We start from the raw sequence: 57,671 nt of genomic DNA, 5'->3' as shown, positions 1-57,671 counted from the left end.
ATCGGATTGCTCAAAACACACACGAAGCTGCTGCTGATCGTCAGAAACGAGGGTGCCCGGGTACTGCGGTACGCGCATTTATCAAGCGGGAATTACAATGAAGATACATCGAGACTGTATACAGATACCGGGCTGCTGACCTCGAATGAGGAATACACGCATGATATCTCCGAGTTTTTCAATGTCATTACCGGGCATTCCATCCCTACGGAATACCAGAACCTGATCACCGCGCCGAGGTACATGCGTGCCAAGCTGATCGAGCTGATCCAGCAGGAAGCAGAGAATGCGAAAGCCGGACTCAAAAGCGGTATTTGCATTAAAATCAATTCACTGGAAGACAGAGATACGATTCTCGAATTGTATAAAGCGTCCGAAGCTGGCGTGCCTATTCGCCTGATCGTACGAGGAATGTGCTGCCTGCGCCCGAAGCGGAAAGGATTGAGTGAAAATATTACAGTGAGGTCGCTTGTCGGCGATTTCCTTGAACACTCGCGGATCTTTTACTTTCACCAGAATGGAAACCCGCTGGTGTACGGAGGTAGCGCCGATGCGATGGTGCGAAGCTTCGACAAGCGCATTGAGTCCCTTTTTAAGCTGGTGGACCCGCGCGTACGCCAGCAGGCGATCCATATTCTTTATTACAGTTTGCAGGATAATGTAAATGCCTACGAATTGCAGGAAGATGGATCTTATATCAAATGCGAGATTGAAGACGGCGTGGAGCCGCTGAATGTGCACAAAGCTTTCTACGATGTCAAACTCGACGAAGTAATGGCGACGCAATTATTTCAAGAAGAGGATAAACAGGCAGAAGCCAGCCTCCTGGCGCCAGTCGAAACTGAAATTCAGAGCGAGCCGAATAGCGAGGAATAGCTACTCTTTAAAGAATACCCTTTTCACGCGATCTCCTATGCCAGTCAGAATCTCATAGGGGATCGTGTTTATTTTTCTGGCCAAATCACTAATAGGTACCTGCTTGCCGAAAACGATTACTTCGTCTCCTTCTTCCGCATTCGCCTCACTTACGTCGACCATCGTCATATCCATACAGACATTTCCGATCGTGGGGCAAAGTGTTCCATTTACCCAAACCTGCCCGATACCGTTTCCAAACCGCCGGTCGTAACCGTCCGCATAACCGATCGCTAGCGTAGCAATCGCTGAATCATGTTTGATCTGGCCTCTTCTGCTGTAGCCGACCGTTTCACCGGTTGTCAGATATTTGATCTGCGAGATAACAGTTTTAAGCGTACCGCCGGGTTGCAATGCACTTTGCTCCTGACCAGTCGCTTCCACGCCATAAAGCCCGATGCCAAGCCTGACCATATCCAGCTTGTATTCCGGGAAACGTACAATACCGGCAGAATTAAGAATGTGCTTCAATACTTTATAGCCGAGGGTACCTTCGAGTCGCGAGGCGCCTTCGATGAACTGGGCGTATTGCTGCTTTGAGAATTCGTTATGTACACCTTCATCAGCCCCAACCAGGTGCGAAAATATGCTTGCTACCTTTATTTCAGTATGTGCTCTCAATTGATCCGCAAGCCAGTTAAGATCGTCGGCCACAAAGCCGAGCCGGTGCATTCCGGTGTCGAGTTTTAAATGAATCGGAGGTATGTAGGAGTCTGCGGGCAATTTTTCAATGTAGGTGATCCAGTCGGTCAGTACGCGGCGGCTGTAAATTTCGGGTTCGAGCCTGTGCTGCAACAGTAAATCGAAGGTAGGCGTAGCCGGACTCATCACCATAATCGGCAGACTGATACCGTTCTGGCGCAAGACAACACCTTCATCTGCATACGCAACGCCGAGATAATCTACCCGGTGATATTGCAGAAGCGACGCTACCTCCGCGCTGCCGCTTCCGTATGCAAAAGCTTTCACCATCGCCATAACTTTGGTTTCCTTTCCTGCCTTTGAGCGATAGTAATTAAGGTTGTGTACTAATGCGTCCAAATTGATTTCCAGCACAGTACCGTGTGCTTTTTGCTGTAAACGCTGCACGATCTTCTCGAAAGAAAACGACCGGGCACCTTTTACCAGGATCAGGCTGTCGGTCAATGATCCGAAAGGGAAATCTTCCAGGAAAGCTTCCGTTGTGTTGTAAAAAGACTGACTAGGGAAGTCAAATAATGCTGCCTGACCGCTGATTTGCGGACCAATTGCGATGAGCTGATGGATGTTCTTTTCTTTCAACAAGCTCGCAACCGACCGGTAGAGCTCAGTCGGGGTTTGCCCGGTTTGCAATAAATCCGAAATAATCACCGCCTTTTTCTGTCGCTGTTCCTGCTGTCCCAGGAAGTTAAGCGCCATTGCCAGCCCCTGAATATCATTGTTATAGGTATCGTCGATCACATAATTGTGATTGATACCTTCCTTTAATTCCAATCGCATTGAAACCGGCCTGAGCTGCCTGATTTTCTGCTGAACTGCCTCTGCAGTAATCCCAAAGTCAAGCATAAACACAATGCAATGTGTCAGGTTTTCAAGGGAAGCCTCGTCACGGAATGCAGTTTCGAAGTTGTGGGTGCCGAGTGTACCATTCAGCTGGATTAACGTTTTGTCCGACTGAACTTCAAATGTAACCTGCACATCGGCCCCGGAGCGCTTACTGCCCCAGCTTACGGTTTTCAGGAATGCATTAACTGGTTTCAAGATCAGCCTGATCTCTTCGTCTATATCTGTATAATCTTTCCTGTAAATCAGCTTTTTCACTTTGGTAAAAAGACGGAGCTTTTCAGTGATTTTTTGTTTCCGGCTTCTAAAACCATTATCGTGTGCTGAACCGATATTCGTGAAAATGCCGATTGTCGGCTGCATAACGGGTTGCAGGTACTCCATTTCGTGGGCCTGCGAAATGCCTGATTCAAAAATTCCAAGCGTATGTTCATTGCTGATGTTCCATACGGAAAGCGGCACACCAATCTGCGAATTGTAGCTTTTGGGACTCGCCACGATTCGGTGCTCGGGAGACAAAAGCTGCACCAGCCACTCTTTCACAATCGTTTTTCCATTACTGCCGGCAATGCCTATCACGGGAATGTCGAACTTCCCCCTTTTCTCTGAAACCAGTTTCTGCAATGCGCGAATGGAAGAAGGTACGATCCAGATCTTCGCATCGGCCCAGCTGGCAATTGTCTCACGCAGCTTTTCAGCTAGGTGCGCGTCTTCCAGGACAAATTCCCGTACACCCGTTTCGTAAAGTTCGGGAACGAAGCGATGCCCGTCGTGGCGCTCGCCTTTGATCGCAAAAAATATACTTTGTTCCGGAAATGATACCTGGCGGCTGTCAGTAAGAATGTAAGCGGCTGTGGTTGAGATAGGTTGAGAAATCGTCGGAGTAAAGCTCATTCCAATGCATTTTAAAACGGCGTAAAGGTATCAAACCTACATCCATTTTTTGCTTTTGAAATAAAATATCAAACCTGTGGTGACCACCGCCATCAATCCCCAAACATAAAAATAGCCGTACCGCATTTTAAGCTCCGGCATATATTCAAAGTTCATTCCGTAGACACCAACAATAAATGTAAGCGGCATGAATACAGCTGAAAAAATAGTCAGCGTTTTCATCACCGAGTTCATCCTGTTACTGATCGTCGATAAGTGCACGTCGGCAAGGCTGGCTACCAGCTCTCGGTAAGAGTCAATAGTGTCTAATACCTGCATTACATGATCGTAGAGATCGCGGTAGTAGGGGATAACATCTCTGGTAATCTGCACATTATCTTCCCTGATCAGCTGGTTGAGCATATCCCGCAGCGGCCAGATCTGTCGTCGGGCCAGGGTCAGCTCGCGTTTCAATGCATAGAGTTGTTTGAGTGAAATATCCTCGGTACCTCTGATCACCTGATCTTCAACGGTGTCCAGCTCGTCACCTAATTTTTCAAGTATAATAAAGTAATTGTCGACAACGACGTCCAGCAATGCGAAAAGCAGATAATCAGGCCCGTTTTTGCGCGTTTTACCAACCGAAGCCCGCAGCCTGGAAAGTACCGGCGAAAAAATGTCGCTGGTTCGTTCTTCCTGAAACGATACCAGGTAATTGTTTCCCAAAACAAAGCTGACGTGCTCGGATGAAATGCAAATAGGCTGCTCAGACTCAATGTGCAGCATTTTCAACGTCAAAAACAACTGGCCCGAATCGTAAAGTTCCAGCTTTGGCTTGTGTTCCGTATTGACTACGTCCTCCAACAGCAGCGAATGCAGGTGATAAGCATTTCCCAGTTTCTGAATGAGTTCAATCTCGTGAATCCCGTCCACGTCAAGCCAGGTTATAACCGGCTCTCCGCGCTCGGCGGGCAGACAATCTTTCAGAGACTTAACTGGCTCATCCTTGATCATTTTTTCATTATACTGAATCCTCCGCACCGTCGTTTTCAGCGCGATATCGGGCCCGACATAAGTCAGAGTACCCGGAGAAGTCAGCAAATTCCGGCGTTTGTAACGCTTGGTTTTTTTGATCAAAGGGGAAAGCTGCTCGCTTTCTGACTCGTTGGTTGGCTCTTCCTTACTCAATTAGTTCAGGATTTAAGGTGAAAAACAAGCAGCGGAACGTGGGTATCTACAACCAGTTTCCTGGTTACACTTGGGTTGATCAGGAATTCTTCGATGAAAGAACGTTCCCGGGCAGACATAATGAGCAGATCGGCGCCCGCTTCGTCGCAATATGCTTCAATTCCGTCAATCACACTGTTTGCTTTCCTGTAAACAATCTGATGGTCGGAGATAGCAAACTCGGATTTTATTTCGTCAATGTACTGGTTGTCAGGCTGAATGTTGGGTTGCGCATCGGACTGGATTTTCAGCAAAGTCAATTCGGCGCCTAAATGGTTGAGCAGTACAAAGACTTCCCGGAGAATGTCGTTTTCGTCGTATTCAAACTGAGTGGCATATACGATCTTGCTGAACTTTGCAGGATTGCTTTGCGGAGGTATCACAAGTACCGGGCATTTGGATTGCAGCGCAATGTGCGTTGCCGAGCTTCCTATCAGCTTATCGAGAAAACCCCCGGTCCCGGTGCGTCCCATGATTACCATAGCAGGCTTATATTCTTCAATCGCCTCTTCCACAGCAGAGTTTACACTGCCCAGCGTCCATATTGCACGTGCATTATATCCTGCGGCCACCAGGTTTTCGGCGTACTGATCCAGTTTGTTCCGATACTCATTTTCTAAGTCGGTGGTCATTGATAGGAAATCGGCACCGCCTACTCCTGGCAAAACGCCTCCGGGTGTAACGTTTACATCGGCAATGTAGGGTTGGTAGGCATGCAGGACAAGCAGCTCGGTTGCTCCCTTTTCAGCAATGATTTTTGCAGCATTCAGCGCGTGCTCGGCGTTTTCAGAAAAATCAATCGGAATCAGTAGGCGGTTCATAAAATGATGGTTTGAGTTGGGAAAATGCAGTGCCCGAACATATTCAATTTAAGAACTGGATCAAAGGATCCTGGTCAGTTTTCATAAAATGATAAGACAGGGATGAATGTACTCCGCCGCTGCAAATTTCGTACTGGATACAGAGGCATGTTAAATTTTTGTGCCAAATTAGATCTTTAAAACCGCAGCCGTAGCCGGATCAAATAGCTTCTTTCCTGAAATTTTTGCATTTATCATAGCCACGGTGTTTTAGAATAAACAGTTTTTTATTTCACTTTTTTAATAATATAAGATATAAATATTAAAGTAGCCGACGAAACACAATCATTAAATTCTGTTTTTCAAGTTTAATGCAGTTGTGTAATAGTTGGGCTTAAATTGATTTTTTATAAGTTTACCATCGCAAACCGATCTCCCACTTCAATCCCGATATGAAGAGCAAAATTACTTTAATCAACATTGCATTAGTTACAGTGGCGGCTATTGCCTCAGTGCTAAGCGCCTACGATATCGTTCCCCTCTCAGATACTGTCCTGATTTCTCTCCGCTGGCTTGCGCTGGCCAGTCTGATTATTTATGCTTTCATTAAAAAGAACCTGACGACCTCGATCCTGATCTCGATGCTGGTTGGTACCGAAATCGGCTATGACTTCCCGAAATTGGGAACAGAGCTGCATTTCCTCCGTCAGATATTTCTGCAAATGATCAAAACGGTCATCGCGCCGCTGCTTTTTGCGACCTTGGTAACTGGTATCGCCGGCCACTCCGATTTGAAGCAAGTGGGCCGTATGGGCTGGAAATCGCTTTTGTACTTCGAGGTAGTTACCACCTTTGCCTTGTTGATCGGGTTGTTTTTTGCAAACTGGTTCAAGCCCGGTGAAGGAATTATTCCTCCCGAAAGTTTGAACGCAACATTACCAAAAGTAGCGGAGCAAACCTGGCAGGATATAGTATTGCATTCATTTCCTGAAAACATTGCCAAATCCATTTACCACGGTGAAGTTTTACAGATCGTAGTTTTCAGCGTGTTGTTCGGGATAGCGCTTGCATTGCTTCCCGCTGCGAAAAAGGAAAAGTTTGTGCATGGCGTAGAGCTGCTGGCCGAGGTTATGTTCAAGTTTACCAAAATCATCATGTACTTCGCGCCGATCGGAGTAGGTGCGGCAATTGCTGAAACAGTGGGGCACATGGGGATTGATGTTTTAAAAAACCTCGCATTGCTGCTTGCTACCCTCTATTGCGCATTAATCGTCTTTATCCTGATCATATTTGTGCCGGTTGCAATGATTGCGAGAATCCCGGTGATCAAATTTGCCAAAAGTATCTTCGAGCCCGTGTCCATTGCATTTGCCACTACCAGCTCAGAATCTGCATTGCCCAAAGCAATGGAAAAAATGGAGAAGTTCGGCGTGCCCCGGCAGATCGTATCTTTCGTAATGCCAACGGGTTACAGCTTCAACCTCGACGGCTCTACGCTCTATCTTGCACTCGCGACTGTGTTCGTGGCGCAGGCTACCGGTACCGAAATGTCTTTGGGGCAGCAGCTCACAATGGTATTGCTGCTGATGCTCACCAGTAAGGGCGTTGCAGGTATTCCGCGTGCCACGCTGGTCATTTTGCTGGGTGCGATCGCTAATTTTGGAATGCCCGAATGGCCGGTACTGCTGATTATGGGGATCGACGAGTTAATGGATATGGGCCGCACATCGGTGAATGTGATCGGAAACTGTCTGGCTACCGCGGTGATCGCGCGCTGGGAAGGAGAGCTGGACGATGAGAAAATGCAGAACTCCGACTTGATTACAGATGAGCCCGTGCTGCCGGGAGTTTAATAAATAGTTTAGTTTAATTGAAAATTCATGCTTACCGTTTACGGAATACCCAACTGCGATACCATTAAGAAAACGCGGACCTGGCTTGACAGGAACAATGTTGCATATACTTTTCACGATTACCGGAAAGACGGTATTTCGGAGGAGAAGATCAGCAAATGGTTTACAGAATTGCCCTGGGATAAGGTTTTAAATAAAAGCTCCACAACGTGGAAGGAATTGCCGGCGGAGCAGAAAGCGAATGTAACTGGCGGGGAAGCCGCTGCTAAAATCCTGGCAACCAATACTTCCGCTATCAAGCGGCCTTTAATTGAAGACAGCGCCGGCAAAGCGATACTTGTCGGTTTTTCAGAAAAGGAATTTGCCGATCGGTTTCTGAACTAGGCTTTCCGGGTTACGATCACAGTTTTATGGTGATCGGAGAGGGTTGTGGCAAACAGATAAAAGTCACCGCCCTCTTTCAGTTTCCACTTTTTACGTAAATCCTCTGTTTTTGCGGGGAAATTGCGCGTCGTCAGGTTTGCTTTATTGCCGCCGATGAACTTTGAAACTTCCTTCATATCTGGTTTGCATTGCGCTATAATGTCGAATGTGCGCCCCGGGAAGTCCGCTACGCGTGTTTCCGATGTATAAAGCTGGCTGTTTACCGCAAGCTTCTTTACCCCAAATACCTGACAGAGTATCTTGAATGCGCCGGCTTTCAGCACTGCGGCGTGTGGTTCGTAGAGATAAGCAAGCGGCTGGCTGTAAGCAACCTCTGCATTCTTTTCTTTTTCCCTGTCAAAATCAAGCGCGTGAACAGGCTGACCTTGCTCGTCTACAATGCGCGTCTTGATTGTAAATGAGGGTTCGAGATGATTTCTGTCCAAAACAAAAAGCAGCTCCTTGCATTCACTTTCATAACCTACCACGTGCACTTCTTTCAGGTGTGTCAAAGCCTTTGCGGCCAGGTCTATATCCAACAAGGGGGAGGTTTTGATCAGGATATTGGGTGCCAGATTCAGCAGCAGGTTCTGGTTTGCGGGCATGTCTGGCGTGCAATCGGCGAGCTGTACTACTTTTTCCTTGTGCTCATTTCTCCTCGCCGGATCAGCGTAGATCCAGTCAGCGTGAATGGGAGTATGTGCCAGTGAGTGCAAGGAATCTGCATGGTGGACGATGATGTTCGTCGCATGCAAATGGGAAAAATTGATGCGGGCTGCGGATGCGACCTGCTCCTGCATTTCGAAATAATGCACTTCGTTGAAGTTTTCGCGCATGTAAAAACAATCTACTCCCATCCCGCCTGTGATGTCGATCAGCCGCTCGCCGGAGACCATGCCCGCCTTGTACCGGGCAGTAGCCTGTGAAGAAGATTGTTCGACTGATAGCGCGGGCGGAAAAAGGAGCGCGGGGTGGCTTGCCCAGTCGGGAAGCTTGCGAGCGGCCTTCTGTCTTGCCAGGATCTGCCCCGCCATTTTCTTGATATCCAATCCATTTCCCTGTCCTGATTTCAGGATCAGATCGTTAATATCCCGGTGCAGATTTTGTTGTATAAAATCAATCTCAGCCTGGCTCAAACTGCCTTCCTGATCATCGGATCGGGTAATTGCCTCATTCATAACACTCTTGTACAAGCAGGTTTCCAGCCGTGAAAGTACACTTTTTTGGCTTTGCCTTTTCACATTGTACAATGGCGAATAAAATGATAACTTGTCGACTCATATCCTATTTCCCTAAGTTAACCTTTAAAAATCATGAGAATTAAGACCTTTGAAGAGTATCAGGTTGCCTACAAACACAGTGTAGACGATCCCGAAGGTTTCTGGGCAGAGGTAGCCCAACAGTTTCAATGGCGTAAACCCTGGAAGAAAGTCCTGAGCTGGGACTTCAAAGAGGCGAATGTGAAGTGGTTTGAAGGGGGGGCAATGAACATTACCGAAAATGCACTCGACAGGCATTTAGAAACAAAAGGTGACCAACCCGCTCTGATCTGGGAACCCAATGATCCCGAAGACAAGGCTGTATCAATCACATACCGGGTACTTTACGATCGCGTTTGCCGCTTTGCCAATGTATTGAAAAAGCATGGGGTAACAAAAGGGGATAGGGTTTGTATTTACCTGCCGATGGTACCGGAACTTACTGTTGCTGTACTTGCCTGTGCGAGAATCGGTGCGGTGCATTCGGTGGTTTTTGGCGGGTTTTCAGCAAAATCCATTGCGGACAGGATCAATGATGCGCAATGCACAATGGTGATCACATCCGACGGCGCATTCCGCGGATCGAAGGTGATCCCTATGAAAGAAACAGTCGACGAGGCGCTTGTACAATGCAGCTCAGTAAAGCATGTAATTGTGATGACCCGTACCCGCACACCCGTTTCCATGCTGAAAGGCAGGGATTTGTGGTGGGAAGAAGAGGTAAAGCATGTGGATTCAATCTGCCCGGCCGAGCCAATGGACGCAGAGGATATGCTGTTTATCCTTTATACCTCAGGCTCAACAGGCAAGCCCAAAGGGGTTGTGCATACTTGCGGGGGGTATATGATTTATGCTACCTATACCTTTGCCAATGTATTCCAGTACGAACCTGGTGAGGTTCACTTCTGTACGGCAGATATCGGCTGGATTACAGGCCACAGCTATATTGTTTATGGTCCGCTTTGTTATGGAGCTACTTCAGTTATTTTTGAAGGGGTGCCTACTTACCCGGATGCAAGCAGACTATGGAAAATTGTTGAAAAACATAAGGTAAATATCCTTTATACCGCCCCGACTGCCATTCGTTCATTGATGAGTTTCGGTCTGGATTATGTAAAAGGTCATGACTTTTCTTCTCTGACAAAACTGGGCTCTGTTGGAGAGCCGATCAATGAAGAGGCGTGGCACTGGTTTAAAACCAACATTGGAGGAGACCATTGTCCGCTGGTAGATACCTGGTGGCAGACCGAAACAGGCGGTATTATGATTTCGCCGCTGGCAGGGATCACGCCTGAAAAGCCCACTTACGCCACATTGCCGCTTCCCGGTATCCAACCGGTTTTGGTGGATGAAACTGGTCAGGAAATAGAAGGCAATGATGTAAGCGGCAACCTTTGCATCAAATTCCCGTGGCCCGGCATTATCCGGACAACCTACGGCGACCACGAGCGCGCAAAGCAAACTTATTTTTCTACTTATCCCGGGATGTACTTCACCGGAGACGGCTGTTTACGTGATGAAGACGGATACTATCGCATTACCGGCCGCGTAGATGATGTGTTGAATGTATCAGGTCACCGCATCGGCACTGCCGAAGTTGAAAATGCGATCAACATGCATTTGGGCGTCGTGGAATCGGCTGTAGTGGGCTACGCGCACGATATCAAAGGACAGGGAATTTACGCATACGTAATCGCCGAGAACGAAGTGGACGATGCAGATATGTTCAGAAAAGACATAGCCGCCACCGTGTCCCGCATCATCGGCCCGATCGCCAAGCCGGACAAGGTACAGTTTGTCACAGGTCTTCCCAAAACACGTTCAGGTAAAATCATGCGCCGTATTCTAAGAAAAATCTCAGAAGGCGACGTGAATAATTTAGGTGATACATCTACGCTGCTGGATCCTGGGGTTGTGGAAGATATTAAGAAGGGTGCGTTGTAGTTGTTGGCTAATTTTATTGCATTCGCAATTTTATGTCTTGTGATAGTCAGAAGCCTCATTTGAGGCTTTTGACGTTTATGGGGTTTGAGGTTTGAATATGTCGAGCTACCACCTGAACAAATCCAATGCTTTCCCATCTTGTGTAATTGCTAAAAGAAAGGGTTTCAACGAAAAAAGACCCACGACGGGCCTTTTGTATCTTCGCAATTTATCAAAACCTTACTTTAACTTAAATGTAGCTGCTTTATCTTCCGCACAACCGCAACCTTTGGCGCAACCTCCGGTATTTCGCTTGTCAAACGATTTCCAGAATCGCCAGGCGATGTAGCCCGCTGCGGCCAGGAACAATATTAGTATGATAGCTTCTTGCGTTTGCATATTTTTCAAACAGTTACCTACTTCCAATTGTTCCTTAATGCCAGTTGGAATGCATGCTGGTAATGGTGTTCACTGTGCCATGCATAATTGGCAATCACTTCATCCATACGGAACGTCCGGTTGGTGGCGGGATGTATGTAAGTGCGGGCAAGATCGCGCTCATCCATTGAATTGAGCAATAAAACCCAGCGCAGATGCACATAGCGCAACAGCTGAATGGATAAATCGATCTGCGCCATTTTTGCATCAGGTAACTCAGCCCAGAGTTGTTCTTCGTAAGGCTTTATCACCGGGTTGTCTTCCGTCATCGCCAGTCTGCACCGCGTATATGCATTGATGTGGCTGTCGGCCACGTGATGTACGAGCTGTCGCACTGTCCAGCCGTCTGGCCGGTAAGGTGTATTAAGCCTGTCATCTTCCCAGCTGCCCAGAAGATTTATGAATTTCGAAGGCAATGCACTGATGATTTGAATATTAGATTTTACCTCAGCCAGGGTGTAATTTTCCTGGGTAGTGAATCTACCAATTGGGTAGCGAAGTTGTTCTAGATTCATAGGTGGTGTTTTACTTCGGCTTTCGGCTTTCGGCGGTCGGCTTTTGCCAGTTAGCGCTTGAATTGATGTTTTGTTTTGCTTCGGCTTTCCGCTGTCAGCTCGTACGATGTTTTTGATTTATGATAGCTGTCCTGAATCATTCAAAGAATACAACCAGCCGACTGCCGATTGCCGACAGCCGTCAGCTCTCCTAAAAATTCTCCCTGATCACCTCCACCAACTGTTGGTGTGCGGGGCCGGCGGTGGCTATGATGTCGCCTCCGAAGAGGTAGTTGTCGTTGCCCTGGAAATCTGTGACTTTGCCGCCTGCTTCTTTGATCAGAAGTACGCCGGCCGCCATATCCCAGGAGTTGAGGTTGTATTCGTAAAAACCATCAAAGCGGCCTGCTGCTACGTACGCGAGGTCTACTGCTGCCGCGCCCATTCTGCGGATGCCGTGCGTTCTTTGCATTAGCAGTTCCAGGATGTGCATGTACCTTTTCTGCTTTTCAAATTTGTAATAAGGAAATCCGGTGGCAATCAGGCTGTCCTGTAATGATGGTACAGTCGATACTTTGATTTGCTTGTCGTTGCACCAGGCACCGCCGCCCTGCCACGAGTAAAACATTTCGTTAAGGCTAGGTTCGTGTATTACACCAACCAGTAATTCTTTTCCGCGTGCCAGCCCGACACTCACGCAGTAGACAGGTATTCCGTGAATGAAATTGGTGGTGCCGTCGAGGGGATCTATGATCCAGTTTAATGCAGTCGGATCGGGTTCAATGCCGGTTGTACCTTCCTCCGTGATATAGCTCGCTTCGGGCAAAATGTGGCTCAGTCCTGCAACCAATAGCTTTTCTGCTTCCTTATCGACGTAGGAAACCAGATTATTCAGGTCTTTATATTCAATTTTATCTCTTGAAAACAGCGCGGCTTCCTGTTGAATAAAGGACGAAGCCTGTCTTACAATTTCAATTGTTTTTCGAGTCAGTAATTCCAGATCCATATTCCTTTTCCCCGGTGGGGATTTTTGAAAGTGAGTTGTTAATGTAGTACACCCGGACAATCAGCATGAGCAGGATCGGGACTACTACAAAATTGTGCTTGGTAGCATTACCTGTTGCGCAAAGTAAGAGAAATCCATAAAAAATCAAGAAAAACTGGAACCACGCGGGTTTCTTCTTTTCTGACAAAAAGAAAATAACCGGCAACCAGAACGGGAATGCCCACAAAACATCATAGTTCCAGGAAGTAACTCCGTGGTTGGTACCAAACCATAAGAGCAGAAGAATCCATCCTGCCAAGCCCACTATCGAAAACAAAATTTTGTCCAGCGCAAAATTGATTTTTTCTTTTTTGATCTGCCAGTAAGTGAATGCAAGCACCAGAATGCCCAACGTCCAGAAAACAACAGTTGGCGTGATGGGGCCGGGCCCAGGCTCGGGTTCGGCAGTGAAAAGAACCTGCGTGGTAGCTACGAGCGGCGCAGTACCTGTGGCCGTTTTTACCTTTGCATCCGCAAATGATTTTGCCATGTTGTCAGGCAGAAAAGTGGCCTGTTCGGCTGTTGCGATTTCATCGGAAGGATTACCTATCGCAAGGTCCATTCCAAAATCCGCCCACGGTTTTTGTTTGTAAGCGTACCTGTCGATCCACTGCCTGAAACTCAGTTTTTCCTTCGTGTAACCATTGTAAATCAAGCTATCTCCGCAAGCCGCCTTCAATGCGCCCGACATGCGGGTGGAACAGTTGTCGTAAAAAAATTTGTACTGGTACTGCCGGTTTTCAGGCAGGTAGTTGGTTTCCAAAAACTGGAAGAGGCGCTGTTTCTGAGTTAGTGTCAGATTAAGGATCTGCTCGGAAATGGAGCGGTTTTCATATTTCCAATGCTCGGCTTGCAAGCCAAAAGGCGAAACGGAGAGTGAATAGGGCAGGGTACCTCTGAGAAATTTGATGTAAAAATTGCCTTCCTCAAAGCGAAACGTGCCGTAGTTGTAAGCACGATCTATACCAGTTACCGGATCGTAAATCCAGAGTACACTATGTCCAAAGCCGGAGTACAGTTGCTGACCTGGACCAATGGTGACCAGACTTGCTTTCGACTGTGGGCTTAATGCAGGAAGCTGCGCAAATACATTTGCGTGAAACAAAAAGATAGCCAGAACAAGCGCAATTTTGCGGACAACGCCGCAGAGTTTAATCCTCATATTTATCAGATTTCTTTTTTTCTTCGGGTTTACCAGCCAGCACGATTACAATTTCGCCTTTGATAGTTTTGGGTGAAAAATAGTCAATTACTTCCTGCAAAGTACCTTTTACATTCTCCTCATAAATCTTCGTCAGTTCCCGCGACACGCAAACCTGCCGCTCCGCCCCAAAAAACTCTATAAACTGCTGCAAAGCTTTCACCAGTCGGTGCGGCGATTCGTAAAAAATCATGGTCCGCTCTTCTTCTGCGAGATTTTGCAGGCGCGTTTGTCTTCCTTTTTTATGTGGTAAAAAGCCTTCAAAAGTAAAGCGGTCGCAGGGAAGTCCGGAGTTCACCAATGCAGGCACGAATGCGGTCGGTCCGGGCAGACATTCGATATCGACACCCTGGCGAATGCATTCGCGGACCAGCAAAAAACCGGGATCGGAGATAGCGGGCGTACCGGCGTCTGAGACGAGCGCCATGGTTTCGCCTTTGAGAATGCGCTCTACCACGCGCGTCACCGTTTGATGCTCATTGTGAATATGGTAGCTGTGCAGCGGTTTGGAAATCCCGAGGTGCTTCAAAAGTGAGCCCGAAGTACGGGTATCTTCCGCAAGCACGGCATCCACGCTTTTCAGCACATTAATAGCCCGAAGCGTAATATCTTCCAGGTTTCCGATTGGGGTAGGAACAATGTAAAGTTTCATCTAAATGCAGCGCGCCCGTCTTTTTCAGAGAGGGTTGCCAGTGGGTTTATTTTCTTTTTTCAAAGATTTCATCAATAGCAGCAGCCAGCTTTCTGTCCTTGTCGGTGATGACATTGCCTTCGCTGTGGGTATTCAGCTCAAAATCTACCTGGTTATAAGTATTGGCCCAGAACGGATGATGGTCCATTTCATTCACCACTTCCGATACTTCGGTCATAAAACTAAAAGCTTCTTTAAAGTCCTTGAACTTGAAGCTCTTTTTTAATTTGTTATCATCTTCCTTCCACATAGCTGCTTTCGTTTTGTTGATGCTAGATCTTGGTAACGCGGTATTCTACAAACTTGTCAGGCCCGTTTCCGCGGACGCAGGTTATGGTTTCAATCAGGTATAACTGCTTTCCTTTGAAGTTACCAGTGCCCTTCATGGAAATGCGGCCACAGCCGTCTTCGCCTGTTCCCCGATCGTAAGTAAAATCCGCTCCATTCATTTCCAGGTGTTTGATATGGTTAAATGGCGTAATTTCTTCAAGATCCAGCTTCTGCTCAGCAATCCGGCTCACTTTCATGGTCACTGCCAGAGAGTCTTTCCTGGACTTGTTGAAAAACTTATACCCCTGGTAAGTCCCAGTGAGGTCATTGTCGCCGGGCTGTTCCTGAGCAGGCTCCGTTTTGTCCTCGCTCTTCTTGCAGGAAATCATCAAAAACACTGAAAAAAGCAGCGCGAGGCAGGTTTTTAACATTTGACGCCGGGGTTAACATTTTATCAAAACGAATATACGAGGATTATCGTTGTTTTAATGATCGGGGAAATGCCCTGTTCGCTTTTGTAAGTATATTTGCAGCTATTCAAAACATTATGAAAATAGAACTAGTCCGCGTCGATGATGCCTTCCATTTTGAAGGTTCGGGTTCATCAGAAGTAAAAGTACATACCGACGGCTCTCCTGAAATCGGAGGCAGGAATCTGGGAGTCAGGCCAATGGAGTTGTTACTGATGGGGCTTGCGAGCTGCAGTGCAATCGATGTTGTGCTGATCCTGAAAAAGCAGCGCCAGGAAATTACCGACTTCCGTATTGTAGCCGACGGAGACCGCGAGCAGGAGGAAAATACTGAACGCAAACCTTTCCGTAAAATTCATTTGACCTTCAAGTTTGCCGGAAACCAGCTTGACGAAAAGAAGATCAACCGCGCGATCGGACTTTCAATGGAAAAATATTGTTCCGCAACTGCGCAGCTGGAAGCACTCGCTACCATTACTTACGACGTTGAAATTGCGACCGTCTGAAAAGTCACTTTGTAGATTCTAATTTATTCTAAAATGCAACAATACCAGGACTTGCTACGCCACATTCTGGCAAACGGAGTTCGGAAAACCGACCGCACGGGAACAGGAACGATCAGCGTTTTTGGATACCAGATGCGTTTCAATCTGAAAGACGGATTCCCGCTCGTCACTACCAAAAAGGTACACACCAAGTCCATTATCTACGAACTTCTGTGGTTTTTGAAAGGAGATACCAATATTAAGTACCTCAAAGATCACGGGGTTTCTATCTGGGATGAATGGGCTGACGAAAATGGCGACCTCGGTCCTGTTTATGGAAAACAATGGCGAAGCTGGGAAGGCGCAAACGGGAAGTCTGTCGACCAGTTGCAGGAGGTTTTGAAACAATTAAAAAACACACCTGACTCGCGGCGCATTATGGTGTCGGCGTGGAATCCTGCCGAATTGTCGCAGATGAAATTGCAACCCTGTCACGCGTTGTTCCAGTTTTACGTGGCCCCGCCCGACGAAGAAGCTGGCGAGACAAGAGGTAAACTTTCCTGTCAGCTCTACCAGCGCAGCGCAGACGTTTTTCTTGGCGTACCATTTAACATTGCCAGCTACGCACTGCTTACCATGATGATCGCGCAGGAATGCGAGCTTGACCTGGGCGACTTTGTGTGGACGGGCGGAGATACCCACATTTATCTCAACCATTTGGAACAGGTAGAATTGCAGCTCAGCCGCGAGCCGCGCCAGCTTCCTACAATGGTGATTAATCCTGACGTGAAAAACGTGCTTGATTTCGAGTTTGACGATTTCGAGTTGCGCGACTACAATCCATGGCCCGGAATTAAGGCGCCGGTGGCCGTTTAGCACTTCCTGAAATGAGCATTCAGTACATTTTAGAGATTATCGGAACGTTCGCGTTTGCCATTTCAGGTGCATTGGCAGTGAAGGATTTAAAGCATCCCGACTGGTTTGCGGCCACGTTCACTGCATTCATTTCCTCGATCGGCGGAGGAACGCTGCGCGACATTTTGCTCGGGAGTTACCCGCTGGTTTGGATCAGTGACATCACGATCATTTATGCTATTCTTGCAGGGGTACTGGTCGCATTCATTTTCTTCGACTTTTTGCTCCGGTTAAGGAAAACACTGTTCCTGTTCGATACCTTCGGAATCGCATTGTTCACGATCGTTGGGACGGAAAAGGCGCTGCATTTAGGTGTAAGACCTGAAATTGCGGTGATAATGGGCGTTTTCACGGCTACAATGGGGGGAGTGATCCGGGATATGATGACGAACGAAATTCCGATCGTGTACCGGAAAGAGGTATATGCAACTGCATGCCTCGCCGGGGCATGCAGTTATCTTATTTTTGACAGCCTTGGTATGGAGCGCAATACCGCATTCATTTCCGCCTCGCTGGTTATTATCCTGATCCGGATCCTCGCAGTGCGCTATGAATGGAGCATACCCCGTTTTTTCAGATAAGATTACTTCTTTTTCTTCTTGCCTTTTACATTCCCTGCAACGGCTTTCGGAGTTACCTTCGGCTGTATCTCGGCAATCGTTTTTTCTATTTGTCCTTTGAAAAAACCTGTAAAAGCCTGGTCCGAAGCATTGCCCAGGGTCAATGCTTTTTGTGCGACCGGCAGTGCCTCATTGTATTTGCCCAGCTTGCTGAGAATAGACGCTTTCAGCCACATATTGTAATAAGATTCTTTCAAACCGATCGCCTTGTCAGCCCAGGAAAGTGCGATTGGGAGATCTTTCCCTTTTGACAACAAATAACCCGCCGCACTTTCCAATGCAGCAGTATCCTCCGGCTTTTCAGCGATAATCTTGTTCAATGAGTTCATTGTCAGCGACTCGGTGCGCACTGAAACCGGCACCGGGATTTTAACCGAAGACCACGACAGGATCAGGTAGCCGGTACTGTCAGAAACGGGTTCAATGTCGATCTTGAAAGCTTCCGTAAATTCACCTGAGGTAGGTACCACGCGTGTCCGCGCCACATCTTCCGATTCCGAGTAAGCTTCTGTTCCCTGGTTATAGTTTTTATTCAAAATCACTGTCCACGCTGTGCCGGAAGGAATCGAGAGCAACGCGTATTTTCCGGAAGGTACCTTTCTGTCGCCGAAAGTGAATTCTGTACTTACTTCAATGGTAGTGGGAGAATTGGCTCCGGTTCGCCAGAGCTGGTTGTATGGCGCGAGCACCGAGCTGTCTGCAAAAACCTTGCGTTTCCGGAGCATCGGGCGGGAATACTTTACCGTAAAATCGGTTACACCGATTGTTTGCATCACCTGAGCACCTTGGCTGGGCGCCGGTGTGCGCTGCGCAATCGCGTAGGTTGAAAGTAGTAGTGTGAGTGAAACAATGAGTAGTTGCTTCTTCATAGAGTAAGGCGGTTTTGGGCTGGATATGTTAAACTTGTGGTGAAAATAGAATTAAAAAATCAGATAGCCTAGATGAAACGCGACAGTTTGCTTGCATTGCTCAGATCGTATCAGCCCCTGAATGAGGAGGAAAATCAGATGTATGTTGATACGATTGCATTTGTTGAAAACAATGAAGATTGCTTTGAAAGAACATTGCTGGAAGGGCATGTTACTGCGTCGGGCTGGGTACTTTCGGCCGACAGGCTTTCTATTTTGCTGATGCACCATTTCAAGCTTAATCAATGGTTTCAGCCCGGCGGACATTGCGACGGAGATCCTGACGTAGAAGCAGTAGCGCGCAAGGAAGTTTGGGAAGAAACAGGGATCAATGATCTGATTCTTGCCAAACCAGGTATTTACGACGTAGACGTGCATTTGATCCCGGCCAACAAAGCACTACCGGCGCATTTACATTATGATATCCGGTTCGCATTTGTCGCACCTGAAAATGCGCAGATCGTCATCAACAGCGAGTCGCGTGACGTTCAATGGATACCAATCCCGGAAGTGGCTGCATTCAATAACTCCGAGTCGATTATGCGAATGGTTCGGAAAACTAGTTCTTTATAAATTTCAGAACTTGTTTTTGATTATCGGCTTCCACGCTCAGTACGTACAAGCCGGTAGGAAGCTGGTCAGCCCGGACAATGTGCGTCGTAGTAAGTCGCTCCCGGTTGTCATATCTCGCAGTTCCATTCAAATTATATATCCGGACTCTCGCGATTTTGCCTACTAAAGTGACAGGGATTGTCAGTGTGAGATCCGCCGCGACCGGATTTGGCGTAAGCAAAATGTTGCTCAACGACGAATTTTCTAAACCCAGCGGACCGAATTCGGTTGCGATAATTTCCTCAGCTTTTGCTGCATCAGGCACTCCGAAACCGATCATATTATTCGGATTTGCCGCATTGTGCCCCGATTTTTTCAATGCATAAATCAGTTGCTGAGCGGTGAGGTTCGGATGCGCCTGCCACAGAATAGTAGCCAGGCCGGCAATCAGTGGGGCTGAGAACGAAGTTCCGTTTGAGGAAGAGGGAGTACCTGACACAGTACCGACGATCGCACCAACACCCACCGCCGCGATATCAGGCTTTTGTAGGCCGGCTGCATTGGGACCAATGGAACTGAGCGACGCATAGCTGCGATCGTACAAAGTAGCGCCGACTGTAAGTACTGAATCCACGTCGGCCGGAGCGGTGATGTACCTCCATGCATTGTTCCCTTCGTTACCAGCGGAAGTTACAACGAGCATTCCGGTGCGTGTTGCAAAACGTGCAGCACGGCTGATAATGGTCGTTTTTCCATCCATATCAGCATAAGTATAGTTGTAATCCGCATTATCAAATGCTCCCTCGAAGGAATAGTAACCCAATGAAGTATTGATCACATCCACTCCGATACTGTCTGCTCTTTCGGCAGCCAGTAGCCAGGTAATTTCCTCATAAGGCGATTCACCCTGATTATGTTCAGTCTGATACAATGCGTACGAAGCTTTGAACGCGCCGCCGACCATTGTGCCTGGCTGGTAAGCAGCCATTGTTGAAAGTACGTGCAGTCCATGCGAGCCGTCGTTGAACACATTTCCATCACGGGCAACAAAATCGTGGCTATCTGCAATGCGGTTTTCAGTGCGCAGCTGTTCGAGGAAGGCCACCTGATTTCCGTTGTTAAATCCATTGTCCATCACGGCCACCAGCATTCCTTCTCCGTGAAAACCTTTGGCGTGGATTCCCGGTACGCCCATTAACGCGAGCTGCGCATTCATATTTCCGTAGTTGACATCTTCCACGGCTTCAAACTTTTCATGCGTAGCCGCCGTGCGCTCGATTCCGGGCGATTTTGATCCGATATTGGCTACCGGCAGGTTCAGTTCGATTCCTTTGTAAAAAGCCAGTTTTTTGATTGCATTGAGCTGTGTTGCAGAAGCTTCTACCAACGCGCCATTGAACCAGCGGGAAGGGTAAATCACTTTGGCGCCTGTTGCTTTTACCGCTGCAACGTAGGTCGGGTTGACCGGAAGATCGGCGGTTGTGACGGGAATGTTTTGCCTGTTCCGGCGCGCGATTGCACGTTCGGAAAGGAAGCTGCCCGGATTTTCAATGGAAAAGGGGGAGCCTGCTTTGTCTTTGAAAAGAACCAGGTACCTCGGTGCACTTTGCGCAAATGCAAAGTCCGAGGTAAGTAAAAAATAAAGTAGTGTGATGGATAGAGTTCTGATCATTGTTTTCCCGTTTTGCTGATTGTAAAAACTTCTTTCGAACCTGATTCAATAATTCCCTTGCCAATGCATTCCGCTTCGTGGCAGTAGCGCAAGTTAAGCCGCTCGCTGTATATCAGACCAACGTCCGCTGCATATATTTCAATATACTTCTTTCGCGACAAAAGTGTGGAATCGTCCTGATAAACAATGGATACCGTATTTGGATAAAACTGCGTGCCCACTTGAAAAGGCTTATTCAGCCTGGTAGCCCTGGCGACGCTTTCATCTGCATTATTGTATGCATTGAAATCCCATTGCGAATGTTCCGATAGTGGAAAATGCATTTTTAATATGATCTTTCCATTCTCCTGCTCAAAAGCTTTGTCCGGGCTAAGCCAGGCTGCGTGGGTGGAATCCGTTTGCCACTGGTTATTGGCAGTAATGCTGGCGTAAGTGATCGGGAATACCTGCTGGCCGTCGGGTTGTTGAAAAATGCTTTCTACTGATCTGCGTATTCTGGCAGCGGCTACGGTTTTCTGATCAGGAAGGTACCTGGTTTTTTCAACCAAGAATTCGGAATAATTGCCGGAATGTAATGGGAAGAAATCCTGTGAAGCAGTGCTTTCCCGGGGAGCGGGATTGTTGCAGGATACGAGAAAAAGCAGGAGATAGAGTGTGGTTGTGGTTTGTTGCATAAGTGTGTGTGGTGTGCTAGGCTACTTTTTCATCCGGGATTTTTCGCCCGCCCAGGTGTGGACATTCCAGCAAGGCTTTAAAGCCAGGATAGGGAACAATGGTTTTGAGATACCCGTAATTGTCTGCCAGCGAGATTGTCCGGTTGTGATCACCCATTGAAATGTCGACATCATTCATTCCAAATTGACACGGATGTTCGTACCCTGCTGCGTGCGTAATCTCAATGATCTCTTTGGCGAGCGTTTTCATATAGTTATTAAAACGCGCGCTTTTCAATGCGGGGTCAATGCCCGATTCCAGCCATTTGTTGTTGGTGGTAATGCCAGTGGGGCAGCGGTTCGTGTGACAAATCTGCGCCTGAATGCAGCCGATTGACATCATTGCTTCTCTGGCTACATTAATAATATCTGCTCCCATTGAAAATGCCATCACGGCCTGTGCAGGCAGGCCTAGCTTACCGGAGGCTATAAACGTTATCTTGTCAGTGAGATTCCTTCGCTGAAAAATTTTGTAAACAGTTGTGAATGCATATACCAGCGGCAGGGCCACGTGATCGGCGAACGAAGGCGGCGCGGCACCGGTACCTCCTTCTCCGCCGTCAATGGCGATAAAGTCGGGGCCTTTTCCTGTTTCTACCATTAAATCAGCCAATTGTTCCCACATTTCCACTTTTCCGACTGCTGATTTGATACCAACCGGCAAACCGGTTTTCTCCGCCATTTGCTCAATAAAGTCGATCATTCCCCTTACATCCTCAAAGGCACTGTGGTAGGGTGGTGACACCACGTCGACGCCCATTGGCACACCCCTAATTTCTGCGATTTCGGCGGAAATCTTACTTGCCGGCAGCACGCCGCCTTTTCCGGGCTTTGCGCCTTGTGATAGTTTCAACTCAATCAACCTGACACAAGGATTCTCCTGCGTCATTTTGATCAGCTTTTCCATTACAAAATTCCCTTCATGATCACGGACACCGAAATAGGAGGTACCCATATTGAAAACCACGTCGGCGCCAAACTTATGATATGGAGAAAGCCCTCCTTCGCCTGTATTGTGGAAGTTTCCAAACTCGTAAGAGCCTTTGTTAAGCGCCTCCACTGCACGGGAGGAGAGTGAGCCAAAGCTCATCGCACTTACATTGATAACGGAGCGCGGGCGGTAAGGTCTTTTTCTCTGATGATACGCGCCGATGATTTTTGGCGATGGAATTGTGTAATGGTGCGGATCATTTCCGTTTTTAACATGGTGGTTGTGGGTGGAATCGAGTCTTTTTGGCAGCAAAGCCGGTTTGATGAGTACGTATCCAGGCTCGTGCATATCCTGATCCGTCCCGAAACCCTGGTAATTGTTCTCTTTTTTGGAAGAAGCATAAATCCAGGACCGCTGGCGCCGGTTGAAAGGCAACTCTTCACGGTTGTTTGCCACAATGTATTGTCGAAGTTCCGGGCCGATGGTTTCGAGCATGTACCGGAAATGTCCGACAAGCGGGAAGTTATGCTGAATGGTATGCTTGCGCTGGATGATATCCCTTATTGCGATCAAAACAGGTACGAGCAGAATATAAACCCAGACAGGTACCTGCGCGAAAAAGGCCAGCAAATGATCCATAAACAGCTTCTAGCTTAAATTTCGGTTTCCTCCCAGTCAGTGACTTTGCTGAGATCTTTCCAGTATCCCGGATACGATTTCACCACTACCCCGGGTTCCTCAATGCGGATCGGGGATACCATTCCAGCCGGAGCAAATGCCATGGCCATTCTGTGGTCGTCGTAAGTGTGAATGGAAGGGATTTCGGTTGAGTCAAAACCTGGGATCGAGGTAACTTCGTATAGATGGTCTTTTTCAACCTCCTTCAACTCAGCGCCTATCTTTTTCAGTTCCTGCTGCAATGCAAATACGCGATCAGTCTCCTTGATTTTAAGACTTTCCACGCCGGTCATGGATAAACGGATGTTTTTAACTGCGCAGCAAACGGCAACTGTCTGAGCAAGGTCGGGACAATCGGTGAAATCCCAGCCAATGGAAGCGGCAGCCGGAATTTTCGTGAGCAGAACACCTCGTTCAGTAAAGACGCTTTCTACACCCAGGTGACGCATAATATCTACAATGGCGCTATCGCCTTGCAATGAATCTTTTTTAAGTCCCAGCAATTCCACCTCTGCATTTTCAGCCAAAGCTACGATGCTGTACCAATAGCTCGCACCCGACCAGTCAGACTCGATTGCATAAGGTTTGGGCTGGTACTTCAATGGCGGAATTGTAATGGTGTTGGTCTGCCAGTCAGCCTTGTATTCGATCCCGAAATACGCCATTTGGTTCAGCGTCATTTCGATATAAGGCCGCGAACCTACTTCGCCTTCGAGTTGAATGGTCAGTCCGCTGGGCAGCTCGGGCGCGATCATCAGCAATGCAGATATATACTGGCTGCTCACGTCGCCGCGCATGGTCAGGTGGTGGTTTCCGGAATAGCTAAATCCGTTCAACTTCAAAGGCGGATATCCTTCCTGGTTCTCGTATGTAATGTCAGCGCCCAGCTTTCGCAATGCATCTACCAAAATCCCGATCGGTCTTTCGCACATCCGTGCCGTGCCGGTCATTGTTTTAAGTTGATTGGTAACAGCATAAAATGCAGTGAGGAAACGCATGGTAGTACCTGCGTCTATTACGTCCGCTACCGGATCTTTGGAAGCCAGCAAACGCATCATCGTTTGTGAGTCGCGGGCTTCGGAAACATTGGAGAGTTCGCATTGAAAGCCTGTCAATGCATTGATGATCAGTGCGCGGTTGCACTCGCTTTTGGAGGCTACCAATTGGATTTCTGCTCTTACCGGCTTCTGCGGGGGGCTAACGAGAATAGATTTCACTTTAAAAAATCAGATTTCAAATAAATGCGGCAATGCTGCGCACGCAGTTCAATAGGTTTCCAGTACTTTCAGCTTGTTACGGTTGTTGATTTTCAGGGAAGAAAATGTGAGCCGGTAACAAACATACCCGGCGAGCATCATGGAGCCGCCTATAACAAGGGAAGAAGTATCAGTGGTAAAGCGTTTGTTATCAATGCCTTTGTTGAAAAAATCGGCACCGATAAATATGAGCCCGGCGAGCGGCAGCAGCGGCGCTGCCTGGGATATAAAAGGGATATTCCGGGAAACTTTCATCAACCGGACATCTTTCAACAGAATCTCCTGGTAGTCGACCCGGTTCACGGCATCGTTGACTATTCCGATGGTAAATGAACTGTCGGAAACGCTCGCAATGGTTTCGTTAAATTTGATCGTTTCATTCCGCATTCTGAACTTGATATTGTCACCTGGGAAGAATCGGTAACGATGGAATCCACCGATTGCGGGAGAAGCGTCGAGGACAAGGTATTTTTGCCCGGGACTGGCGATCACCCTGCTCGAATTTCCCTGTTTCAGAAATAATTCCTCACTTGTAGGCGCGTTTACGGGATCGTAATGGTCCTGTGACCATGCCGTCAGACTCCCGAAAACAGAAAAAAAAACGATAAGCAGCAGCTTTCTCATAGCACAAATAGAATGTTTCAAATATAGGGAATCATTCTCTTAAACGGGCAGAAGTGTTGCAATGTTGCCTATTTAAACTCCTGCTCAGCCCTCTTCCTCAGGTGTTTCCTCCTTGGAAACTTTTACGGAAACGCCTCCGGAAATGATCATTTTCATGATATCAGTAGATGAGGATTCAATAGGTACAACCAACGCGGCAGGCACTATGAAAAGCTCCCCGGACAAGGAATATGAAAAGGGCATGTAAACAGCCACGTGATCCGTTATTTTAAGATGAGAGAGGTCGTTTTGAGTGATAAAGCCGATTTTCTTGATCTCGGTATCCTTGTAAATGGTGACCAGAACGGGTTGGTTAAACTTCTTTTTGTCGCCCACGAAAGCCAGGATCAGATCCTTGATGGAATAGTAGATCAGGCTTACCAATGGAATGCGCCGCATGATCCTTTCGGTAAACTTGAAAAACGACTGCGGAATGATCGTTGAAAAAAGAAACCCGAGCAAAATGATCCCGAGCACAATGATCAGCACACCCAGGCCGGGCAGGTACACCGACTGCTGATTCGAAATCGGAATGTCGATCGGGATAATGTTGTCAAGAAATTCGACACCCGTCCATATCAGGAGCCCGGTAGCATACAGCGGCGCTACAAGCACTAGCCCGCGAATAAAATAGCTGAAAATCCTTTTAAGGATAGAATTCTTTATTTCCATTTAATTTGAGGTCCATTCAGGCAAAAAGGGCGAGCAGCTGTTATCAGAACTAGGTAACGAATTTTTGGACGAAGCCGAACGAATTTTGGATATTTGCACCCCGGCAGCAAAAGTTACGCTGATAACCACGGTAAAAATAAAAAGAAGTTCACTCATTTGACGTATATGTATCAGGCCAGTTATTTGAAACATTTTACCGAGGAAGTATTTCTGGCCATAGGCTGCCCGCCGGCAGAAGCTAAGCTTGCCTCCGAGGTCCTGGTAAGTGCTGATCTGCGCGGGGTCGATTCGCATGGAATAGCCAGGCTCGCAGGGTATGTGCGCCTGTACGACCACGGGAGATTGAATCCTGCACCCGAAGTAAAAGTGGTCTATGAAACGCCGAGCACAGCTGTGGTGGACGGAGACCGCGGGCTTGGACTAGTAGTGGCACCGAAAGCAATGGAAGTTGCGATGGATAAGGCAGAGAAAGTTGGCTCAGGCTGGGTGTCGGTCCGGAATTCGAATCACTTCGGGATTGCGGGGTACCACGCTATGCTTGCGCTGCAGAAGGATATGATCGGCTGGACAATGACCAATGCGGCACCGCTGGTTACGCCCACTTTTTCGTTGGATAAATTGCTCGGGACTAATCCGGTGGCAGTGGCAGTACCTGCACAGGAAGAACCCGCATTCGTGGCTGACTTCGCTTCCACTGCTGTTGCTTATGGCAAGTTTGAGATATTGCAACGTAAGAATTTGCCGGCTCCACTTGGCTGGGCCCAGGATGCAGCGGGTAACCCGACAACGGATTCCAATGCGGTGAAAAGTGGTGGCGGATTGTTGCCTCTGGGTTCTGACCGTGAGCATGGAAGTCACAAAGGTTACGGCCTCGGCGCGATCGTCGATATCTTTTCAGGCGTACTTTCAGGTGCTAACTTTGGGCCGTGGGTACCGCCGTTTGCGACCGCCGGGTTCATGTCTGCACAGGAAGGTGTCGGTTTAGGTACCGGGCATTTTTTAGGTGCAATGCGGGTGGATGCTTTTCGTCCTGCTGAGGATTTTAAGATAGATATGGACAAATGGATCCGTGCATTCAGAGGCGCAAGGGCGGTAGAAGGGCATAAAGTAATTATACCGGGTGACCCTGAGCGTGAAATGGAAGCAGATAGAAGCGTGAATGGAATCTCTTTATTGGAACCCGTCGTTTTGTCATTGGAAGAACTTGCCAAAAGATTCGGCATTCCTTTTGAAATCAATCTATAAACAAAAAACGGCAACGCCGAAGCCGCCAGCTGAAAGCCGATAGCCGATAGCCACTCTATGTCTCGTAATTTCAAAGTAGGTTTGTTCGTCACCGTCGCCATTCTGGTCACGACCTTTTCATTTTATTTTTGGCAAATATTCAAGACACCCAATTTGCAGGTCGACAAGCAGGCAAGCTTTGCATTGCTGATCCCCGAGGGAGCCTCTTACGAGTCGGTACTGGATACCTTGAATAAGCACGAGGTGATTAATGATCACATATCGTTTCGATTCCTGGCCAAGCTTCTGAAATACCCTGAAAAAGTAAAAGCAGGCCGTTACGTGATTAAGCCCAACAGTAGCAACTATACGGTTGTGAAGAAGCTTGCATCCGGTAATCAAGACGCAGTGAAGCTGACTTTCAACAATATCAGACTGAAAGAGGACCTGATCAAAAGGATCGGCAGCCGATTTGAATTTGGAGAAGACAATTTTAGAAAAGCATTGAATGATCCTGCTGTTTGTAACAAATACGGGCTCGATACGCTTACAATCGTTTCCATGTTTTTGCCGAATACCTACGAGATATACTGGACTACCGGCACCGAGAAGTTTCTTGATCGCATGCACAGCGAGTACAAGAAATACTGGACTGACGAGCGCGTTGCCAAAGCAAAAGAAATCGGGCTCACGCCGGAGCAGGTTTCAATTCTGGCTTCCATTGTGGAAGAGGAACAAGCCAGAAAAGTGGATGAACGCCCGCGCGTGGCAGGGCTCTACCTGAATCGTCTGAAAGCGCAAATGCCTTTACAGGCCGACCCTACCATTAAGTTTGCATTGCAGGATTTCGGTATTAAAAGGATTTTGAATGGACAATTGCTCATTAAGTCTCCATACAATACTTATATCAACACCGGACTACCTCCCGGCCCGATCCGCGTCGCTGACCTCAATTCGCTGGACGCAGTGCTGAATTACGACAAGCACGATTATATTTATATGTGTGCCAAAGCCGATCTGTCTGGCTACCACGCATTTGCAACCAATTACGCCGACCACCTCAAAAACGCCCGGCTTTATCAGGCAGAATTGAACAGGCTCCAAATCCTGAAATAACATGTTTGTTTACGAAGTGAAAGGAATCAGGGTCAGGTATGCTGATACTGATCAGATGGGGTATGTTTATTATGGAAATTATGCGCGCTACTACGAGATAGGGAGGGTAGAAGCGCTCCGCAGCCTCGACTATCACTACAAAGCAATGGAAGATGAAGGTGTGATGATGCCGGTTTACGATTGTCATTCGCGCTATCTCAGACCTGCCCGGTACGACGATCTGCTCAGCATTAAAGTAACTATACAAGAAATGCCGGGCGTGCGTGTCCGGTTTTTGTATGAAATAAGGAACCAGCTCGACGTTCTGCTGAATACCGGAGAGACTACGCTGGTTTTTCAAAGAATGGATAATGGAAAATTGTGCACGATTCCGGAAAAACTGAAAGTTAAGCTGCAATCGTACTTCGAATAAACGATACCATGGGAAATATGCTTGAAAAACTGCTGCAAAACCGCCAGATCAAGCGATTTGTTAAATGGTCACAACAAACATCGCCGGTAAGAGGGAGAGTTTCTCTGTACGATATTGCACTCAACCTGGTCAGAAGCAACCGCAAGTATGACATTGACCAGCGGGCTTCGGCCGTTGCTTTCAGCCTGACGCTGGCGCTTTTTCCTGCTATTATCTTCCTTTTTACCCTGATTCCTTATATTCCGATTGAGAACCTGGATCAGCAGATCATGGAATTGCTGCGGGAGAATATTCCCAGTGGGATCTATGAGGATGCGGACCAGACAATTATGGATATCATCAGCCGCCCGAGGGGAGGAGTGCTCTCCTTTGGTTTCATTTTCGCGATGATTGCATCGACCAATGGAATGATGTCACTCATGCGCTCGTTTGATATGGTCTATGAGGACGACGAAATCCGAACTTTTCTGCAAATCCGGGGTATAGCCATTGTTTTGACGTTGCTGTTGCTGCTGGTGTTGTTTGTCGCCGTCATCTTGTTAATTGTAGGCGACGCAGTGATGAACATGCTTGGGGAATGGAACATTGTGAGAGATAATTTCTTACTGATTTTACTGAATGTGACGAGGTACCTGGTCAGTTTCGGTGCTTTGATGCTCACGATTTCCATTATCTACCGGTTTGCTCCGTCACACGGCAGGCAGGTAGCGTTCCTGAACGCGGGAGCTATCGTGGCCTCAGTACTTATTTTAGTAGCTACCTACGGATTTTCGTTTTACCTCTCACGGTTTAGTTCCTATAACAAATTGTACGGTTCCATTGGTACCATGATCGCGCTGATGATCTGGCTTTACCTGCTTGCATTTGTAATTATTCTGGGCTTTGAAATCAATGCGGGCATATTGGCTGCACGTACTTCAAAAAACTCCCTTAAGGGCTGATCTGCCGGAAAATAACTACTTCCGCCGCCTCTGCTTATTGTTCCTACTTTTGTGCCGGAAGGCGCACACACCGCATCAACAAAGCGCCGTCGTGAGCTAAGCCGCATTTGTGAGGACAAGATGAAACAATCAGAGCAGCCATTGGTTACGGTAATCCTGACCGTATTTAATCAGGGACAATACTTGGAGGAAACGCTCAGTTCGGTCTTTAACCAGACCTATCCCAGCATTCAGCTCATCGTGGTGGATAATGCAAGTACAGACAAATCCTTGCAGATTGTGGAGCAGTTCCGCCAGAACTCTTTTGATTTTCAGTTAATCACCAATGCTTATAATGCCGGTTTGTGCCGCGCATTTAATCAGGGCCTTGCAGTTGCTCAGGGGAAATATGTAATTGATCTCTCCGGCGACGATATTCTGTTACCCGGGCGGGTCGAGATGCAGGTAGCTTGTTTCGAAAAACTGCCGGAGGAATATGCAGTAGTATTTTCAAATGCGCAGTATATAGATCAGGCGGGAAGAAAATTAAACGATCATTATCCTGTCGACCAGAATGGCCACGCGTTGACCCAGGTACCTTCCGGCGATGTTTACAAGAATATACTGGAAAGATATTTCATCTGCACACCTACGATGATGATGCGGAAAGATGCATTGACTGAGCTGGGTGGATACGACGAAAGCCTGTTGTTTGAGGATTTCGATTTTTGGGTAAGATCGGCTGTAAAGTTTAAGTATCATTATCAGGACCAAATTTTGACCAAAAAGCGGGTAGTGCCTGCGTCTTTAGCAACACAGGTTTACCAGAAGAACAGCGGCATGCTCGCCTCTTACTATGCAGTTTGCAACAAAGCTTATGATTTGAACCGCGATCAGCAGGAATTTGACATTCTCGCGCAGCGGATCCGCACCTTTATCAGGAAATGCCTTTATGCGCAGGAGTACGAACTGGCGCTCCGTTTCCGCCGGTTACTGAACTATATAGAAAATCCTGGCTGGCAAACTGAGCTGATTATTTTACTTTGCAGACTTCACCTCCCGCTCAATTTCGCGTATCGGTTTTATATCAAAAACTTAAAAAAAGCATTCAGACAGGAAGGATTTAGCTTTTAACGTTGTTAGTTAAATAAAGCTTAGAAGTTTTATGCCTGCTGAATTCATCAAAATCTATCCCCAAAACCCGGACGAAAGGCGTATTCGCCAAGTTGTCGATTGTCTCCGCGGCGGCGGTCTGGTTATCTATCCTACCGACACGGTTTACGGTCTCGGGTGCGATATTTACAACACCAGGGCGGTTGAAAGAATCGCGCGCATCAAAGGTATCAAGCCGCAAAAAAATGATTTCTCGTTTATCTGTTACGATCTGAGCCATATTTCAGATTATGCACGCGTCGGCAATACTGCATTCAAAATCATGAAACGGGTACTTCCGGGGCCTTATACCTTCATTCTGGATGCCACCAGCAACGTTCCCAAACTTTTGAACACGAATAAAAAGACGGTCGGCATCCGGGTGCCAGACAACCTGATTCCCCGTTTGATCGTAAGAGAGTTAGGAAACCCCATTGTCACAACTTCCATCAAAGATGATGACGAGATTATAGAGTATTCTACTGATCCTGAGCTCATTTTTGAGAAATTTCAGCATCAGGTAGATATGGTAGTTGACGGTGGATATGGAGGAAATGTTCCGTCTACGATCGTGAAGGCCGACTCCGACGACTTTGAGATTCTGCGGGAAGGCCTGGGCGATGTAAGTATTTTTTCCTGATCTGAAATTGTAAAGATCCAAGGCAGTATTGAACATTGCTGACCACAGAAAATAATTATTATAAATTTTTTGATAATATCAACAGCCTTTAGCATATTTGATAGTGTCGGAATTAGAAGAGAATAGTGCTCAGAATCGGGCGGTTAGATTAGAATTACAGTACCTGCCTTGTCTGGAATACTTTACCTGCATTCTGCAACACGAACAGGTTTTGATTGATATTGAGGAGAGATACGTGAAGCAGACATTCAGGAACCGGTGTAGTGTACTAACTACCAATAAGATCGACGTATTGACGGTTCCTGTCAAAGGATACGAAGCAGCCAGCCCCACAAAAGACATCTTAATCGATTATAACCAGGAATGGATCAGGCGCCACTTGGGTTGCTTGAAAGCCGCATACGGAAAATCTCCGTTCTACGAATTTTACGCATCCGAACTAATCCATATTTACGGTAAAAAGCCAAAATTTCTGGTCGATTTGAATTATGAATTATTGACAATTTGTCTTAGATTGGTTGGAATCAAAAAAGAAATTAGGTACATTTTGTCAGGTGAGCAGGATAGTGAAAATGGAATTTTTAATGCTATATCGCTCATTAACAGTAAGAAAAATCAAAATTCTTTTATATACTACACGCCAGAGCCGTACTATCAGACATTCGGGAATGGTTTTGTTGGCAACTTAAGCATAATCGATTTAATTTTTAATATGGGGCCGGAAGCAAAAAGTGTTTTGTTAAGATCCTGTAAATCTCGATAAAGCTATTTGAACAAACGGGGATCAAGTAGCGTTAATGATTTTAAAACACTTTTTTATTGCTACACAATGGAAGCAAAATTTTCGAATAGAGTGAAGGAAGTAATTTCAATGAGCCGGGAAGAAGCCCTCCGACTTGGCCATGATTACATTGGAGCCGAACACTTGTTACTTGGAATGATTCGTGAGGGAGACGGTGTGGCGATTGGGTTGCTTAAAAAACTCGGCGTTTCGTTAGATGATGTACGTCAGACTATAGAACAGGCGACCAAGGGTGCCGCAACCAATAACGTCAAAAATTTACAGAATATACCTTTAACCAGGCAGTCTGAGAAGGTACTTAAAATTACCTATCTGGAAGCCAAGATATTCAAGAGTACCCTGATTGGTACAGAGCATTTGCTGCTTTCTATACTTAGGGACGAGGATAATGTTGGTACTCAGATCTTGCATAAGTTTAATGTTAACTACGAAGTCATTAAGGAAATGTTAGAATATCAATCATCTGGATCCAGACCTCACATGGGGCCGGAGACCGAGGACGGAGACGACGAAGCAAGAGGCGGCATGTTTGGAGGCGGCGGATCTTCATCCGGAAAAGAATCAAAAGGAGCGGAGAAATCTCGTACGCCGGTGCTCGATAACTTCGGACGCGATCTTACCAAAATGGCGGAAGTCGGCAAATTGGATCCTATCGTAGGCCGTGAAAAGGAAATCGAGAGAGTAGCTCAGATTTTGAGCCGTCGGAAAAAGAACAACCCAATTTTGATTGGTGAGCCTGGTGTAGGTAAAACCGCGATAGCAGAGGGACTTGCATTGCGCATCGTTCAGAAGAAAGTATCTCGCGTTCTTTTTGGAAAGCGCGTTGTTACACTTGATCTTGCTTCTTTGGTAGCGGGTACCAAATACCGTGGCCAGTTTGAAGAAAGGATGAAAGCAGTAATGAACGAGCTGGAAAAATCACCTGATGTAATCCTGTTTATCGATGAGCTGCATACAATAGTCGGTGCAGGTGGCGCTTCTGGTTCGCTGGATGCATCCAACATGTTCAAGCCTGCGTTGTCACGCGGTGAAATTCAATGTATCGGTGCAACAACACTCGATGAATATCGCCAGTACATTGAGAAAGACGGCGCCTTGGCACGTCGTTTCCAAATGGTAATGGTGGATGCGACTTCAATCGAGGAAACTATTCAGATCCTTGAAAATATCAAAGATAAATACGAGGATCACCACCACGTAAATTACACACCCGAGTCGATCAGTACTGCTGTGAAGCTCTCGGAGAGATACATTACTGACCGTTTCCTGCCGGATAAAGCAATTGACGTTCTGGATGAAGTGGGCGCAAGAGTTCACATCAGTAATATCACTGTCCCTGAGGATATCCTTGTTCTCGAAGAACAAATCGAAAATATCAAGCAGGAGAAAAACCGGGTTGTTAAAAGCCAGAAATACGAGGAAGCAGCGCAACTGAGAGATCGCGAAAAGAAATTGATCGACCAGCTGGATCGCGCTAAGCTTGCCTGGGAAGAAGAAACCAAGCAAAAGCGCTATACGGTAACTGACCAGAATGTAGCTGAGGTAGTAGCGATGATGACGGGTATCCCGGTAACTAACGTTTCCATGGATGAAGGCAAGAAATTGCTGAATATGGCCGATGAGCTGAAAAGCAAAGTAATTGGTCAGGATCCTCCGATTGAGAAGTTGGTAAAAGCGATTCAGCGTACAAGGGTCGGCTTGAAAGATCCCAAAAAGCCGATTGGTTCATTTATATTCCTTGGTCCGACTGGTGTAGGTAAAACGGAGCTTGCCAAAGTGCTTTCGACTTATCTGTTTGACAAAGACGATTCACTGGTGCGTATCGATATGAGCGAGTACATGGAGAAATTCAGCGTATCTCGTCTGGTTGGAGCGCCTCCGGGATATGTAGGTTACGAAGAAGGTGGCCAGCTGACTGAGAAGATCAGAAGAAAACCTTACAGCGTAGTTCTTTTGGATGAGATCGAAAAAGCGCACCCGGATGTGTTTAACATCCTGCTTCAAGTGCTTGACGACGGTATTCTGACAGACGGTCTGGGGAGAAGAGTCGATTTCAGGAATACGATCATTATCATGACTTCGAACATTGGAGCACGTGACCTGAAAGACTTCGGTACAGGAATCGGATTCTCGACAAAAGCGAAATCCGAAAATCAGGACGAGATCATGAAAGGAACAATCCAGAGCGCACTGCGTAAAGCATTCTCGCCTGAGTTCCTTAACCGTTTGGACGACGTGATCGTGTTTAATTCACTTCAACGTGAAGACCTGCACAGAATTATTGACATTTCACTTGGTAAACTGTTCAGCCGCGTAAAAGGCTTGGGTTACGAGATCGAGCTCACGATTGCTGCGAAAGATTTCCTTTCTGAAAAAGGTTACGATCCGCAATACGGCGCCCGTCCATTGAACCGCGCGATCCAGAAATACCTTGAAGATCCCGTAGCGGAGGAAATCCTGAAAGGCGATCTGCGTGAAGGGGATGTTCTGGTTGCTAATCACGAGGAGAATAGTGAGCAGCTGGTGATTACAGTTCGCAAGAAAGAAGAAGAGCTGGCTAACTAATCAGCCCGCTATATCAAACATAGTGTTGCAGAGGCAGGTCGAAAGATCTGCCTCTTTTTGTTTGCAAATATTAACAGGGCGGATCAAAGCATTTGGCTATATTCAGCGTTCGCATTATGAATTAGGTTATATTTAACCAATGAAAATTTAAATATGCAGATGAAGTTACAATCCATTCAAAGTGCATTTATAGCTGCTTTCTGTTTGCTGATCTTTCAAACTAATGTAGTCGCTCAGAAATATGCAAGTGGTCCCCAGGTACTTACTTTCTTCTCCGACGCTGACGACACAGATCAGCCTTACGGGTTGTACCTTCCTCCTAATTACGATCCTGATAAAAAATACCCGCTTGTTGTAATGCTTCACGGAGCAGGGTCCAACCATCGACTTGCGCTCCGCCGCGTATTCGGAAAGAGTAATGCGGAGAACGAGACGGATGTGGAAGCATCCCGCAACTTCCCGAAATGGGATAATGTGGATTTTATTGTTGCGTCAGCTTATGCACGCGGGACTGCGGGATACCAGGGTGTGCCCGAGGAAGATGTTTATAATATGCTCGATGATGTAAAGCGGCGTTTCAACGTAGATGAGAATAAAATTTACTTAACCGGCTTGTCAATGGGCGGCGGCGGTACTTTGTGGATTGGTCTGACACGTCCGGATATCTGGGCTGCAATCGCACCAGTTTGCCCTGCTCCTCCGGCCGGAACATTCGATTTGGCACCTAATGCACTAAACTTCCCGATCCACTTTTTTCATGGGGACGCTGATCCCGTTGTGCCCGTTGATGGTACAAGAAAATGGGTCAGTCACTTGCAGGACATAGGTGTTGAAGTGAGCTATAAAGAGTTTGTAGATGTGAAGCACGACAGCTGGGTAAGTGCCTATGATAATGAGTTTATATTTGAATGGTTCAGTCACGCAGAGCGTAATCCTTTCCCCGACAGAGTGCGTTTTGTCAGCAAACTTTATAAGTACAACAAATCTTTTTGGGTAACATTTGATAAGATTACCTATGGTGAACTGGCCGAGATTGACGCAAACCTTGCAAAGCCGAACGCATTGCAGATTACTACCAAAAACCTGGAAAGCTTTACATTGAACCTCAAAAATCATCCGAAGTTCAAGCCAGGGAATGTCGCCCTTATCTTGGATGGTGTAAATCTGTCGGCGAAAACGGACAGTACGGCTTCGTTCGTGAAAAAGAATGCGGTTTGGACATTGATGCCTAGTGCGGAGTCAACTACGACAGGCAAAAGGAAAGGTGCTGAGGGGCCAATCTTTGATGCATTCTCCGGGCGGCAAGTGTATGTTTACGGAACAGCCGACAACCCGTCACCGGAGGAGCTCGCAAAAAGAGTGGAGATCGCCAATGCAGCTGCAAATTGGTCACAGTACCGTGGGTCTTTCCTGGGAAGGATCATGTTTTTCCCGCGGGTTCTTTCTGACAAAGAAGTGCGCCCGAGTGACCTGGAAAGCAGCAATCTGATTTTGTTCGGGACAAAGGAAACAAATTTGTACATAAGCAAATATGCAGAGAGGCTGCCGGTGCATTTAAAATCCACAGACAAAACCCACGGTCTCTTTTACGTTTTTCCGATGGATCAGCATTATGTTGCAGTCAGTTCGGGACTGCCGTGGTGGCTTGGGACAGAAGATCAGGGTTATCCTTTTGTACCGGTTATGCATCGGAAGCTTTCTGAATACAAAGACCTCATATTCTTCAAGGAAAGTGCCAAGAATATGTTAGTGGAAGGTTATTTCAGTCCTGAATGGAAGTTAACAGATGAGATGAAATCCAAGCTGTCGGCCTCCGGCGCAGTAATCCTCACGAAGTAGAATTATTATCTTTTACCATATAACCGATGAATTACGACCAAAAGATTTCCCGGAAATCATTTATGAAAGCAGGCGCATTGATGCTTGCTACGCCCATGTTATCTAAACTGAATTTGGACTCGAAGGCTGCTTCCAAGATAGGTTTACAATTGTACACCTTACGCAATGAACTATCCAAAGACCTACTTGGAACCCTGAAAAGGGTGTCTGCGATAGGTTATAAGGAAGTGGAGCTGTTTGGCTATTCAGACGGAAAATTCTTTGGCAAAACACCTAAGGAATTTAAGGCGATCCTGGGCGATCTTGGCTTAAATCCGGTGAGCGGGCATTATGGTGCTGGAGTTGAGAATAAGACCGCAAAAGGTACGCTCAGCAACAATTGGCAGCAGGCAATTGACGATGCGGCTGAAATCGGGCAAAAATACGCGGTATGCGCCTATTTGACAGACAAGGAACGGCAAAGTATTGATCAGTACAAAAGCTATGTTGAGCTGTTCAATAAGTCGGGCGAGGTAGCGAAGAAAGCAGGACTGCAGTTTGGATACCACAATCATGATTTTGAATTCAAACAAATTGACGGACAATTACCTTATGATCTGATTGCTTCCACAGACCCAAATCTGGTTAAGTTGGAGCTTGACCTTTACTGGATCGTAAAGGCCGGAATGGATCCTGTTGATTTGTTTAAAAAGTATCCGGGTCGTTTCCCATTATGGCACGTGAAAGATATGGACAAGACAGACCAGTCTTTCGCGGAAGTAGGTACCGGATCCATTGATTTTAAGAAAATATTTGATGCCCGGAAGACAGCTGGCCTGACGCACTTCTTTGTTGAGCAGGATGTAGCTAAAAGACCGCCGCTTGAAGCAATTGAGACCAGCTTCAAGAATGTAACCAAGATGAAAGTTTAATAACAAAAAAAGACCCGGCCGCATAGCAGCCGGGTCTTCCAAATTATGCAGATAAAAATTTCAGTTTACTAACTGTAATTTAAGCTCATTCAGTCTGCTTCTTAAAGACGCGTCGATCTGGCGGTCTTCAATAGTCAGGATATATCCTCCAATCAACGCAGGATTGATTTTCTCAGCCAGTTGCACTGTTCTTCCCGTTTTCTCTTTAACGATTTCCTGAAACTGCTGACGCAGCTCTTCTGTCAAAGGAGTTGTTGTTGTAACAGTCGCTTTCTGAATTCCCTGGTGAAGGTTGTATGCTTTTATAAATTCGTTTGCGATCTCATCAAGGATCGACTCACGGTTTTTCTTTGTAATAATATTAAAGATCGCGTAAGATACCGGATTCACGCGGCTCTCGAAAAGTGCTTTCAGTATACCTGATTTCTTTTCGTGACGCACCACAGGGCTTTTCAATGCAAGCATCAACCCTCTGTTTTTGTCGGCTGTATCTTTAAACAAAATCATATCCTGGTAAACTGCTTCAAGCACATTTTGCTCTTTTGCAAGTTCAATCAGCGATTTTGCATATCTGGAAGCTACTATACTTACTGACATCGGAAATCAAGTGGTTTAATTAAGACGTGCAGAAGAAGCAAGTTCCGCGATCAATTTTTCCTGGGCTTCCTTGTCTTTCAATTCACGCTGCAATACTTTCTCAGCGATTTCGAGTGAAAGTGTAGCTACTTCTTTTCTGATTTTAGATACTGCAACCTGTTGTTCGTTGCGGATCGATTCGCGAGCGCTTTCGATCATTTTCTGTGCTTCCACAGCTGCTTTGTCTTTTGATTCAGCGATCGTGCGATCAGCGGCATCTTTCGCGTCACGAAGGATCTGGTCACGAACCGCATTCGCTTCTGCGATCAGTTTCTCGTTGTCAGACTTCAATTGAACCATCTCAGCGCGGGTTCTTTCCGCCAGGTCCAATGCACCTTGGATTTCGTTTTCACGGTCTTTAAGTCCTTTGATGATGGGTTTCCAGGCAAATTTGGCAAGGATGAAAACCACCAGTAAGAATACTACAAGCATCCAGAAGATAAGACCTGGGTTTGGAGTAAGCAATGACATAGAATAATGAGTTTAAGTGTAAGTAGCTCTCTTTTTTCAAAAAATCGTGGAAGCCTAATGCTTCCACGAAGAGTTTCATTTTACTTCTCAGCCTAATGCATTTGAAGTAAGGACTAAGTCCAGTGTCGATTAAAGCTTGAACGAGATCAGCAGACAGATAACCGCCGCGAACAACGCTACCGCTTCAATAAGAGCCGCGATGATAAGCATTGCAGTCTGGATAGCACCAGCAGCTTCTGGCTGACGAGCGATACCTTCAACAGCGCTACCACCGATTTTACCGATACCAAGACCAGCACCGATTGCAGCAAGACCAGCACCGATTGCAGCACCGAAAACAGCAAGACCAGCACCGCTCTGCTCAGCAGCTTGAAGCAAAATTTGAAGCAACATAATTGTGTTTGTTTAAAATATAATTGATAAAAAGAGATTCGGAATCAATGTCCGTGATCTGCGTGGCTATGTTCTTCGATAGCGCTGCCGATGTACATGGACGATAAAAGTGTAAAGATAAATGCCTGGATAAACGCTACCATGATCTCGATAAAGTTGAGGAACAAGGCGAAAAGCGAAATAACCGGCGCGATCACGATGCTTTGGAAAATAAAGATCAGACCGAAAAGACTTAAAAGGATAATGTGGCCTGCTGTAATGTTGGCAAAAAGCCGCACCATCAGAGAAAATGGCTTCATAAACACACCCACGATCTCAACCGGAATCATGATCAGCAACAATGGCGCTGGAACGCCGGTTGGTTTTAAAAGGTGTTTGTAATAATTGCCATTTGCATTCAGGTGGACAATAATGAACGTCAAAACTGCAAGTGTCATGGTCACTGCGATATTTCCGGTCAGGTTGGCAGAGCCCGGAAGCAGACCCATGATATTGTTGATCAATATGAAGAAAAATAATGTCAGCAGGTAAGGCAGGTATTTTTCATATTTAGGACCCACATTAGGCTTTACAACTTCGTCGCGGATGAAAAGAATAATCACCTCCATTGCTGACTGAAAGCCTCTTGGTGCTTTCCTGTGATTGTTCTTGTAGAATTTCGCGATGCTCGTAAAAACGAGGATCAGAATCACCGCGCTGAGCAGCATAGAAGCTACATTCTTTGTAATTGAGAAGTCGTAAATCTTACGAGACTCGTCAACCGGGATAATCTGTTCTGAATCGCCGTGAACCAGATGGTATCCGTTGTATTCGTGGTGTTCGTTGTGGAAATTGGATGAAGAGAATACTTCAATTCCGCGGTCAGCTGAGTAAAGAATCACCGGCAGCGGTATCACCACCCCGTGTGTGATTTCCCATTCGTGAGAGTCGGCAATGTGGTGCATGATCATCTCACCGATATTGAACTTCTCCTCTGACTCTTCAAGATTATGTTCAATTTTGTGCTCTTCCTCGTTAATGCTTTCGGCTACCTTTTCACCCTCATGCTGAGCCTGGGTAGGAACGCTAAAAAGACAGGTAGTAGCTACCAGGGCAATTGTAAAAAAACGTCTGATATGGATATACATAAATGCTTGAAATACTATGCTTTGTCAATCGCGGCGCAAGTTACGATACAAACCATATATTTCAAAACATGTATAAAATAAATAGAGTGCAAAAAAATTGATAATGAATAGGAATGAATCACTTAGCCCCTGATATAAAAAGAAGGCAATGAAAATGAGACATAGTATAATGCGGGCAACGATTGAAGAAATGTAAAAAGTGACAAATTTCTCCCGGTTGTTTCTTAATCCTATTTCCATTAGCCGGTGACCCAAAAATGAGAGTCCCAGGAAAAACAGCAGAATATACCATATATAGGCGTGAAGCAAGGTATCTCCTCCAAAGTACTTAACAAGGAATAATACAATTCCCAAAATGAGGGTGGCAAGTAATGTGCGTAGCATTAGACTGACTAGGTGAAGGGCTCAGGACTTAGTAAAGCTTCTGATCAGCATATAAAGCGAGCCGGCTATTGATGTAAGCGAAAGGACCAGCGTCCATACAGGTACTTTGTTTTGCTGGTATTCGTCCAGTTTGTACCCGCCCCAGGTAAACAGCAGAATCGTCCCCAGCATTTGTGTAGCCAATCCGGAATATTTCAGGAACTTGGAAGACTGGCTTTTAACCGCATCTTTTCTGTTTTTCTCCCCCGATGTGTTGCTTTCGCTGTCCATGCCGCTGATCGATAATATTACGGTAAAATTGCTCCAATTTTCACAAATGCCGCTATCTTCGATACGGTTTTATTTAAATTGCCGTTTTAGTTTTGCTTGTTACAAGAAGATCAGACCACCCCTAAAAGCTGCTTTGTGATCGACATTATTGCCTTTCATATCCGAAAATTTACTTCATTCCTTGTTCTGATAGCGCTGCTTGCTGGATGTTCGCAGTTCAGCAACAGGCCGGGCGCGGTGAATTTCCATAACATTTCGGCGAGGTATAATGCATACTTCATGGCCGAGCAGGATATGCTGGAAGCTGAGTACGAAATGAAAAAGGCTTTCAAAGAAGATTATAACCAGCCGCTCCCGATCCTCCTTCCGATGGATTCGCTTCTGGCGCTTCCTGTAAAGCCAAAGCTGGAAGATGCGATCAGAAAAGCCTCGATAGTTGCTGAAAAACACCAGAACAGTAAGTGGCTGGATAATAGTTATATCCTCTTGGGCAAATCCCGGCTTTACCTTGGGCAATGGGCCGATGGGCTGGAAGCACTCCGGTATGTGTATGCCAATGGGCACGATGAGAATGACAAGAACAATGCGCTGATCTTGTTAATGCGGGCGTATATCGAGCAAAAAGATTACTCAAATGCACTGGGCGTGGCAGAGTACCTAAGCCAGCAGCCACTCAGCAAATCCTCTATCCGGGAGTTTTATCTTACCAAAGCATATCTTCATCAGCAAAATGGAGAGTACCTGACTTCGGTTGCAATCCTTGAAGAGACATTTCCTTTATTGAAAAAATCAATCGAAACAGCCCGGATTCATTTCGCTGCAGCGCAAATGTACGACCGGCTTGGCCAGTATGCTTTGGCAAACCGACATTACAGAGGAGTTTCCAAAAATCGCCCTTCCTATGATCTGGGATTTTATTCGTCCATGAATTCCCTGCAAAATGAAGTTGTACTGAATCCTAAGAAAGACCTGAGCTCAGTAGGTTTCGACAAAATGCTGCGCGACAGGAAAAACGATGATCTACGTGATAGGATTTACTTCACAATGGGTTTGCTTGCAGAGCACCGCAAGCAGGTTCCGGAAGCGGTGGGTTATCTTCAAAAATCAATCGCGGCTTCCAAAGGAAATATGCAGCAAAAGGCATATACCTATTTGCAACTTGCCCGCATTAACTATGAAGCCCTGGAAAACTATGAAGTTTCAAAATCATATTACGACAGCGCATTGGTGATCCTCCCTCAGGAAGCACCCGAGTACCGGTTGGTTGCCGACAGAAAACGCGCATTGGATAGTTTTGTAACTCAATATAATATTGTTACAACCCAGGACAGTCTGCAAAAATTGGCTGCAATGAACCCAGCGGCACTCGACAACAAAATTGACGCCATTATCGAAGCCAGGGAAAAACTGCGCATTGAGGAAGAAGAAAAAGCCAGAAAGGCCACTCTGGCGGCTCAGAGTAATGTAAATAGTCCAACTGCCTCAAACCCGCTTGTAAATGGAAATGAGCGCAGGTGGGAACTCTATGATCCTGCATTGATTAACCAGGGTAAAATGGATTTTAGAAGAACCTGGGGTAACCGGCCTCTGGAAGACGACTGGCGCAGAAGCAATCGTCCATTGCAGGCTTCTGCTAACAACCCTGCTTCTTCTTCTGACGATAGCACAAGTTTGGCAAGTACCGGGCAAGTGGATCAAAGCTTAAAGAAAGGTACTCCGGAATGGCAGGAAGCGCATGATTTGCTAAAAAAGAATATTCCGCTCACCGAGCCGCAAATGGCCGAGTCGCGGCATGCCAAAGAGGAAGCATTGTATAATTTGGGTAAGATCTACCGCTTTGACCTTAAAGAGCCTGGCCGGGCAATTGCTACATTCGACCGTATGCTGACAGAGTATCCCCAAACGCAGTTCAAGGATGAAATTTACTACCTGCTCTATCTGAGTTACGAGGAAGATAATCAAACGCGAGCCGCCTGGAAGAATAAGCTCGTGACTGAATATCCAAATTCTACTTATGCGAGGCTGGTTAGTAAATCCAGTGAAGCTGCCGGAAATTCTGGTAACCCAATTAAAGAATATGAAGCTGTATATCAGCTATATGCGAGCGGAAATTATACCAAGGCGCTTGAAGATATTGAACGTAACCTGCCGGCATATAAAGGAGGATCCATGGAGGATAAGTTTGCTCTGCTGCGTGTTTTCCTGATCGGGAAAGTGCGGGGCAAAGAGGCTTATGGACAGGCGATTACCGAATTTATGCGATTGTACCCGACCAGCATTTACCTGCCACGCCTGAAAGAAATGCAGGAATTCAATTCTGTTTCGATGGGAAAAAGATAATTTCCCCGAAATCATATCTTTGTAAGTTTTCAATACCAAATCCCACATCTAATGATTGAGTTACAACCCGGAAAATATCGTCGCACCATTATACGCTTGTGGAAGTATGTGGCACTGGGGCTGGGTCTGATTATCCTTTATATTGTTGCTGTAAGCTTTAATTTTTTCTGGCTTTTTGGTGGAATGCCGGATTTAAAGATTCTTGAAAACCCCAAAAGTGAACTTGCTTCCGAGCTGATCAGCGAGGATGGCAAATCTCTTGGTAAATACTTCTTCGAAAACCGTACACAGATTGACATCTCCCAGATTTCGCCAAACCTGATCGACGCGTTGGTTGCCACTGAGGATGCACGTTTTGTAAATCACTCGGGAATCGACCCAAGAAGCCTACTGCGTGTATTCAAGGGAGTTGTTTCCGGTAATTCAAGTTCCGGTGGAGGTAGTACGCTCACCCAGCAGGTTGCCAAAAACCTATTCAACACACGTTCTGAGGAGTATGAAGGATTGTTGGGTAAAATTCCGGGAGTCAGGATTGTAATCGCGAAGACCAAAGAATGGGTGCTGGCAGTGATCCTTGAAAGAAAGTATACGAAGCAGGAGATCATGCAAATGTATCTCAACACTGTTTCATTTGGTAACAATACCTACGGGATTAAAGTAGCTGCCAAAACATATTTCGACAAAGAAGCCTGGGACCTGAACGTAACCGAAGCTGCGCTGCTGGTCGGTTTGCTGCAAAATCCAACGCTTTTTAACCCTTTGCGTTTTCCGATGAATGCAACCAATCGCCGCAACACGGTTTTGGCGCAAATGATGAAGTACGAGTACATTCCGGAAGAGGATTTTTTAAGATACAAGGAAAAACCACTGGGTCTCAATTTTACAGTAGATAGCCATAATACAGGTCTGGCTCCATATTTCCGTGAGTCAATGCGGAATTATCTCAAAAGCTGGGTGAAGATTTACAATGAAGAACACGACAAGAACTACGATTTGTACACCAGCGGGTTGCGCATTTATACTACCATTGATTCAAGAATGCAGCGTTATCAGGAAGATGCTTTAAAAGAGCACATGAAAGAGCAGCAGCGCCTTTTTGACGAACACTGGAAAGGTCGTAATCCATGGACTTTCGATAATGGAAAAGAGATACCTGGATTTCTGGTCGCTGCTGCTAAGAAAACCCCGCACTTCATATCCCTGAAAAGAGACCTGGGCGAAGATGAAGCCTGGAAAATCATGCGTAAACCTTATAAAATGAAGGTTTTTACGTGGAATGGTGAGAAAGAGGTGATGATGAGCCCAATGGACTCCATTGCTTATTACAAACGGTTTCTGCGTGCAGGTATGATGTCAATGGACCCTCGTAACGGACATGTAAAAGCCTGGGTAGGCGGTATCAACTTCAAGTACTTTAAATACGACCATGTGAAGCAGGGTTCTCGTCAGCCTGGCTCGACGTTTAAACCTTTTGTTTATGTTTCTGCATTGGATAAGAGCTTTCTGACCCCTTGTGATCACGTCACGGATCAGCCGATTTACTTTGGTCCTTCGGATGGTGTTCCTGGTGGGTGGTCTCCAAAGAATTCAAATAACAAATACTCTTACCAGGCGCTTTCTCTCCGGCAGGCTTTGGGAAAATCAGTGAACACGGTAAGTGCATACCTGATGAAAATGGTGCGACCAAAGACGGTTGTAGAGTATGCACATAAGCTTGGTATCACCAGTAATTTGCAGGCAGTTCCGTCGCTCTGTCTGGGGATTAGTGATGTTTCGGTTTATGAAATGGTGGGCGCCTATTGTGCATTCGCCAATGGCGGGCACCGTACTGAGCCGATGACGATATTGCGCATTGAGGATCGATATGGAAATGTTTTACAGGAGTTTTTCCAAAAACAGAATCAGGAGATCAGCGAGAATATGGCGTACAATATGCTTTACCTCATGCGTGGTGCGGTAGAAGATCCGGGTGGTACAGCTGGCAGGCTCAGACAATGGGGTGTTACCGAAGGAAACGAGATCGCTGCCAAAACAGGAACTACTTCCAACTACTCCGACGGTTGGTTTATGGGTATGACGCAAAATCTGGTTACGGGTATCTGGGTTGGGGGAGAAGATCGTGCAATTCACTTCCGTACTATTGCATTGGGACAAGGTGGCCGGATTGCAATGCCTGCCTGGGGCATGTACATGCAGAAGGTATATGCTGATCAGACTTTGGTTCAATACCGTAAAATTCCATTCAATAAGCCGGAAAACTATGTAAGAGATTGCGGCAATGTGTCCATTGACAGTACCGACACCTATGTTCCGCCTTCCAGATCTGACGACGAAGGAGTTTTGTTTTAATCTTCAAAAGCCAAATTGCATTGAATATTCTCGTTGCACCCGACAAGTTTCGCGGTTCGCTCGAAGCGGATGAGGTATGCAATGCAATTTGTGAAGGAATTTTACTGGCTTATCCGAATGCAAGTGTGACAGCATTGCCGCTTGCGGACGGAGGCGAGGGTACAGCTCAAATCCTGACAAAGCAAGCCGCCGGAACGCAGGTCGAAGTGAAAGTTTCTGATCCGCTGGGCCGTGAAATTATTGCTTCATACGGTTTGTCGGGCGATGGCAAGGTTGCATTCATAGAAATGGCCGCTGCTTCGGGGTTGAAGTTGCTCTCGGAGGAAGAGCGCAACCCGCTGCTTACCTCCACATTTGGTACCGGCGAACTGATTATTGATGCACTGGATAAAGGTGCGAAGAAGATTATCCTGGGCATCGGCGGCAGCGCGACTACTGATGGCGGAATAGGGCTGGCGAGTGCGCTGGGATACCGGTTTTTTGATAAAAACAGCAAAATGCTTGGGGTTAACGGAGGCGCCTTGTCTCTGATTGAACGGATCGAAACTACAAACGTAGATCCCCGGCTAAACGCCACTTCCATTGTAGTAGCCTGTGACGTCACAAATCCATTGTTCGGAGAAAATGGCGCAGCTTATGTATATGGTCCTCAAAAAGGCGCAACTGCTGAAATGGTGGAAATACTTGATCAGGGACTGCGCAATCTTACTGTTGTTGCTACTAAAACTTTCAACCGCGATTACAGTGGCGCGCCTGGTGCCGGCGCCGCTGGTGGGCTTGGAGCAGGGTGTATGTGGTTTCTAAATGCTGAACTGAAAGACGGAGTAAGCATTGTAATCGACCAGAGTAACATGGCCGAGCTCATCAAAAAGGCTGATCTGGTCATTACCGGTGAAGGGAAAATTGATGAACAAACATTGAGCGGAAAGGTAGTAAAAGGATTGGCGGACTTCTGTGCGAAGTATCAGGTACCTCTCGCAGCGGTGTGCGGCACGCTTCAAATTACTCCTGAACAAACCCGCGAGGCTGGGATTATGTATGCGGTTTCAGTTTTGGATAGACCAATGGATCTGCATGTTGCCCAAAATGAGGCATTCAGGTTGGTGAGAGACGCAACTTTTCAGCTGGTACGCTTGTTTTTTGCCAAGACCAGATTTGATTTTTCCTGAGTATCTTTTATTAAATGTCTGAATTCAACTATAAGGAAGAGCTTTCAAAGATTCCGAACGATCCGGGAGTTTACCGGTATTTTGACGAAACGGGGACGGTGATTTACGTGGGGAAAGCCAAGAACCTGAAAAGCAGAGTTTCCAGTTACTTCCTGAAATCCAACCAACACGATCGTAAGACGAGACGACTTGTAAGTCAGATCAGAAGGATCGAATATACCATTGTATTAAGTGAATGGGACGCGCTGCTGCTTGAAAACCAGCTGATCAAGCAGTTGCAGCCTAAATTCAATATCCTTCTTAAAGACGATAAAACCTATCCATTCATCTGCATTACAGATGAGCCTTTTCCCAGGGTTTTTCCAACCCGGAATATGGACCGGAGCAGAGGTACTTTCTACGGGCCTTTTGCCAATTTGAGGTCAATGCACACGCTGCTTGACATGTTCAAGTCCCTTTATCAGATCAGATCCTGCCAGCTTCCGCTCACTAAGCCGAATATCGAAGCCAGGAAATTCAAGGTTTGTTTGGAATACCATATTGGAAACTGTAAAGGTCCTTGTGAGGGCTTGCAAACTGAGCCTGAATACAATGCAGAGATAGAGCAGGTACACAATATCCTGAAAGGCAATTTGTCGTCTCCGCAACAGTATTTTAAAGAGAAAATGCTTGCTGCGGCTGAACAAATGGCGTTTGAGAAAGCACACGCCTGGAAAACCAAGATAGAACACTTATCTAATTTCCAGAGTAAGGCAACGGTAATTAACCCGCGGATCGGGAATATCGATGTGCTCACGATCGTGTCCGACGAAGAAGCTGCATACCTCAATTTTATGAAGATAAAACAAGGGTATATGGTGGCTACGCAGACTGTCGAGGTGAAGAAGAAGTTGGACGAAAGTGATCATGATATACTCGCGATGATGATCATCGAAATGCGCAGCACCTACGGATCGGAAGCACGCGAGCTGATCTCGAATGTTAAGCCCGATCTGGAAATGCGGCTTGAAGTAACCGTTCCGCAGATTGGCGACAAGAAGAAGCTGCTGGATATGTCGATGAAAAACGTGATGTATTTCCGCCGGGAAAAAGCCGAGCGCAGGGAAGTGGAAGCTTCTGCGACTTCTTCTAAAAAGGATCGCATACTGATTCGTTTGAAAACGGATTTACAGCTGAAAGCCCTGCCAAGGCACATTGAATGCTTTGATAACTCCAATATCCAGGGTACTAACCCGGTGGCGGCAATGGTTTGTTTCAAAGAAGGGAAACCTTCCAAGAAAGACTACCGCCATTTCAATATCAAAACCGTGATCGGGCCCAATGACTTCGCGTCGATGAATGAAGTTGTGAGCCGGCGTTACCTGCGATTGATCGCAGAGGAACAGCCCCTGCCTGATCTGATCGTGATTGATGGAGGTAAGGGTCAGCTGGGTGCTGCTTGTGATGCATTGAAAAGTCTGGGTATTTACGGTCAGATTCCCATTATCGGTATTGCTAAACGTCTGGAAGAAATCTACTTCCCCGAAGACTCACTGCCGCTTTACATTGACAAGAAGTCGGAATCACTTAAACTGATCCAGCAGATACGCGACGAAGCGCACCGTTTTGCGATCACTTTTCACCGGGATAAGCGGAGCAAAGGAAGCCTTGTCAGTGAATTGGAGGGAGTTGTTGGTGTCGGTAAGGTAACTGCCGCCAAATTGTTAAAACATTTCGGCTCGGTACGCGGCATTCGTGAAAGCTCGCTGGAAACGCTCACCGAACTCGTCGGTTTGGACCGCGCCAGAAAGGTACGTGCCTACTTTGATGCTATGGCTGAGTAAGTCCGATGTTTTTGCCTGCGATGTAGCCGGTAGTCCACGCGTTCTGAAAGTTGAACCCGCCTGTAATACCGTCTACGTCCATTACTTCTCCTGCAAAATACAGTCCCTTTACCGAGCGGCTTTGCAATGTTTCAGGATCAATGTCTGTCAATGAAATTCCGCCGCAAGTCACGAATTCTTCTTTGAATGTAGTTTTTCCACTCACTGCGAATTGACTGTTTGTAAGCACTTCGGTGAGCCGGTTCAAGTTTTTGTGGCTCGCATCTCCCCATTTCAGTGTCTCGGGAATTTCCACCATTTCAGTAAATGCTTTCCAAAGTCGCAGCGGCAATCCGAACCTCGCATTCGATACAAGCTGCTGCTTCGGTGTTTTGGTTTTTTCATTGATCAGGAACTCACGCACTTGCTGCTCATTCAGTTCAGGTAACCAGTTGACTCTGCACCCAAATTCATAATTTTTCTCGGCAAGCTCACGTGCTCCCCAGGCTGAAAGCTTCAAAACAGCCGGCCCGCTCAGTCCCCAGTGGGTAATCAGCAGTGGGCCGCGCCACTCGTATTTAGTACCCGAAATCTTCACGATCGTATCCTGAACTGAAACTCCTGCGAGCGGAAGCAGGAAATTTTGAGGGGTATTAAATGTAAACAGCGAGGGTACGGGAGAAACAATCTGGTGGCTATGTGTTTCCAGCCAGTCAAAGCTGCTGAGCCGCGGATAACCTCCCGTAGCAATAAGCAGCCGGTCGACCTGAAGTATTTCTTCATCTCCCAAACGCAGTTCAAAACCTCCTGAAGTAGATGTAAATGAATCGACAACTGTACTCGTCCTGATTTCAATATTAAGCTGGCGGGCAGTCCGAAGCATGCATTCGATGACTGTGTGAGAGGAATCGGTTATTGGGAACATTCTTCCGTCGGCTTCGGTCTTCAACTTTACCCCTCTCTTTTCAAACCAATCAACAGTTGCATTCGCGTCAAACTTCGGCAGCAGCTTTCGCAGAAGCTTCTCGCCACGCGGGTAATTTTTGATAAAAAACCGAAGATCGGAGGGATTGTGGGTCACATTGCAGCGACCTCCACCCGAGATCCTGACCTTGTTCAAAACGGTCCTGTTCTTTTCTAAAATGACAATTTTAGCTTCCGGGAATGTCTCAGCAGCAGTAATTGCCGCCATAAATCCCGAAGCGCCTCCGCCAACAATCGCTATTTGCATCGTAATAGTTTGATCATGCAAAAATGAAATGTAAGTTTTAAAAACTGCAATTTCTTTTCATATCTTTCAAAAACCTTCAAATAATTTAACAAAAACCCGTCAAAACTATACATGCGGAAAATTCTCGTCATCGGTTTAGGTAAAGTAGGCTCGCTGGTAGGAACACTACTAAGCAAACGGTTTGAGGTAACAGGTGTTGACAAAGCTGCGCCGGCCTCGGTGCTGCCGTTTCCTGTACTATCGGGAGATGTAAATGATCCTGAGAAGCTCGACCAGCTAATGTCAGGTCAGGATGCGGTTGTATCCTGTATGCCTTACAACCTCAATCTGCCGATCGCCCGCAAAGCTTACAAGCACGGTATCCATTATTTTGATTTAACGGAAGATGTTGGTACCACAGCAGCTATTCGCGAGCTGGCAAAAGACAGCAGCAACGTTTTCGCTCCACAATGCGGTCTGGCGCCTGGTTTTATAGGGATTGTTGGAATGGATCTGGCGAAAAAATTTACAAAGCTGCGGGATATCGAGCTGCGCGTAGGTGCATTGCCGCGCTATCCGAATGGTTTAATGGGCTATTCTTTTACATGGTCGCCGGCCGGAGTCGTAAATGAATACATTAATGATGCAGAAGTGATTCACAACGGGGTCCGGAAAATGGTACCGTCTCTGGAAGGTATCGAGATGATCAACATTGAAGGCCAGGAGTTTGAAGCATTCAGTACGTCTGGCGGCCTTGGTACCATGTGCGAAACATTGGAAGGCAAGCTGGACACGCTCAACTATAAGACAATCCGTTATCCGGGACATTGCAGCCTGATGAGATTTATGCTGTACGAACTTTGTTTGAAAGACAAGCGAGAGCTCGTAGAGCAAATCTTGACGGAAGCAAAACCGCCTGTGCAGCAAGACGTTGTATATGTATATGCGGTAGTTGAAGGCTGGAAAGACAACAGGCTGGAACGCGAGGAATTTTATAAAGCATATCACCCGATCGAGATAGATGGGGTCCATTGGCGGGCTATCTCCTGGACCACAGCTGCGTCGATCGCAGGTGTGGTGGAATTGGTAGCGAACGGAATTCTTCCGAATAAAGGTTTTATCCGGCAGGAGGATATTCTTCTGAGTGATTTTCTCGCAACACAAAATGGACGCTATTTTCTTTAAAATGCTATTCCTAACATGATTGATATCAAATCTGTATTAAATAAGCTGAACATACAGCCACTTAATAACGGCATCACTACCGGTCAGAAAAGCTGGCAAGGCGACGGTGACGTTATCGAATCCATTTCGCCAGTCGATGGTAAAAAGATCGCCGGAGCAAACCAGGCAGAGCGCAGCGATTATGACCGGGTAATCACCAAGGCGGAGGAAGCATTCAAGGTTTGGAGAATGATGCCCGCGCCAAAACGAGGCGAAATCGTGCGGCAAATGGGCGACGCGCTTCGGAATGCAAAGACCGAGCTGGGCACGCTTGTCAGCTATGAAATGGGTAAAAGCTTGCAGGAAGGTCTCGGAGAGGTACAAGAGATGATCGATATCTGCGATTTCGCAGTGGGGTTATCACGCCAGCTGTACGGACTAAGTATGCACAGCGAGCGGCCGCAGCACCGCATGTTTGAGCAGTGGCACCCACTTGGTGTTGTCGGGATCATTTCTGCATTCAACTTTCCCGTAGCCGTGTGGTCGTGGAATGCGATGCTTGCCTGGGTTTGTGGTAATGTATGCATTTGGAAACCGTCAGAGAAAACGCCGCTTACAGCACTGGCTTGCCAGAATATCATCAAATCAGTATTGAAAAACAACGAGGTACCTGAGGGCGTATCTTGCGTGATAGTCGGCGGGCGGGAAGCAGGAGAATGGATCGCGTCGGATGCGCGCGTTGCATTGGTATCCGCCACGGGAAGTACAAGAATGGGGAAAGCTGTAGCAGAAGCTGTCGGGCGCAGGCTCGGGAAAAGTATCCTCGAACTTGGAGGTAACAATGCGATCATCGTCACGGAGCATGCAGACATGAACATTGCTATTCCCGGGATCGTATTTGGTGCCGCAGGGACAGCCGGCCAGCGTTGCACATCAACTAGGCGGGTGATTGTGCAGGAAAGTATTTATGAAGAAGTAAAAACCAGGCTTTCCCGCGCCTATGCGCAACTGAGGATTGGCAATCCGCTGGATGCTGGGAATCACGTGGGGCCTTTGATCGACTTGCAGGCTGTCAAACAATACAATAGCACCATAGAAAAACTGAAAGCAGCCGGTGCAAAGTTCATTGTTGAACCCGGCGTGTTGGAGGGCGAAGCGTTCAGTTCAGGTTGCTATGTAAAGCCTTGTATTGCAGAAGTTGAAAATAGCTGGCCCATTGTTCAGCAGGAAACGTTTGCGCCGATATTGTATCTGATCAAATATAATGCGTTGGAGCAGGCTATCTCAATGCAAAACGATGTTCCGCAAGGTTTGTCATCTGCCATTTTTACATTAAATATCAGAGAATCAGAACTCTTCCTGTCACAAGCAGGCTCCGATTGCGGCATTGCAAATGTTAACATCGGAACATCGGGCGCGGAGATTGGAGGCGCATTCGGCGGCGAAAAGGAGACAGGCGGAGGCAGGGAATCGGGTTCCGATGCGTGGAAAGCTTATATGCGAAGGCAGACGAACACGGTCAATTTCGGCAGCACGCTTCCATTGGCGCAGGGAATAAAGTTTGAGATTGACTGAGTAAAATTTTTAACTTTGTACAAACGGCACATTATACTTTTTCAATCCCCTTCATGAAATATCAATTAACATCAGATCAGATTTCATCAAAAGTAGCGGGTGAAACCGTGATTCTTAATCACAACAAAGGGGCGTATTATGGCTTGGACGAAGTAGGAGTGCTGGTTTGGGATACACTTGAAAAAGGCCCGCAAACGATTGAAGAACTCTGCAACGTGGTGGTAAGTGAGTATGATGTTGATCTCGATACCTGTAAAGGTGACATCGATACGCTGCTGAAAGATCTGATATCTGAAAAGCTGGTGGAAACTGTCAAATAAATTGGGAAAGCTGCGCAGATTTATTGGCAAATGGCGAAGTCTGAGTAGTTCAGGCAAGCTGATCTTTATCAAAGCTGCTGTTTGTCTGCTGCTGGTTAAAGCCGGACTTTCATTGCTTCCATTTGCTACATTCAGGCGGCTATTTCACCGGTTAACCAGCACTGAAAAGGTAGAGGAAAAATCCAAAGAAGAAATAGATCTGGTTGTATGGGCGGTGGATACCGCAGCGAACCTGTTGCCATTGGAGCTGCTGTGCCTGCCGCGCGCCCTGGCTGCCAAATTCCTCCTGCGCAAAATTCCCGCTCTTACGCTGGAAATCGGATTTGAGATTAATCCTGCAAAGTCTTTTGAAGCCCACGCCTGGGTGGAGCGCAATGGAAATATCATCATAGGAGACTGGCCTGACGAGATTTCATACAAGCGGCTCTGGGTCTGGGAATGAGCTAACCTAAATTATACATGCATTATTACAAGGCTTTCGGGCTGACTGTATTCTCTGAAATACCATTGCCGGAATTAAGTGAGGGAGATTGTAATGCTTCGCCCGATCTGCTAATCAGAACAGCTGCATTTGAACTGCCCGATCTCAGCAAAACGCAAGTTTACAGGCGGGGAATCCGCGCCTTGTTTGGTGAGAATGCAGGCGACCTGGTTCTGCATTGGCCTGGTATCGCTTCATTCAAAGCGATCGCGGGTAATGAGCTGATTGTAAATCCGTTTGTAAAAGATCCCAATTTGATCAGTCTTTTCACTGTCAGTGAAGCAATTGGATTGATATTGTTTCAAAGAGGTTTGTTGCTGCTGCATGCCAGCTCTGTGCTGGTAGGGGCGGAAGCATGGTGTTTTATGGGTACACCTGGCGCTGGTAAGTCAACCACTGCGGCTGCATTCATCAAAGCGGGCGGCCGGTTGCTCAGCGATGATCTTACGGCAATCCAGATCGGAGAAAACGGCTCAATATCTGTTCTGCCGGCTTACCCGCAGCTTAAAATCTGGGACAAGACCGTGGCCGGGTTACAATACAACAGAGAAGTGCTCGAACCTGTCAGTGAAGGAGTAAATAAGTTTTCATTTCAGCCTAAATTCGACTTTCCAGATCAGCCGGTTACTCTTTCTAAAATCATTTTTTTACACCGCGCCCGGAACCGGGGTGCATTACAGCAGGTAAGTGTCAGTGAAATGCCGGGCGAGCTGATCAAGAACTTTCCTCTTCCTGCACAACTGCTAACCGGTGAGGCCCTTAAAGCGCATTTTCTCCAAAGTATGAAATGTGCCGCACAGGTAGAAGTGATCAAGAAACGGAGGCCAGAAGGATTCGATTTGCTGGAAAAATGGGTTCAGGAGAGTGTTACTCATTTGGTTTAGTGCATGAAGATATCCCCTGAGCTGAACATATTGATAAAAGCGTCGCTCGACTCTGAAAGCAATTTGCCTTTTCAGGTAGATACTCGTCCCATTGATTGGCAGAAGCTTGGCCGGCAAGCCAAGTGGAACCAGGTCCGGCCTCTTGCCTTCGATTATCTTTCCCAAAAACAAACACTGGAAATTGCTCCTGATGTGCTTGCCCGATTAAGAGATTTCAGCGTCGGACAGGCTGTTACAAATATGGCTTTTTCAAGCATTTCGGTCAGTTTGAATCAACAGCTGGCGGAGCAGGGGATCCCGGCATTTCTGATGAAAGGCGCATTATGGGCGTGGCTCCTCTACGAAAAGCCCGGACTAAGGGAATTTGGAGATATTGACTTTTTTGTCGAGAAGGAGCAGCTGCGAAGGGGATTAGATGTATTTGAAAAAAATGGATTTGAACCTGACTCCTACCGTAAGTACCTGCTAAGGAATGATCAAGCCACCGGCGCTTACCTCGACACAGATTATCAGCTCCCTTTGACCCCTGTTCGGGAACATGCATTACAGTCCCTGGAAATCCAATGGAATTGCAGCTATCCGAGATATCAGTTCAATTTCAGCTGGGGCGAACTGGGCGGGCAAATGGTGGAGCAACAGATTATGGGCAAGAAAGTCAATGTGCCCGGAATGGAGCATCAGCTAATTATGATGCTGATCCACCATGCAGGTATTGAGCAATGGGACAAATTGAAATACATGGCCGACTTCGTGCGGCTGCTGAGAAGGTATTCCACAACTCTTGATTGGGCCTACGTGTCCAACGTGGCCAGAAGCAAAGGTTTTTACAAACTACTATTAGAATCACTTGGAGCCGCACAACTGTTTACGGGAATACAATATGTGCGGCTTGTCGATGCAAATCAGGAAGCGAAGTATCCGACTCCTGAGTTTATGAAAAATGTGGTCAGCCACTGGGAAGAAGAAAGGGACACGCTGAGCACCAAGACTCTTCGGATTTTGGTTTACAACCTCAAATACCGGGACAACTGGAATGTGAAGTGGAACATTCTCGCCGGTCACCTCAGCTACCTTTTCCATTGGCGGTTGATCTGGCACAAATGGATTTGGCACAAAAGGCGCTAAGTAAGCTGTACTACGATTTCTCCGCTGAATGTACCACCTCCCGGTAAAATGTATAGCCCGTCGCCGGAATTGAAGGAATCAACATTCGCAGTGAGTGCTTCAATAGCAATACAATCTCTTTCCGGCGGTGTGTAAACAACCAAGTGGTTGAATTTGCCTTCACCTGTTTCCTGTGTTACAGTAAGTGTCACGTCCTGATTTTCAGATATCAGCTCAGTGGTTGCAAGCTTTCCCTCCGATTTTACAACAAAACAATTGTCGAAGACTTTGCGGTGTAATAATGCAGGTTTATCAATGTGAAAATGCGCGACGCCCGTAGGAATCTGATTGCTATCAAATGTTACGATCTGGTCTGATGGGATGATGATTTTCCAGGCTTCTACGTCTTCGTTACCAAGCCTGAAATACGGATGCCAGCCGAACATAGCCGGACAAGGTTCTGAGCCTTCATTCAAAGCTTCAAACGATACTACAAACCGCCCGTCAGCATGGAGCGTATACCTAATGGAAAACAGAACCCGGAAGGGATACCCTTCGGGCGCATCTATCAGATAAGATAGCTTAATGGATGCATGGTCAGCATGTGCCAGTTGTTCTTCCAAATGGAAATGCTGCTTTCTTACAAGGCCGTGAATTGCATTCAGTCCATTCTTCTCGTTTTTGGCCAATTGATAATCTTTCCCTAAAAACCTGTATTTACCGTCGGGAATGCGGCTTGCAAATGGAAATAAAAGCTCGCTTGCACTTTCAGTATCATGTTTTAAAGTTTCAGGTGTGGGAGGTGTTTTTAAGACAGAAAACAACGTAAGATCTTTCCGAAGTGATAGCTGCCTGACGATTCCGCCTAACTCGGGCACCACTACAAAGCGGTTGCCGGTTGCATTTTCCTGCACCACATATTCGGTAAGGTCACCAAACTGTTGCTTGAATATCTCGAATGCCATAGAATTCTCTGTTTCAAATGGGTTTATAAAACAATAGCCGGGCTTTAAGTGCCCGGCTACTATTTTATGGTATTTATTTCAAATTTTATTCGTTTGAAGCATCTTTTTCAGCTTCTGCCATTTCCTCTTCCTTCTTTTCCTGTTCAAGAGTATGTTTTACAACTTCTTCGTGAATGGCAGCTTCCTCATTTGAGCGACGGTTAATGTACGCCTGATAGCTTGTTTCCTTTTCGTAAGGACGTTTGCCAATCAGTTTTTCAAGGTCGCTTTGGAACAAGATCTCTTTTTCAAGCAGCTCTTTTGCCAGTACTTCCAGTGCGTCACGTTTTTCGATCAACAGGTTCTTAACAAATTGATACGCCTGATCAACCAACTTTCTAACTTCTTCATCAATCGCTTGTGACGTTGATTCAGAGTATGGCTTGGTAAATGAGTAATCTGATTGTTTAGAATCATAGAAAGAGATGTTACCAATCCTTTCATTCATTCCGTACATGGTAACCATGCTGTAAGCTACCTTCGTAACTCTTTCCAGGTCACTTAGTGCGCCTGTCGAGATTTTGTTAAATACCACATCCTCAGCAGCTCTTCCGCCCAGTGTCATACACATTTCATCAAAAAGCTGCTCTGTACGATACAGATACTGCTCGCGAGGGAGGTACTGTGCATAACCCAACGCGGCAACACCGCGGGGTACGATCGATACTTTCACCAATGGATCAGCGTGTTCCAGGAACCAGCCCGCCACCGCGTGACCAGCTTCGTGGTAAGCTACAATCTGCTTTTCCTCTGGCGAGATCAGTTTGTTCTTTTTCTCCAAACCACCTATCACGCGGTCCATTGCATCCTGGAAGTCCTGCATTGTTACTTCATCCCGGTTACGACGTGCCGCGATCAATGCGGCTTCATTACAAACATTCGCAATCTCTGCTCCCGCAAAGCCAGGAGTTTGGGACGATAGTTTCTGGATATTTACATCAGTTGCAAGTTTCAAAGGTTTCAAATGCACTTTGAAAATTGCTTCACGACCAATTACATCTGGTTTATCAACGGAAATCTGACGGTCAAAGCGGCCTGGACGAAGTAGGGCAGGATCAAGTACATCCGGGCGGTTGGTGGCGGCCACGATGATGATACCCGAATCGGTTGCAAAACCGTCCATTTCAACTAAAAGTGAGTTCAATGTATTTTCACGCTCATCGTTCGAACCCGGCATTGCGCCACGGCCACGCGAGCGTCCTACTGCGTCAATCTCATCGATAAATATGATACAAGGCGCTTTTTCCTTGGCTTGTTTGAAAAGGTCACGGACACGGGCAGCACCCACACCTACGAACATCTCGACAAAGTCGGAACCGGAAAGAGAGAAGAATGGTACACCCGCCTCACCAGCAACAGCTTTCGCAAGCAAAGTTTTACCTGTTCCCGGAGGGCCTACAAGCAATGCACCTTTTGGAATCTTCGCACCCAGTTTTTTGAATTTATCAGGACTTTGAAGGTATTCTACAATTTCCTTAATCTCTTCTTTTGCTTCATCAAGACCCGCCACGTCATTAAATGTGATCTTTACCTTGTTTTCAGCATCAAAAAGCGTAGCACGGGAGCGGCCGATATTGAAGATCTGACCACCTGGACCTACTCCGCCCGACATTCTGCCGAGTATGAAGTACATCACCAGTATCATTACAATGAAGAAGCCCCAGGTTCCGAGGAAGCTGGTCCAGTCATTTCTTGTATCAACCACAAAAGGTACTTTGTCATCGTCAGGCACTTTCTCCTGCATTCTGTCAAAATCCTTTTTAAATGTTTCTGCCGAGGTTACCTGAAACTGGTAATGTGATGCGCTTTCGCCGCCGAAATAGTTATTTTCCTTTGCAACTACCTTGTACTTATCTTGTTTTAATGCCTCTGGTTTAAGGGTCACTTCTACCGACTTATCATTCACGATAGTCACCCT

54 protein-coding genes (2 of these 54 only partly in view) are annotated in these 57,671 nt (G+C 46.6%); 28 read left to right on the top strand and 26 right to left on the bottom strand.

From position 1 onward, the window contains the following. Window positions 1-876, top strand: partial view of a polyphosphate kinase 1 gene (gene ppk1 / locus Q369_RS0101120; protein WP_031525753.1) — the end only. 1,431 nt of this gene lie to the left of the window's left edge; only the last 876 of its 2,307 coding nucleotides appear in the window; the start codon falls outside the window, past its left edge; the stop codon is at window positions 874-876. Here ppk1 and Q369_RS0101115 read toward each other — a convergent pair whose 3' ends face one another. The 3 genes from Q369_RS0101115 to Q369_RS0101105 are packed head-to-tail and all read right to left on the bottom strand — an operon-like array spanning window position 877 to window position 5,378. Further along, complete coding sequence (locus tag Q369_RS0101115) at window positions 877-3,351, bottom strand: bifunctional UDP-N-acetylmuramoyl-tripeptide:D-alanyl-D-alanine ligase/alanine racemase (protein WP_031525752.1); 2,475 nt, start codon at window positions 3,349-3,351, stop codon at window positions 877-879. Between the two features lie 36 nt (window positions 3,352-3,387). After that, window positions 3,388-4,518 carry a magnesium/cobalt transporter CorA gene (gene corA, locus Q369_RS0101110; RefSeq protein ID WP_229206704.1) on the bottom strand — a complete coding sequence of 377 codons (1,131 nt, stop codon included), beginning with the start codon at window positions 4,516-4,518 and terminating at the stop codon, window positions 3,388-3,390. A gap of 5 nt (window positions 4,519-4,523) precedes the next feature. Then, window positions 4,524-5,378 (bottom strand): universal stress protein, encoded by an 855-nt coding sequence (locus Q369_RS0101105; protein WP_031525748.1) that lies wholly within the window; start codon window positions 5,376-5,378, stop codon window positions 4,524-4,526. Between the two features lie 431 nt (window positions 5,379-5,809). On the opposite strand from Q369_RS0101105, the gene Q369_RS0101100 reads away from it, so the two are divergent. Continuing rightward, window positions 5,810-7,210: a dicarboxylate/amino acid:cation symporter gene (locus tag Q369_RS0101100; RefSeq protein WP_031525746.1), complete on the top strand. Its 1,401-nt coding sequence runs from the start codon at window positions 5,810-5,812 to the stop codon at window positions 7,208-7,210. A 27-nt stretch (window positions 7,211-7,237) separates the two neighbouring features. After that, complete coding sequence (locus tag Q369_RS0101095) at window positions 7,238-7,594, top strand: ArsC family reductase (RefSeq protein ID WP_031525744.1); 357 nt, start codon at window positions 7,238-7,240, stop codon at window positions 7,592-7,594. On the opposite strand, the gene Q369_RS0101090 is transcribed toward Q369_RS0101095, so the two are convergent. Next, entirely contained in the window at window positions 7,591-8,811 is a 1,221-nt protein-coding gene (locus Q369_RS0101090; RefSeq protein WP_031525742.1) for a THUMP-like domain-containing protein, read from the bottom strand. The two genes, Q369_RS0101095 and Q369_RS0101090, sit on opposite strands and share 4 nt — an antisense overlap. A 135-nt stretch (window positions 8,812-8,946) precedes the next feature. Here Q369_RS0101090 and acs point away from each other — a divergent pair, with 135 nt between their 5' ends. Beyond that, window positions 8,947-10,836 carry an acetate--CoA ligase gene (gene acs, locus Q369_RS0101085; protein WP_031525740.1) on the top strand — a complete coding sequence of 630 codons (1,890 nt, stop codon included), beginning with the start codon at window positions 8,947-8,949 and terminating at the stop codon, window positions 10,834-10,836. A 219-nt stretch (window positions 10,837-11,055) separates the two neighbouring features. Here the strand turns inward: acs and Q369_RS28650 are convergent, their stop codons facing one another. From Q369_RS28650 to Q369_RS0101050, 7 genes are all read right to left on the bottom strand, one after another. Next, window positions 11,056-11,214 carry a FeoB-associated Cys-rich membrane protein gene (locus tag Q369_RS28650; RefSeq protein WP_084165618.1) on the bottom strand — a complete coding sequence of 53 codons (159 nt, stop codon included), beginning with the start codon at window positions 11,212-11,214 and terminating at the stop codon, window positions 11,056-11,058. Between the two features lie 17 nt (window positions 11,215-11,231). Then, entirely contained in the window at window positions 11,232-11,768 is a 537-nt protein-coding gene (locus Q369_RS0101075; protein ID WP_031525738.1) for a YfiT family bacillithiol transferase, read from the bottom strand. 190 nt (window positions 11,769-11,958) lie between these two features. Then, window positions 11,959-12,753: an inositol monophosphatase family protein gene (locus tag Q369_RS0101070; RefSeq protein ID WP_031525736.1), complete on the bottom strand. Its 795-nt coding sequence runs from the start codon at window positions 12,751-12,753 to the stop codon at window positions 11,959-11,961. Then, entirely contained in the window at window positions 12,719-13,954 is a 1,236-nt protein-coding gene (locus tag Q369_RS0101065) for a lipoprotein N-acyltransferase Lnb domain-containing protein (RefSeq protein ID WP_031525734.1), read from the bottom strand. Before Q369_RS0101065 ends, Q369_RS0101070 begins: the two co-directional genes overlap by 35 nt. Then, complete coding sequence (rsmI, locus tag Q369_RS0101060) at window positions 13,944-14,645, bottom strand: 16S rRNA (cytidine(1402)-2'-O)-methyltransferase (protein ID WP_031525733.1); 702 nt, start codon at window positions 14,643-14,645, stop codon at window positions 13,944-13,946. The genes Q369_RS0101065 and rsmI overlap by 11 nt, the downstream gene beginning before the upstream one ends. A 46-nt stretch (window positions 14,646-14,691) precedes the next feature. Further along, window positions 14,692-14,934, bottom strand: coding sequence for a 4a-hydroxytetrahydrobiopterin dehydratase (locus tag Q369_RS0101055; RefSeq protein WP_031525732.1), 243 nt, complete (start codon window positions 14,932-14,934; stop codon window positions 14,692-14,694). A 22-nt stretch (window positions 14,935-14,956) separates the two neighbouring features. Then, window positions 14,957-15,385 (bottom strand): hypothetical protein, encoded by a 429-nt coding sequence (locus tag Q369_RS0101050; RefSeq protein WP_031525731.1) that lies wholly within the window; start codon window positions 15,383-15,385, stop codon window positions 14,957-14,959. A gap of 116 nt (window positions 15,386-15,501) precedes the next feature. On the opposite strand from Q369_RS0101050, the gene Q369_RS0101045 reads away from it, so the two are divergent. Genes Q369_RS0101045 through Q369_RS0101035 form a run of 3 tightly spaced genes read left to right on the top strand, consistent with a single transcriptional unit; the run spans window position 15,502 to window position 17,405 of the window. Further along, window positions 15,502-15,930, top strand: coding sequence for an OsmC family protein (locus Q369_RS0101045; RefSeq protein WP_031525729.1), 429 nt, complete (start codon window positions 15,502-15,504; stop codon window positions 15,928-15,930). A gap of 33 nt (window positions 15,931-15,963) precedes the next feature. Next, window positions 15,964-16,785: a thymidylate synthase gene (locus tag Q369_RS0101040; protein WP_031525727.1), complete on the top strand. Its 822-nt coding sequence runs from the start codon at window positions 15,964-15,966 to the stop codon at window positions 16,783-16,785. 11 nt (window positions 16,786-16,796) lie between these two features. Continuing rightward, window positions 16,797-17,405, top strand: coding sequence for a trimeric intracellular cation channel family protein (locus Q369_RS0101035; RefSeq protein ID WP_031525725.1), 609 nt, complete (start codon window positions 16,797-16,799; stop codon window positions 17,403-17,405). A 2-nt stretch (window positions 17,406-17,407) separates the two neighbouring features. Here Q369_RS0101035 and Q369_RS0101030 read toward each other — a convergent pair whose 3' ends face one another. Next, window positions 17,408-18,313, bottom strand: coding sequence for a DUF2911 domain-containing protein (locus Q369_RS0101030; RefSeq protein ID WP_031525723.1), 906 nt, complete (start codon window positions 18,311-18,313; stop codon window positions 17,408-17,410). A 72-nt stretch (window positions 18,314-18,385) separates the two neighbouring features. On the opposite strand from Q369_RS0101030, the gene Q369_RS0101025 reads away from it, so the two are divergent. After that, window positions 18,386-18,925 carry an NUDIX hydrolase gene (locus tag Q369_RS0101025; protein ID WP_031525721.1) on the top strand — a complete coding sequence of 180 codons (540 nt, stop codon included), beginning with the start codon at window positions 18,386-18,388 and terminating at the stop codon, window positions 18,923-18,925. Here Q369_RS0101025 and Q369_RS0101020 read toward each other — a convergent pair. From Q369_RS0101020 to Q369_RS0100995, 6 genes are all read right to left on the bottom strand, one after another. Next, on the bottom strand, window positions 18,912-20,576 hold the full coding sequence (locus tag Q369_RS0101020) for a S8 family peptidase (protein ID WP_031525720.1): 1,665 nt from the start codon (window positions 20,574-20,576) through the stop codon (window positions 18,912-18,914). The genes Q369_RS0101025 and Q369_RS0101020 overlap by 14 nt on opposite strands. Next, on the bottom strand, window positions 20,573-21,250 hold the full coding sequence (locus Q369_RS0101015) for a hypothetical protein (protein WP_157487996.1): 678 nt from the start codon (window positions 21,248-21,250) through the stop codon (window positions 20,573-20,575). The genes Q369_RS0101020 and Q369_RS0101015 overlap by 4 nt, the downstream gene beginning before the upstream one ends. Before the next feature lie 16 nt (window positions 21,251-21,266). Further along, window positions 21,267-22,859, bottom strand: coding sequence for an FMN-binding glutamate synthase family protein (locus tag Q369_RS0101010; protein ID WP_031525716.1), 1,593 nt, complete (start codon window positions 22,857-22,859; stop codon window positions 21,267-21,269). 14 nt (window positions 22,860-22,873) lie between these two features. Further along, entirely contained in the window at window positions 22,874-24,115 is a 1,242-nt protein-coding gene (locus Q369_RS0101005) for a 3-phosphoshikimate 1-carboxyvinyltransferase (RefSeq protein WP_031525714.1), read from the bottom strand. Window positions 24,116-24,163: 48 nt separating this feature from the next. Continuing rightward, window positions 24,164-24,778: a hypothetical protein gene (locus Q369_RS0101000; protein ID WP_031525713.1), complete on the bottom strand. Its 615-nt coding sequence runs from the start codon at window positions 24,776-24,778 to the stop codon at window positions 24,164-24,166. Window positions 24,779-24,862: 84 nt separating this feature from the next. After that, window positions 24,863-25,489, bottom strand: a complete 627-nt coding sequence (locus Q369_RS0100995) for a DUF502 domain-containing protein (RefSeq protein ID WP_031525711.1) — start codon at window positions 25,487-25,489, stop codon at window positions 24,863-24,865. Between the two features lie 165 nt (window positions 25,490-25,654). Here Q369_RS0100995 and Q369_RS0100990 point away from each other — a divergent pair, with 165 nt between their 5' ends. The 10 genes from Q369_RS0100990 (at window position 25,655) to Q369_RS0100945 (ending at window position 37,070) form a co-directional block, all read left to right on the top strand. Beyond that, complete coding sequence (locus Q369_RS0100990) at window positions 25,655-26,734, top strand: Ldh family oxidoreductase (protein ID WP_031525709.1); 1,080 nt, start codon at window positions 25,655-25,657, stop codon at window positions 26,732-26,734. A 57-nt stretch (window positions 26,735-26,791) separates the two neighbouring features. Further along, window positions 26,792-27,829, top strand: coding sequence for an endolytic transglycosylase MltG (gene mltG, locus Q369_RS0100985; RefSeq protein WP_031525708.1), 1,038 nt, complete (start codon window positions 26,792-26,794; stop codon window positions 27,827-27,829). Window position 27,830: 1 nt separating this feature from the next. Further along, the gene (locus Q369_RS0100980; protein ID WP_031525706.1) at window positions 27,831-28,241 is read left to right on the top strand and encodes an acyl-CoA thioesterase; all 411 of its coding nucleotides are present in this window, start codon (window positions 27,831-27,833) and stop codon (window positions 28,239-28,241) included. 8 nt (window positions 28,242-28,249) lie between these two features. Beyond that, window positions 28,250-29,182, top strand: a complete 933-nt coding sequence (locus Q369_RS0100975) for a YihY/virulence factor BrkB family protein (protein ID WP_229206703.1) — start codon at window positions 28,250-28,252, stop codon at window positions 29,180-29,182. Window positions 29,183-29,302: 120 nt separating this feature from the next. Next, the gene (locus Q369_RS0100970) at window positions 29,303-30,295 is read left to right on the top strand and encodes a glycosyltransferase (RefSeq protein ID WP_031525702.1); all 993 of its coding nucleotides are present in this window, start codon (window positions 29,303-29,305) and stop codon (window positions 30,293-30,295) included. 31 nt (window positions 30,296-30,326) lie between these two features. Beyond that, window positions 30,327-30,953: an L-threonylcarbamoyladenylate synthase gene (locus Q369_RS0100965; protein ID WP_031525699.1), complete on the top strand. Its 627-nt coding sequence runs from the start codon at window positions 30,327-30,329 to the stop codon at window positions 30,951-30,953. A gap of 103 nt (window positions 30,954-31,056) precedes the next feature. Further along, window positions 31,057-31,716: a WbqC family protein gene (locus Q369_RS0100960; protein WP_262485478.1), complete on the top strand. Its 660-nt coding sequence runs from the start codon at window positions 31,057-31,059 to the stop codon at window positions 31,714-31,716. 66 nt (window positions 31,717-31,782) lie between these two features. Then, window positions 31,783-34,320 carry an ATP-dependent Clp protease ATP-binding subunit gene (locus Q369_RS0100955; RefSeq protein ID WP_031525696.1) on the top strand — a complete coding sequence of 846 codons (2,538 nt, stop codon included), beginning with the start codon at window positions 31,783-31,785 and terminating at the stop codon, window positions 34,318-34,320. 153 nt (window positions 34,321-34,473) lie between these two features. After that, a complete protein-coding gene (locus tag Q369_RS0100950) occupies window positions 34,474-36,159 on the top strand; it encodes a carboxylesterase family protein (protein WP_229206701.1) in 1,686 nt (561 codons plus the stop codon). 26 nt (window positions 36,160-36,185) lie between these two features. Beyond that, window positions 36,186-37,070, top strand: a complete 885-nt coding sequence (locus Q369_RS0100945; RefSeq protein ID WP_031525692.1) for a sugar phosphate isomerase/epimerase family protein — start codon at window positions 36,186-36,188, stop codon at window positions 37,068-37,070. Window positions 37,071-37,130: 60 nt separating this feature from the next. Here Q369_RS0100945 and atpH read toward each other — a convergent pair whose 3' ends face one another. From atpH to Q369_RS0100915, 5 genes are all read right to left on the bottom strand, one after another. Next, window positions 37,131-37,667: an ATP synthase F1 subunit delta gene (atpH, locus tag Q369_RS0100940; protein WP_031525691.1), complete on the bottom strand. Its 537-nt coding sequence runs from the start codon at window positions 37,665-37,667 to the stop codon at window positions 37,131-37,133. 15 nt (window positions 37,668-37,682) lie between these two features. Further along, a complete protein-coding gene (gene atpF, locus Q369_RS0100935; RefSeq protein WP_031525689.1) occupies window positions 37,683-38,177 on the bottom strand; it encodes a F0F1 ATP synthase subunit B in 495 nt (164 codons plus the stop codon). A gap of 129 nt (window positions 38,178-38,306) precedes the next feature. After that, window positions 38,307-38,570: an ATP synthase F0 subunit C gene (atpE, locus tag Q369_RS0100930; RefSeq protein ID WP_031525687.1), complete on the bottom strand. Its 264-nt coding sequence runs from the start codon at window positions 38,568-38,570 to the stop codon at window positions 38,307-38,309. Window positions 38,571-38,614: 44 nt separating this feature from the next. Beyond that, window positions 38,615-39,697 (bottom strand): F0F1 ATP synthase subunit A, encoded by a 1,083-nt coding sequence (gene atpB / locus Q369_RS0100925; protein WP_031525686.1) that lies wholly within the window; start codon window positions 39,695-39,697, stop codon window positions 38,615-38,617. A gap of 405 nt (window positions 39,698-40,102) precedes the next feature. Continuing rightward, the gene (locus tag Q369_RS0100915) at window positions 40,103-40,351 is read right to left on the bottom strand and encodes an AtpZ/AtpI family protein (RefSeq protein ID WP_031525684.1); all 249 of its coding nucleotides are present in this window, start codon (window positions 40,349-40,351) and stop codon (window positions 40,103-40,105) included. 135 nt (window positions 40,352-40,486) lie between these two features. Between Q369_RS0100915 and porW the strand changes: the two genes are divergently transcribed. From porW to uvrC, 4 genes are read left to right on the top strand one after another with little or no spacing between them, the layout of a single operon-like run. Further along, window positions 40,487-42,691, top strand: a complete 2,205-nt coding sequence (porW, locus tag Q369_RS0100910) for a type IX secretion system periplasmic lipoprotein PorW/SprE (protein WP_051663881.1) — start codon at window positions 40,487-40,489, stop codon at window positions 42,689-42,691. A gap of 51 nt (window positions 42,692-42,742) precedes the next feature. Continuing rightward, entirely contained in the window at window positions 42,743-45,040 is a 2,298-nt protein-coding gene (locus Q369_RS0100905; protein ID WP_031525681.1) for a penicillin-binding protein 1A, read from the top strand. A gap of 20 nt (window positions 45,041-45,060) precedes the next feature. Further along, window positions 45,061-46,209 carry a glycerate kinase gene (locus Q369_RS0100900; RefSeq protein ID WP_031525679.1) on the top strand — a complete coding sequence of 383 codons (1,149 nt, stop codon included), beginning with the start codon at window positions 45,061-45,063 and terminating at the stop codon, window positions 46,207-46,209. 14 nt (window positions 46,210-46,223) lie between these two features. Beyond that, window positions 46,224-48,032, top strand: a complete 1,809-nt coding sequence (uvrC, locus tag Q369_RS0100895) for an excinuclease ABC subunit UvrC (protein WP_031525678.1) — start codon at window positions 46,224-46,226, stop codon at window positions 48,030-48,032. Here the strand turns inward: uvrC and Q369_RS0100890 are convergent. Further along, a complete protein-coding gene (locus tag Q369_RS0100890; RefSeq protein WP_031525676.1) occupies window positions 48,019-49,242 on the bottom strand; it encodes a BaiN/RdsA family NAD(P)/FAD-dependent oxidoreductase in 1,224 nt (407 codons plus the stop codon). The genes uvrC and Q369_RS0100890 overlap by 14 nt on opposite strands. A 111-nt stretch (window positions 49,243-49,353) precedes the next feature. Here Q369_RS0100890 and Q369_RS0100885 point away from each other — a divergent pair, with 111 nt between their 5' ends. Genes Q369_RS0100885 through Q369_RS0100860 form a run of 6 tightly spaced genes read left to right on the top strand, consistent with a single transcriptional unit; the run spans window position 49,354 to window position 54,770 of the window. Next, window positions 49,354-50,406 carry a saccharopine dehydrogenase family protein gene (locus Q369_RS0100885; protein ID WP_031525674.1) on the top strand — a complete coding sequence of 351 codons (1,053 nt, stop codon included), beginning with the start codon at window positions 49,354-49,356 and terminating at the stop codon, window positions 50,404-50,406. Window positions 50,407-50,421: 15 nt separating this feature from the next. Then, complete coding sequence (gene amaB / locus Q369_RS0100880; protein ID WP_374754339.1) at window positions 50,422-51,960, top strand: L-piperidine-6-carboxylate dehydrogenase; 1,539 nt, start codon at window positions 50,422-50,424, stop codon at window positions 51,958-51,960. A 53-nt stretch (window positions 51,961-52,013) separates the two neighbouring features. Further along, window positions 52,014-52,280: a PqqD family protein gene (locus Q369_RS0100875; protein WP_031525671.1), complete on the top strand. Its 267-nt coding sequence runs from the start codon at window positions 52,014-52,016 to the stop codon at window positions 52,278-52,280. 1 nt (window position 52,281) lies between these two features. Continuing rightward, window positions 52,282-52,722, top strand: coding sequence for a lasso peptide biosynthesis B2 protein (locus tag Q369_RS0100870; protein WP_031525670.1), 441 nt, complete (start codon window positions 52,282-52,284; stop codon window positions 52,720-52,722). Window positions 52,723-52,739: 17 nt separating this feature from the next. Then, window positions 52,740-53,645, top strand: a complete 906-nt coding sequence (locus Q369_RS0100865; protein ID WP_031525668.1) for a serine kinase — start codon at window positions 52,740-52,742, stop codon at window positions 53,643-53,645. Window positions 53,646-53,648: 3 nt separating this feature from the next. Beyond that, a complete protein-coding gene (locus Q369_RS0100860) occupies window positions 53,649-54,770 on the top strand; it encodes a nucleotidyltransferase domain-containing protein (RefSeq protein ID WP_031525666.1) in 1,122 nt (373 codons plus the stop codon). Here the strand turns inward: Q369_RS0100860 and Q369_RS0100855 are convergent. Both Q369_RS0100855 and ftsH read right to left on the bottom strand, forming a co-directional pair. After that, on the bottom strand, window positions 54,767-55,714 hold the full coding sequence (locus Q369_RS0100855) for an aldose 1-epimerase (protein WP_031525664.1): 948 nt from the start codon (window positions 55,712-55,714) through the stop codon (window positions 54,767-54,769). The genes Q369_RS0100860 and Q369_RS0100855 overlap by 4 nt on opposite strands. An 85-nt stretch (window positions 55,715-55,799) precedes the next feature. After that, on the bottom strand, window positions 55,800-57,671 hold the 3' portion of the coding sequence (gene ftsH / locus Q369_RS0100850; protein ID WP_031525663.1) for an ATP-dependent zinc metalloprotease FtsH. It continues 186 nt past the right edge of the window; 1,872 of the gene's 2,058 nt are visible here — the last part of the coding sequence; its start codon lies off the right edge, out of view; it ends in the stop codon at window positions 55,800-55,802.

The sequence above is a fragment of the Dyadobacter crusticola DSM 16708 genome, assembly GCF_000701505.1.
GTDB lineage: Bacteria > Bacteroidota > Bacteroidia > Cytophagales > Spirosomataceae > Dyadobacter > Dyadobacter crusticola.
This window is presented reverse-complemented; position numbering and strand designations above follow the sequence as displayed.

Bases quoted from the DNA above. Each gene is read 5' to 3' on its own strand.
- Q369_RS0101025 (WP_031525721.1), top strand. From the start codon at position 18,386: ATGAAACGCGACAGTTTGCTTGCATTGCTCAGATCGTATCAGCCCCTG.
- Q369_RS0101055 (WP_031525732.1), bottom strand. From the start codon at position 14,934: ATGTGGAAGGAAGATGATAACAAATTAAAAAAGAGCTTCAAGTTCAAG.
- Q369_RS28650 (WP_084165618.1), bottom strand. From the start codon at position 11,214: ATGCAAACGCAAGAAGCTATCATACTAATATTGTTCCTGGCCGCAGCG.
- atpF (WP_031525689.1), bottom strand. From the start codon at position 38,177: ATGTCATTGCTTACTCCAAACCCAGGTCTTATCTTCTGGATGCTTGTA.
- Q369_RS0101020 (WP_031525720.1), bottom strand. From the start codon at position 20,576: ATGATCAGAACTCTATCCATCACACTACTTTATTTTTTACTTACCTCG.
- uvrC (WP_031525678.1), top strand. From the start codon at position 46,224: ATGTCTGAATTCAACTATAAGGAAGAGCTTTCAAAGATTCCGAACGAT.
- Q369_RS0100980 (WP_031525706.1), top strand. From the start codon at position 27,831: ATGTTTGTTTACGAAGTGAAAGGAATCAGGGTCAGGTATGCTGATACT.
- Q369_RS0101040 (WP_031525727.1), top strand. From the start codon at position 15,964: ATGCAACAATACCAGGACTTGCTACGCCACATTCTGGCAAACGGAGTT.
- Q369_RS0100860 (WP_031525666.1), top strand. From the start codon at position 53,649: ATGAAGATATCCCCTGAGCTGAACATATTGATAAAAGCGTCGCTCGAC.
- Q369_RS0100990 (WP_031525709.1), top strand. From the start codon at position 25,655: ATGTATCAGGCCAGTTATTTGAAACATTTTACCGAGGAAGTATTTCTG.
- atpH (WP_031525691.1), bottom strand. From the start codon at position 37,667: ATGTCAGTAAGTATAGTAGCTTCCAGATATGCAAAATCGCTGATTGAA.
- Q369_RS0101115 (WP_031525752.1), bottom strand. From the start codon at position 3,351: ATGAGCTTTACTCCGACGATTTCTCAACCTATCTCAACCACAGCCGCT.
- Q369_RS0100965 (WP_031525699.1), top strand. From the start codon at position 30,327: ATGCCTGCTGAATTCATCAAAATCTATCCCCAAAACCCGGACGAAAGG.
- rsmI (WP_031525733.1), bottom strand. From the start codon at position 14,645: ATGAAACTTTACATTGTTCCTACCCCAATCGGAAACCTGGAAGATATT.
- Q369_RS0100945 (WP_031525692.1), top strand. From the start codon at position 36,186: ATGAATTACGACCAAAAGATTTCCCGGAAATCATTTATGAAAGCAGGC.
- Q369_RS0100950 (WP_229206701.1), top strand. From the start codon at position 34,474: ATGCAGATGAAGTTACAATCCATTCAAAGTGCATTTATAGCTGCTTTC.
- Q369_RS0100905 (WP_031525681.1), top strand. From the start codon at position 42,743: ATGATTGAGTTACAACCCGGAAAATATCGTCGCACCATTATACGCTTG.
- Q369_RS0100855 (WP_031525664.1), bottom strand. From the start codon at position 55,714: ATGGCATTCGAGATATTCAAGCAACAGTTTGGTGACCTTACCGAATAT.
- Q369_RS0101030 (WP_031525723.1), bottom strand. From the start codon at position 18,313: ATGAAGAAGCAACTACTCATTGTTTCACTCACACTACTACTTTCAACC.
- mltG (WP_031525708.1), top strand. From the start codon at position 26,792: ATGTCTCGTAATTTCAAAGTAGGTTTGTTCGTCACCGTCGCCATTCTG.
- Q369_RS0100970 (WP_031525702.1), top strand. From the start codon at position 29,303: ATGAAACAATCAGAGCAGCCATTGGTTACGGTAATCCTGACCGTATTT.
- Q369_RS0101075 (WP_031525738.1), bottom strand. From the start codon at position 11,768: ATGAATCTAGAACAACTTCGCTACCCAATTGGTAGATTCACTACCCAG.
- acs (WP_031525740.1), top strand. From the start codon at position 8,947: ATGAGAATTAAGACCTTTGAAGAGTATCAGGTTGCCTACAAACACAGT.
- amaB (WP_374754339.1), top strand. From the start codon at position 50,422: ATGATTGATATCAAATCTGTATTAAATAAGCTGAACATACAGCCACTT.
- Q369_RS0101015 (WP_157487996.1), bottom strand. From the start codon at position 21,250: ATGCAACAAACCACAACCACACTCTATCTCCTGCTTTTTCTCGTATCC.
- Q369_RS0101065 (WP_031525734.1), bottom strand. From the start codon at position 13,954: ATGAGGATTAAACTCTGCGGCGTTGTCCGCAAAATTGCGCTTGTTCTG.
- Q369_RS0101105 (WP_031525748.1), bottom strand. From the start codon at position 5,378: ATGAACCGCCTACTGATTCCGATTGATTTTTCTGAAAACGCCGAGCAC.
- Q369_RS0101035 (WP_031525725.1), top strand. From the start codon at position 16,797: ATGAGCATTCAGTACATTTTAGAGATTATCGGAACGTTCGCGTTTGCC.
- atpE (WP_031525687.1), bottom strand. From the start codon at position 38,570: ATGTTGCTTCAAATTTTGCTTCAAGCTGCTGAGCAGAGCGGTGCTGGT.
- Q369_RS0101045 (WP_031525729.1), top strand. From the start codon at position 15,502: ATGAAAATAGAACTAGTCCGCGTCGATGATGCCTTCCATTTTGAAGGT.
- Q369_RS0100890 (WP_031525676.1), bottom strand. From the start codon at position 49,242: ATGCAAATAGCGATTGTTGGCGGAGGCGCTTCGGGATTTATGGCGGCA.
- Q369_RS0100915 (WP_031525684.1), bottom strand. From the start codon at position 40,351: ATGGACAGCGAAAGCAACACATCGGGGGAGAAAAACAGAAAAGATGCG.
- Q369_RS0101050 (WP_031525731.1), bottom strand. From the start codon at position 15,385: ATGTTAAAAACCTGCCTCGCGCTGCTTTTTTCAGTGTTTTTGATGATT.
- Q369_RS0100975 (WP_229206703.1), top strand. From the start codon at position 28,250: ATGGGAAATATGCTTGAAAAACTGCTGCAAAACCGCCAGATCAAGCGA.
- atpB (WP_031525686.1), bottom strand. From the start codon at position 39,697: ATGTATATCCATATCAGACGTTTTTTTACAATTGCCCTGGTAGCTACT.
- Q369_RS0101100 (WP_031525746.1), top strand. From the start codon at position 5,810: ATGAAGAGCAAAATTACTTTAATCAACATTGCATTAGTTACAGTGGCG.
- Q369_RS0100875 (WP_031525671.1), top strand. From the start codon at position 52,014: ATGAAATATCAATTAACATCAGATCAGATTTCATCAAAAGTAGCGGGT.
- Q369_RS0101000 (WP_031525713.1), bottom strand. From the start codon at position 24,778: ATGAGAAAGCTGCTGCTTATCGTTTTTTTTTCTGTTTTCGGGAGTCTG.
- Q369_RS0101095 (WP_031525744.1), top strand. From the start codon at position 7,238: ATGCTTACCGTTTACGGAATACCCAACTGCGATACCATTAAGAAAACG.
- Q369_RS0100995 (WP_031525711.1), bottom strand. From the start codon at position 25,489: ATGGAAATAAAGAATTCTATCCTTAAAAGGATTTTCAGCTATTTTATT.
- Q369_RS0101010 (WP_031525716.1), bottom strand. From the start codon at position 22,859: ATGGATCATTTGCTGGCCTTTTTCGCGCAGGTACCTGTCTGGGTTTAT.
- Q369_RS0100865 (WP_031525668.1), top strand. From the start codon at position 52,740: ATGCATTATTACAAGGCTTTCGGGCTGACTGTATTCTCTGAAATACCA.
- Q369_RS0100955 (WP_031525696.1), top strand. From the start codon at position 31,783: ATGGAAGCAAAATTTTCGAATAGAGTGAAGGAAGTAATTTCAATGAGC.
- Q369_RS0100885 (WP_031525674.1), top strand. From the start codon at position 49,354: ATGCGGAAAATTCTCGTCATCGGTTTAGGTAAAGTAGGCTCGCTGGTA.
- Q369_RS0101090 (WP_031525742.1), bottom strand. From the start codon at position 8,811: ATGAATGAGGCAATTACCCGATCCGATGATCAGGAAGGCAGTTTGAGC.
- Q369_RS0101070 (WP_031525736.1), bottom strand. From the start codon at position 12,753: ATGGATCTGGAATTACTGACTCGAAAAACAATTGAAATTGTAAGACAG.